The 57,671-nt window shown below is 42.4% G+C and carries 57 protein-coding genes, 1 other RNA gene and 1 pseudogene (2 of these 59 only partly in view); 19 read left to right on the top strand and 40 right to left on the bottom strand.

Annotated features, from left to right (window positions below; genetic code table 11):
• Window positions 1–531, bottom strand: partial view of a LysR family transcriptional regulator gene (locus AC1EKL_RS01120; protein ID WP_480189125.1) — the 5' portion only. Its footprint begins 351 nt before the window's first position; the window shows 531 of its 882 coding nt (coding positions 1–531); it begins with the start codon at window positions 529–531; its stop codon lies off the left edge, out of view.
• 113 nt (window positions 532–644) lie between these two features.
• Between AC1EKL_RS01120 and AC1EKL_RS01125 the strand changes: the two genes are divergently transcribed.
• The 4 genes and pseudogenes from AC1EKL_RS01125 to AC1EKL_RS01140 all read left to right on the top strand — a co-directional run bounded on the left by AC1EKL_RS01125 (window position 645) and on the right by AC1EKL_RS01140 (window position 3,850).
• Window positions 645–1,079: a cupin domain-containing protein gene (locus tag AC1EKL_RS01125; RefSeq protein ID WP_480189126.1), complete on the top strand. Its 435-nt coding sequence runs from the start codon at window positions 645–647 to the stop codon at window positions 1,077–1,079.
• Window positions 1,080–1,097: 18 nt separating this feature from the next.
• On the top strand, window positions 1,098–1,418 hold the full coding sequence (locus tag AC1EKL_RS01130) for a carboxymuconolactone decarboxylase family protein (protein ID WP_480189127.1): 321 nt from the start codon (window positions 1,098–1,100) through the stop codon (window positions 1,416–1,418).
• 245 nt (window positions 1,419–1,663) lie between these two features.
• A pseudogene (locus AC1EKL_RS01135) lies at window positions 1,664–1,738 on the top strand (YSIRK-type signal peptide-containing protein); the annotation flags it as partial.
• 132 nt (window positions 1,739–1,870) lie between these two features.
• A complete protein-coding gene (locus AC1EKL_RS01140; RefSeq protein WP_480189230.1) occupies window positions 1,871–3,850 on the top strand; it encodes an MBG domain-containing protein in 1,980 nt (659 codons plus the stop codon).
• A 58-nt stretch (window positions 3,851–3,908) separates the two neighbouring features.
• On the opposite strand, the gene AC1EKL_RS01145 is transcribed toward AC1EKL_RS01140, so the two are convergent.
• Window positions 3,909–4,340: a winged helix-turn-helix transcriptional regulator gene (locus AC1EKL_RS01145; RefSeq protein WP_480189128.1), complete on the bottom strand. Its 432-nt coding sequence runs from the start codon at window positions 4,338–4,340 to the stop codon at window positions 3,909–3,911.
• Window positions 4,341–4,477: 137 nt separating this feature from the next.
• Between AC1EKL_RS01145 and AC1EKL_RS01150 the strand changes: the two genes are divergently transcribed.
• From AC1EKL_RS01150 to AC1EKL_RS01160, 3 genes are all read left to right on the top strand, one after another.
• Window positions 4,478–5,134: an NAD(P)H-binding protein gene (locus tag AC1EKL_RS01150; RefSeq protein ID WP_480189129.1), complete on the top strand. Its 657-nt coding sequence runs from the start codon at window positions 4,478–4,480 to the stop codon at window positions 5,132–5,134.
• Window positions 5,135–5,304: 170 nt separating this feature from the next.
• On the top strand, window positions 5,305–5,571 hold the full coding sequence (locus AC1EKL_RS01155) for an ACT domain-containing protein (RefSeq protein WP_480189130.1): 267 nt from the start codon (window positions 5,305–5,307) through the stop codon (window positions 5,569–5,571).
• 12 nt (window positions 5,572–5,583) lie between these two features.
• Complete coding sequence (locus AC1EKL_RS01160; RefSeq protein WP_480190170.1) at window positions 5,584–6,927, top strand: DUF711 family protein; 1,344 nt, start codon at window positions 5,584–5,586, stop codon at window positions 6,925–6,927.
• A 163-nt stretch (window positions 6,928–7,090) separates the two neighbouring features.
• Here AC1EKL_RS01160 and AC1EKL_RS01165 read toward each other — a convergent pair whose 3' ends face one another.
• Window positions 7,091–7,612, bottom strand: coding sequence for an N-acetyltransferase family protein (locus tag AC1EKL_RS01165; protein WP_480189132.1), 522 nt, complete (start codon window positions 7,610–7,612; stop codon window positions 7,091–7,093).
• Between the two features lie 135 nt (window positions 7,613–7,747).
• Between AC1EKL_RS01165 and AC1EKL_RS01170 the strand changes: the two genes are divergently transcribed.
• Window positions 7,748–8,605, top strand: coding sequence for an alpha/beta hydrolase (locus AC1EKL_RS01170; RefSeq protein ID WP_480189133.1), 858 nt, complete (start codon window positions 7,748–7,750; stop codon window positions 8,603–8,605).
• A 1-nt stretch (window position 8,606) separates the two neighbouring features.
• On the top strand, window positions 8,607–9,251 hold the full coding sequence (locus AC1EKL_RS01175; protein WP_480189134.1) for a deoxyribonuclease I: 645 nt from the start codon (window positions 8,607–8,609) through the stop codon (window positions 9,249–9,251).
• On the opposite strand, the gene AC1EKL_RS01180 is transcribed toward AC1EKL_RS01175, so the two are convergent.
• Window positions 9,237–10,055 (bottom strand): glycosyltransferase family 8 protein, encoded by an 819-nt coding sequence (locus tag AC1EKL_RS01180; RefSeq protein WP_480189135.1) that lies wholly within the window; start codon window positions 10,053–10,055, stop codon window positions 9,237–9,239. The two genes, AC1EKL_RS01175 and AC1EKL_RS01180, sit on opposite strands and share 15 nt — an antisense overlap.
• 101 nt (window positions 10,056–10,156) lie before the next feature.
• On the opposite strand from AC1EKL_RS01180, the gene AC1EKL_RS01185 reads away from it, so the two are divergent.
• Entirely contained in the window at window positions 10,157–10,813 is a 657-nt protein-coding gene (locus tag AC1EKL_RS01185) for an HD domain-containing protein (RefSeq protein ID WP_480189136.1), read from the top strand.
• A gap of 21 nt (window positions 10,814–10,834) precedes the next feature.
• Here AC1EKL_RS01185 and AC1EKL_RS01190 read toward each other — a convergent pair whose 3' ends face one another.
• Window positions 10,835–11,371 (bottom strand): hypothetical protein, encoded by a 537-nt coding sequence (locus AC1EKL_RS01190; RefSeq protein ID WP_480189137.1) that lies wholly within the window; start codon window positions 11,369–11,371, stop codon window positions 10,835–10,837.
• Window positions 11,371–12,246 (bottom strand): DegV family protein, encoded by an 876-nt coding sequence (locus AC1EKL_RS01195; RefSeq protein WP_480189138.1) that lies wholly within the window; start codon window positions 12,244–12,246, stop codon window positions 11,371–11,373. The genes AC1EKL_RS01190 and AC1EKL_RS01195 overlap by 1 nt, the downstream gene beginning before the upstream one ends.
• A 192-nt stretch (window positions 12,247–12,438) precedes the next feature.
• Here AC1EKL_RS01195 and AC1EKL_RS01200 point away from each other — a divergent pair, with 192 nt between their 5' ends.
• Entirely contained in the window at window positions 12,439–14,124 is a 1,686-nt protein-coding gene (locus tag AC1EKL_RS01200) for an NFACT RNA binding domain-containing protein (protein WP_480189139.1), read from the top strand.
• 28 nt (window positions 14,125–14,152) lie between these two features.
• Here AC1EKL_RS01200 and AC1EKL_RS01205 read toward each other — a convergent pair whose 3' ends face one another.
• Genes AC1EKL_RS01205 through AC1EKL_RS01225 form a run of 5 tightly spaced genes read right to left on the bottom strand, consistent with a single transcriptional unit; the run spans window position 14,153 to window position 19,577 of the window.
• Window positions 14,153–16,657: a carbamoyl phosphate synthase preATP-grasp domain-containing protein gene (locus AC1EKL_RS01205; RefSeq protein WP_480189140.1), complete on the bottom strand. Its 2,505-nt coding sequence runs from the start codon at window positions 16,655–16,657 to the stop codon at window positions 14,153–14,155.
• On the bottom strand, window positions 16,650–17,732 hold the full coding sequence (locus AC1EKL_RS01210) for a carbamoyl phosphate synthase small subunit (RefSeq protein ID WP_480189141.1): 1,083 nt from the start codon (window positions 17,730–17,732) through the stop codon (window positions 16,650–16,652). Before AC1EKL_RS01210 ends, AC1EKL_RS01205 begins: the two co-directional genes overlap by 8 nt.
• Window positions 17,733–17,781: 49 nt before the next feature.
• Window positions 17,782–18,708 (bottom strand): RluA family pseudouridine synthase, encoded by a 927-nt coding sequence (locus AC1EKL_RS01215; protein WP_480189142.1) that lies wholly within the window; start codon window positions 18,706–18,708, stop codon window positions 17,782–17,784.
• The gene (gene lspA, locus AC1EKL_RS01220) at window positions 18,677–19,180 is read right to left on the bottom strand and encodes a signal peptidase II (RefSeq protein ID WP_480189143.1); all 504 of its coding nucleotides are present in this window, start codon (window positions 19,178–19,180) and stop codon (window positions 18,677–18,679) included. The genes AC1EKL_RS01215 and lspA overlap by 32 nt, the downstream gene beginning before the upstream one ends.
• The gene (locus tag AC1EKL_RS01225) at window positions 19,170–19,577 is read right to left on the bottom strand and encodes an EbsA family protein (protein ID WP_480172208.1); all 408 of its coding nucleotides are present in this window, start codon (window positions 19,575–19,577) and stop codon (window positions 19,170–19,172) included. Before AC1EKL_RS01225 ends, lspA begins: the two co-directional genes overlap by 11 nt.
• 32 nt (window positions 19,578–19,609) lie before the next feature.
• On the opposite strand from AC1EKL_RS01225, the gene AC1EKL_RS01230 reads away from it, so the two are divergent.
• On the top strand, window positions 19,610–19,999 hold the full coding sequence (locus AC1EKL_RS01230) for a ribonuclease HI family protein (RefSeq protein ID WP_480189144.1): 390 nt from the start codon (window positions 19,610–19,612) through the stop codon (window positions 19,997–19,999).
• Window positions 20,000–20,108: 109 nt separating this feature from the next.
• On the opposite strand, the gene AC1EKL_RS01235 is transcribed toward AC1EKL_RS01230, so the two are convergent.
• The 4 genes from AC1EKL_RS01235 to AC1EKL_RS01250 form a co-directional block, all read right to left on the bottom strand.
• On the bottom strand, window positions 20,109–21,848 hold the full coding sequence (locus AC1EKL_RS01235; protein ID WP_480189145.1) for an ABC transporter ATP-binding protein: 1,740 nt from the start codon (window positions 21,846–21,848) through the stop codon (window positions 20,109–20,111).
• Window positions 21,841–23,592, bottom strand: a complete 1,752-nt coding sequence (locus AC1EKL_RS01240) for an ABC transporter ATP-binding protein (protein WP_480189146.1) — start codon at window positions 23,590–23,592, stop codon at window positions 21,841–21,843. Before AC1EKL_RS01240 ends, AC1EKL_RS01235 begins: the two co-directional genes overlap by 8 nt.
• Before the next feature lie 109 nt (window positions 23,593–23,701).
• Complete coding sequence (locus AC1EKL_RS01245; RefSeq protein ID WP_480189797.1) at window positions 23,702–24,877, bottom strand: MalY/PatB family protein; 1,176 nt, start codon at window positions 24,875–24,877, stop codon at window positions 23,702–23,704.
• Window positions 24,878–24,879: 2 nt separating this feature from the next.
• Window positions 24,880–25,728: a DUF3737 family protein gene (locus AC1EKL_RS01250; protein ID WP_480189147.1), complete on the bottom strand. Its 849-nt coding sequence runs from the start codon at window positions 25,726–25,728 to the stop codon at window positions 24,880–24,882.
• Window positions 25,729–25,899: 171 nt separating this feature from the next.
• On the opposite strand from AC1EKL_RS01250, the gene AC1EKL_RS01255 reads away from it, so the two are divergent.
• Window positions 25,900–26,727: an aldo/keto reductase gene (locus AC1EKL_RS01255; RefSeq protein ID WP_480189148.1), complete on the top strand. Its 828-nt coding sequence runs from the start codon at window positions 25,900–25,902 to the stop codon at window positions 26,725–26,727.
• A 132-nt stretch (window positions 26,728–26,859) separates the two neighbouring features.
• Here AC1EKL_RS01255 and AC1EKL_RS01260 read toward each other — a convergent pair whose 3' ends face one another.
• The 11 genes from AC1EKL_RS01260 to AC1EKL_RS01310 form a co-directional block, all read right to left on the bottom strand.
• Entirely contained in the window at window positions 26,860–27,195 is a 336-nt protein-coding gene (locus AC1EKL_RS01260; protein WP_480189149.1) for a type II toxin-antitoxin system HicB family antitoxin, read from the bottom strand.
• Complete coding sequence (locus AC1EKL_RS01265; protein ID WP_480189150.1) at window positions 27,195–27,443, bottom strand: type II toxin-antitoxin system HicA family toxin; 249 nt, start codon at window positions 27,441–27,443, stop codon at window positions 27,195–27,197. Before AC1EKL_RS01265 ends, AC1EKL_RS01260 begins: the two co-directional genes overlap by 1 nt.
• Before the next feature lie 187 nt (window positions 27,444–27,630).
• Window positions 27,631–28,764, bottom strand: coding sequence for a THUMP domain-containing class I SAM-dependent RNA methyltransferase (locus AC1EKL_RS01270; protein ID WP_480189151.1), 1,134 nt, complete (start codon window positions 28,762–28,764; stop codon window positions 27,631–27,633).
• A gap of 21 nt (window positions 28,765–28,785) precedes the next feature.
• Window positions 28,786–29,244, bottom strand: coding sequence for an NUDIX hydrolase (locus AC1EKL_RS01275; protein ID WP_480189152.1), 459 nt, complete (start codon window positions 29,242–29,244; stop codon window positions 28,786–28,788).
• Complete coding sequence (locus AC1EKL_RS01280; RefSeq protein WP_480190171.1) at window positions 29,231–30,397, bottom strand: ATP-binding protein; 1,167 nt, start codon at window positions 30,395–30,397, stop codon at window positions 29,231–29,233. Before AC1EKL_RS01280 ends, AC1EKL_RS01275 begins: the two co-directional genes overlap by 14 nt.
• Window positions 30,398–30,478: 81 nt before the next feature.
• Window positions 30,479–30,790: a hypothetical protein gene (locus AC1EKL_RS01285; RefSeq protein WP_480189154.1), complete on the bottom strand. Its 312-nt coding sequence runs from the start codon at window positions 30,788–30,790 to the stop codon at window positions 30,479–30,481.
• Window positions 30,754–30,954, bottom strand: coding sequence for a hypothetical protein (locus AC1EKL_RS01290; protein WP_480189799.1), 201 nt, complete (start codon window positions 30,952–30,954; stop codon window positions 30,754–30,756). The genes AC1EKL_RS01285 and AC1EKL_RS01290 overlap by 37 nt, the downstream gene beginning before the upstream one ends.
• Window positions 30,954–31,964, bottom strand: coding sequence for a LysM peptidoglycan-binding domain-containing protein (locus AC1EKL_RS01295; RefSeq protein WP_480189155.1), 1,011 nt, complete (start codon window positions 31,962–31,964; stop codon window positions 30,954–30,956). Before AC1EKL_RS01295 ends, AC1EKL_RS01290 begins: the two co-directional genes overlap by 1 nt.
• A gap of 135 nt (window positions 31,965–32,099) precedes the next feature.
• Window positions 32,100–32,473, bottom strand: an RNA gene (gene rnpB / locus AC1EKL_RS01300) — RNase P RNA component class B.
• A gap of 32 nt (window positions 32,474–32,505) precedes the next feature.
• The gene (gene gpsB, locus AC1EKL_RS01305) at window positions 32,506–32,868 is read right to left on the bottom strand and encodes a cell division regulator GpsB (RefSeq protein WP_191975852.1); all 363 of its coding nucleotides are present in this window, start codon (window positions 32,866–32,868) and stop codon (window positions 32,506–32,508) included.
• Window positions 32,869–32,972: 104 nt separating this feature from the next.
• A complete protein-coding gene (locus tag AC1EKL_RS01310) occupies window positions 32,973–33,557 on the bottom strand; it encodes an SLOG family protein (RefSeq protein ID WP_480189156.1) in 585 nt (194 codons plus the stop codon).
• 85 nt (window positions 33,558–33,642) lie between these two features.
• Between AC1EKL_RS01310 and recU the strand changes: the two genes are divergently transcribed.
• Together recU and AC1EKL_RS01320 are read left to right on the top strand one after the other, a co-directional pair.
• Window positions 33,643–34,278 (top strand): Holliday junction resolvase RecU, encoded by a 636-nt coding sequence (recU, locus tag AC1EKL_RS01315; protein ID WP_480189157.1) that lies wholly within the window; start codon window positions 33,643–33,645, stop codon window positions 34,276–34,278.
• Window positions 34,271–36,496 carry a transglycosylase domain-containing protein gene (locus AC1EKL_RS01320; RefSeq protein WP_480189158.1) on the top strand — a complete coding sequence of 742 codons (2,226 nt, stop codon included), beginning with the start codon at window positions 34,271–34,273 and terminating at the stop codon, window positions 36,494–36,496. The genes recU and AC1EKL_RS01320 overlap by 8 nt, the downstream gene beginning before the upstream one ends.
• 47 nt (window positions 36,497–36,543) lie before the next feature.
• On the opposite strand, the gene AC1EKL_RS01325 is transcribed toward AC1EKL_RS01320, so the two are convergent.
• The 12 genes from AC1EKL_RS01325 to AC1EKL_RS01380 all read right to left on the bottom strand — a co-directional run bounded on the left by AC1EKL_RS01325 (window position 36,544) and on the right by AC1EKL_RS01380 (window position 51,953).
• Window positions 36,544–37,665 (bottom strand): SGNH/GDSL hydrolase family protein, encoded by a 1,122-nt coding sequence (locus AC1EKL_RS01325; RefSeq protein WP_480189159.1) that lies wholly within the window; start codon window positions 37,663–37,665, stop codon window positions 36,544–36,546.
• Window positions 37,666–37,745: 80 nt separating this feature from the next.
• Window positions 37,746–38,765, bottom strand: a complete 1,020-nt coding sequence (gene lplA, locus AC1EKL_RS01330; protein ID WP_480189160.1) for a lipoate--protein ligase — start codon at window positions 38,763–38,765, stop codon at window positions 37,746–37,748.
• Between the two features lie 24 nt (window positions 38,766–38,789).
• Window positions 38,790–40,196, bottom strand: coding sequence for a dihydrolipoyl dehydrogenase (gene lpdA, locus AC1EKL_RS01335; protein WP_480189161.1), 1,407 nt, complete (start codon window positions 40,194–40,196; stop codon window positions 38,790–38,792).
• 7 nt (window positions 40,197–40,203) lie between these two features.
• Window positions 40,204–41,799 (bottom strand): 2-oxo acid dehydrogenase subunit E2, encoded by a 1,596-nt coding sequence (locus tag AC1EKL_RS01340; RefSeq protein ID WP_480189162.1) that lies wholly within the window; start codon window positions 41,797–41,799, stop codon window positions 40,204–40,206.
• A gap of 15 nt (window positions 41,800–41,814) precedes the next feature.
• Window positions 41,815–42,792 (bottom strand): alpha-ketoacid dehydrogenase subunit beta, encoded by a 978-nt coding sequence (locus AC1EKL_RS01345; protein WP_006916138.1) that lies wholly within the window; start codon window positions 42,790–42,792, stop codon window positions 41,815–41,817.
• A 2-nt stretch (window positions 42,793–42,794) separates the two neighbouring features.
• Entirely contained in the window at window positions 42,795–43,886 is a 1,092-nt protein-coding gene (pdhA, locus tag AC1EKL_RS01350) for a pyruvate dehydrogenase (acetyl-transferring) E1 component subunit alpha (RefSeq protein WP_480189163.1), read from the bottom strand.
• Window positions 43,887–44,161: 275 nt separating this feature from the next.
• The gene (locus AC1EKL_RS01355) at window positions 44,162–45,112 is read right to left on the bottom strand and encodes a DMT family transporter (RefSeq protein WP_480189164.1); all 951 of its coding nucleotides are present in this window, start codon (window positions 45,110–45,112) and stop codon (window positions 44,162–44,164) included.
• Between the two features lie 137 nt (window positions 45,113–45,249).
• Entirely contained in the window at window positions 45,250–46,254 is a 1,005-nt protein-coding gene (locus AC1EKL_RS01360) for a DUF1002 domain-containing protein (protein WP_480189165.1), read from the bottom strand.
• A 94-nt stretch (window positions 46,255–46,348) separates the two neighbouring features.
• Complete coding sequence (locus tag AC1EKL_RS01365; RefSeq protein WP_480189166.1) at window positions 46,349–47,077, bottom strand: DnaD domain-containing protein; 729 nt, start codon at window positions 47,075–47,077, stop codon at window positions 46,349–46,351.
• A gap of 149 nt (window positions 47,078–47,226) precedes the next feature.
• Entirely contained in the window at window positions 47,227–48,525 is a 1,299-nt protein-coding gene (asnS, locus tag AC1EKL_RS01370; RefSeq protein WP_006916143.1) for an asparagine--tRNA ligase, read from the bottom strand.
• A gap of 21 nt (window positions 48,526–48,546) precedes the next feature.
• Entirely contained in the window at window positions 48,547–49,065 is a 519-nt protein-coding gene (locus AC1EKL_RS01375; protein ID WP_480189167.1) for a cell wall elongation regulator TseB-like domain-containing protein, read from the bottom strand.
• Window positions 49,066–49,112: 47 nt separating this feature from the next.
• On the bottom strand, window positions 49,113–51,953 hold the full coding sequence (locus AC1EKL_RS01380) for a helicase C-terminal domain-containing protein (protein WP_480189168.1): 2,841 nt from the start codon (window positions 51,951–51,953) through the stop codon (window positions 49,113–49,115).
• A gap of 201 nt (window positions 51,954–52,154) precedes the next feature.
• Here AC1EKL_RS01380 and mvk point away from each other — a divergent pair, with 201 nt between their 5' ends.
• Genes mvk through fni form a run of 4 tightly spaced genes read left to right on the top strand, consistent with a single transcriptional unit; the run spans window position 52,155 to window position 56,236 of the window.
• Entirely contained in the window at window positions 52,155–53,102 is a 948-nt protein-coding gene (gene mvk / locus AC1EKL_RS01385; RefSeq protein WP_480189169.1) for a mevalonate kinase, read from the top strand.
• On the top strand, window positions 53,099–54,067 hold the full coding sequence (mvaD, locus tag AC1EKL_RS01390; RefSeq protein ID WP_480189170.1) for a diphosphomevalonate decarboxylase: 969 nt from the start codon (window positions 53,099–53,101) through the stop codon (window positions 54,065–54,067). Before mvk ends, mvaD begins: the two co-directional genes overlap by 4 nt.
• Before the next feature lie 21 nt (window positions 54,068–54,088).
• The gene (locus AC1EKL_RS01395; RefSeq protein ID WP_480189171.1) at window positions 54,089–55,192 is read left to right on the top strand and encodes a phosphomevalonate kinase; all 1,104 of its coding nucleotides are present in this window, start codon (window positions 54,089–54,091) and stop codon (window positions 55,190–55,192) included.
• 15 nt (window positions 55,193–55,207) lie between these two features.
• Window positions 55,208–56,236: a type 2 isopentenyl-diphosphate Delta-isomerase gene (gene fni / locus AC1EKL_RS01400; RefSeq protein ID WP_480189172.1), complete on the top strand. Its 1,029-nt coding sequence runs from the start codon at window positions 55,208–55,210 to the stop codon at window positions 56,234–56,236.
• A gap of 54 nt (window positions 56,237–56,290) precedes the next feature.
• On the opposite strand, the gene AC1EKL_RS01405 is transcribed toward fni, so the two are convergent.
• Window positions 56,291–56,701, bottom strand: a complete 411-nt coding sequence (locus AC1EKL_RS01405) for an OsmC family protein (RefSeq protein WP_480189173.1) — start codon at window positions 56,699–56,701, stop codon at window positions 56,291–56,293.
• A 12-nt stretch (window positions 56,702–56,713) separates the two neighbouring features.
• A protein-coding gene (locus tag AC1EKL_RS01410) for an RsmB/NOP family class I SAM-dependent RNA methyltransferase (RefSeq protein WP_480189174.1) crosses the window boundary here: on the bottom strand, window positions 56,714–57,671 show its 3' portion. The gene runs 422 nt beyond the window's last position; the window shows 958 of its 1,380 coding nt (coding positions 423–1,380); its start codon lies off the right edge, out of view — the gene reads right to left on this strand; it ends in the stop codon at window positions 56,714–56,716.

Genomic DNA, 57,671 nt, shown 5'->3' on the forward strand with positions numbered 1-57,671 from the left:
GGCTAACGGATCATCCTTACGCATGATCAATCCCCATTTTTCACGAATCGGCAAACTAAAGTAGTTGTACTTAGCGGCTTCAACTGGCTCAATTAACGCGATTAAATCACAGAGGCTTTGATCCAGTCGCTCACGTAAAGTATCACCATCCCCATCAAAAATATTAAAGCGGACAGCCGGATACTGGTCTTGAAAGTCAGCAACGGCCTGCATCATAAAATTAGCGACCGCACTTTCAACCACTCCCAGATTGATGGTTCCGGATAGTTCATTTTGGGTATTCACCAATTCACTTTCGGTTTGATCCAACAGGGTCAAAATCGTGGCCGCCCGTTGCTGAAAGAGCGCACCAGCTTTATTTAGTCGCATTTGCCGTTTTTCACGATCAAACAACTGCACCCCAAGTTCCTTCTCTAGTTCAATAATTTGGCGTGATAATGTCGGTTGGGTAATGTGTAAATGCTCTGCTGCCTGCGTAATATTATTCCGCTTAGCAACTTCTAAAAAGTACTTTAAGACGCGTGTCTCCATTGGTATCACTCCTCCTAGAATCATTATACCGGATCATACAAAAAATGCATTAGTAAGCAATATAAACAAGCATTTCACATTAATAAAGCAGCTCCATATAATAAAGACAACTAATGAAATGGAGGAAAATTCAATGGCAAAAAAACGAAAATGAAGTTAAAAACAATCTGTTTGGTTTTGGTGACAAGAATGTCGCCTTTGCGAAGTACTTTATTGGGACCAGCTACCTCAATGGTCTGGTCGGGGCTGATGATAACATTGACGTCAATGTTTCCAACGTGAACTTCGAGCCAGGCTGCCGGAATGATTGGCATATCCACCACAATGGTTTTCAAATTCTCTTAGTAACGGCCGGCGAAGGTTGGTATCAAGAAGAAGGCAAGCCTGCTCAACTCCTCCACCCCGGCGATGTCGTTGCTATTCATGAAGGAGTTAAGCATTGGCATGGGGCCACTAAGGATTCATGGTTCTCCCACATTGCAATTACGAAGGGCACCAGCGAATGGCTTGAAAAAGTTGACGACGATTACTACAACACTTTAGGTTAACCGAAAGGAGTTTTTAAAATGGCACAAAAGCAAACTGCTGGTCGTGATCAACTTGGGGACTTTGCACCCAAGTTTGCAGAATTAAACGACGATGTCCTCTTTGGTCAAGTGTGGTCGCGAGAAAAGGAACTTAGTCCACGTGACCGGAGTTTTCTAACGGTAACTGCCTTAATCACTAAGGGGGCCTTTGAACAACTCCCTTATCACATGACAACTGCCAAGAAAAACGGTATTACAAAGGGTGAAATTGCTGAAATGATTACCCAATTAGCCTTCTACGTTGGCTGGCCAAATGCCTGGTCAGCATTTAATATTGCTAAAAAAGTTTGGGATGACTAACTACTAGTGTTCTAAGCAACCTAGTCCCCCGAGAAAAGTGAATTTAAACTTTAAATTATTTAATATTCTTCTTACACTTTCGTGTAAGAAGATTTTTTTGTGATTACGGACCTTTCATCGTCAACTGGAAAGGCTTACAATGAGGATGGATTCTTTATAAAGTTATTCATAACGGGAGGACAATTCTAATGGTTTCAAAAAACAATCATACGTTAATTCATCATTCAACTGCTAAGTAAAAATCACACTATGGGTTAAGGAAGTTATCAATTGGTGTCGCTTCGGTTTTATTGGGAACCACGCTTTACTGGGGTGGAACGACGGCCTTAGCAGATACTAATGCACAGAACCCTACTCCTGAAGCCGCAAAATCAAATGCCACTGGTGACGTAATTCAACAGCGGGAAGTTGAGTTAAATCAAGAGCAACCGAAAAAGGCTCAACAACTTTCCATTCAAGTAACTGGAAACAGTGAAGTTAATTATGGTGATAATGACTGGCAACAATTAGTTAATGATAAAGCATTACCAAGTGGCTACGGTGTGAAGCTTTCGAACGATGAAAGGGTTGAACTGACTGACGGTGATGTCGCGGTCGATGGAACTCCAGGTAATGTTGGTTCATATAAGGTTATCCTTACTGATCAGGGTTTGCAGGACATTAAAGATCAATTAGGGACAGATTTTACCTACCCTGATTTGAAAGATGTGACTAGCTCTGCAACCCTAACCATTAACAAGGGATATAAAGACATTAGCCTCAATGGTAGTGCTGAAAAGCCATATGACGGTACTAATGGTTTAAGTGCTTTTCATACCCAATTTGGCCTCGGTGATAATAATGCAGATAAAATTACCATTTATCAATCATATGGCACCACGAAAACATTCCAATTACAACCGGATGACATTGTCACAAAGAGCAAGAGTGCCCCAATTAATGTTGGCACGTATGATGTTGTTTTGTCAGATGAATTCATGAATAAGGTAAAAGCAGCTGATGGAAATAACGGTAATAACTATGAATGGTTCTCTGATCCCGCTGCTACTTACCAAGTTTATGCTGATGATGGAGTGGCAAAATTAAGTGGACAGAATGAAAAAATTTACGATGGTCACGAAACTACCGTCGCTGAAGTTAACAAAGGTGGCAAGATTGCCGTTCATGTAACTGCCCCCGTAATGATTATGGGTGACGAACCAGGAGAAGAAACCACCGAAAAGACGCTGGATTATGAAAACTACACCCTGCAGGATGGCGATTACACCTGGAATACTGTGGATGGTAAAGCACCAACAAACGGTGGTACCTACACCATTACCCTCAATAAGGACGCAATTATTGATCACTTACAGGCTTACTTCAATCAAAAGGCTGGTGTTGGACAGGACGATCAGCCAAACGTTACGATTGACGCTACGGGACTTTCTGGTCAGGCTACGTTTACAATCAAAACTAGCAATACTTACCAGTTTATTGATACAGAAAATGACAATAAAGTCGTTGGTGAACCCATTGTCGAAACCGGACTTACTGGCCAATCAAAGGAGCTTTCACTAGCCGTTCCAGAGAATTATGAATTGATCGATGCTAGTCTTCCAACAAAAGCAATCTTTGGTGACACTAACCAAACATTCAACTTGAAATTGAAACACAAGACCACAGTTGAGAACACACCGGTGACCGTTTCACGGACAATCAAGATTAATGAACCTGGAAAAACACCGCAAGTTATTGTTCAAACGGTAACTTTCCACCAAACGGCCAACACAGATCTAGTTACTAACCATTCTACTAATACTTATGATCATAACTCACTGGAACTACCGGCCGTCAATGTTCCAACGGTGGCTGGTTATACCGCTAGTCAATCCAAAGTTAGTGCGTTATCGGTTGGTCCAACTGATCACCCCGCCGATGTGAATATCACCTACTTACCAAATGACCAAACTGGTGCGATTATCTATGTTGATCAAGCTAATGGCCAACAAGTTGGTACTACACCGTTAACTGGTAAAACCGATGAAATCGTTACCATTAATCCAGTCATCCCAGCTGGTTATCAACTAGTTCCTGGGCAAAACATTCCAAAGACTGAAGTGGCTATGCCAAATGGGATTGCCAACGTTACGGTACTCGTTGAACACGAAAAGCCAACTATTCAACCAAATGAGCCAATGACTCAACCAACTGGCCCGACAACGATTACTAAATCACTAAAGGAAAATCCTAATAAAGCGGGCACTATCCCTGGTTCACAACCAATGCATGTTGAGTCCTCCACAAATGTTTCTAACGTCGTTACTCCGCACCATAAACTACCCCAAACTGGGAATAGCGATTCTAATCAGTTAATCACCCTAGGCCTTTTAAGTGCCGGCTTAGCTAGTCTCTTTGGCCTCGGTGGTTTACGAAAAAAGCAAAATCATTAATTACATGGTTAACGAAAGGGTTGCCTGTCGAAATGACGGACAACCCTTTTAGTTCACCTTATTTCTTCACAATCTCTTGTTTCCAGTGGTTTAAATGCCGCTTAGTAATGACGCAAAGACCATCTAAACCCAACTCATGCATCTTTTCCGTACACTGAATCGTAACCTGCGGGTCATGTTGTGCCTTTTGTTCGCCCCAATAATTTAAGTACCGCAATGCTGCATATAGATCTTCACCTTCGCCAGTTAGACAGTATTCTACGTGTGGTGGAATCACCGGCAAACTCTTCCGCTCTACAATGCCCGCACTGACCAATTCACGTAATTGATCTGCTAAAACCTTTTGTGAAATTCCTAATTGTTTCTGCAAAGCACCGGTACGCCAGGAGTGGCCTGCTAGCAAAAAGACAATCACTGCTTTCCACTTACCACCCAAAATGCTTAATGCATATTCTGCTCCTGTATTGAACATTTGCTGTTTGGCCATCATTTTCTCCTAATTCTTTATTCATGTGGCACCCTAGCATAAGTTACCATTGAGTAACTATGTTACTAGAAAGTGCTTACTTTTAATTAGTTATTAGCTTGCTATACTTTAATTGTAAACAAGTTAAGGAGGAATTGCTAATGAATCAGAATGTTTTAATTCTGGGTGCTAGCGGTCGGATCGCCCATTTTGCCATTCAATTTTTGTTAAATGATACCAGTGATCATTTAACACTTTTTACGCGGCATAGTGACCAATTTACTGGTTTGGCACCACAAAGGATTTCAGTTATCAATGGAGATACTCTCAACCCAGCTGACCTGGACCACGCCATGCAAAATATTGATATCGTGTACGCGAACCTTAGTAACCCTGATATTAAAAAGCAGGCCCAAAACATTGTCACCGCAATGGACCGTCATCAAATCACAACCTTAATCTGGATCTCATCCATTGAAATCTATGATGAAGTTCCCGGAAAGTTTGGTGAATGGAACAACCACATGCTCCGTCAGAGCGGTGCTACGAGTTATCTTGGAACTTATCGATCAGCTGCTGATGTGATTGAAAATTCAGACCTCAACTACACTATTATTCGTCCGGCTTGGCTAACCAACAAGGACGAAGTGGACTATGAAACCACAGAGCGCAATGAAAAATTTAAAGGAACCGAGGTCTCACGTAAAACAATTGGCTATGTCGTTGCCCAAATCGTTAAAAATCCGGAACCCTATGCTCACCGATCAATAGGAATCGATAAGCCCGGAACAAACGGCGATAAACCTAGTTGGTATTAAATGGAAAGATGTCAAATGACATCTTTCCATTTTTGTTCGGATATAGCCTCGCTTTGAACCATCCTTTTTATTTTTTGAGATAATTAACTAATAAACACGAATAATACCTAGAAAAACTGATTCTGATATATTAAAATTATTCCAACTTAAATGAAAGTGAGGAAACATTAATGAAAGCTATTCTTACCGTTTTGGGTGAAGACCAAGTGGGGATTATCGCACAGATTAGCACAGTCCTAGCAGATAAAAATATCAACATTCTTGACGTTTCACAAACTATCATGGATGGTAACTTTGTGATGATGATGTCCGTCCAGGTACCAGAGGACATCGATAGCCACCAGTTAAACACTGAATTTACCAAACTAGGAAAACAAATTGGCGTGGAAATTAACCTGCGGAACGCCAAACTCTATGATGCCATGCACAATCTCTAAAAGGAGGTCCCCATGAATTCACAACAAATTTATGAAACTAGTCGAATGATCAATAATGAAAATTTAGATGTCCGAACCATTACGATGGGGATTTCATTACTCGACTGTATTGATAGTGACAGTGATCGCGCCTGCGAAAAGATCTACGAAAAGATTACCACTAAGGCTAAGGATGTCGTCAAAGTTGGTCAACAAATTGAAGCTGAATATGGTATTCCCATCGCTAATAAGCGGGGCACGGTAACACCGATTTCACTCATCGCCGCAGCCTCTCATGACCACGACTATGTAAAATATGCCAAGACATTCGACCGTGCTGCCAAAGCCTTGGGGATCGACTTTATCGGCGGTTACAGTGCGTTAGTACAAAAAGGTTATCAAACTGGTGATGAGACACTGATTACCTCCCTCCCGGAAGCATTATCCGAAACTGACTTTGTCTGTGCATCCGTCAACGTTGGCTCCACCCGCAGCGGAATTAACATGGATGCCGTTGCTCAAATGGGAAAAGTGGTAGTTGAGGGTGCTAAGCGCGATATGATGACCAACGCTAAATTGGTCATCTTCTGTAACGCCGTGGAAGATAACCCATTTATGGCCGGCGGTTTTCACGGGGTCAGTGAACCAGATGTTGTGATCAACGTTGGGGTTTCTGAACCCGGAGTAATCAAAAATGCTCTTGAAAAAGTTAAAGGGGCTTCAATGGATGTGGTTGCAGAAACCATCAAGAAGACCGCATTTAAGGTCACCCGGATGGGACAGCTAGTCGGTACCCTTGCCGCTGATCGACTAGGGGTGCAATTTGGAATTGTTGACCTTTCATTAGCGCCCACCGCAGCTGCTGGTGATTCAGTTGCCGAAGTGCTGGAAGAAATTGGGGTTGCGCAAGTGGGAACCCACGGTACTACGGCAGCATTAGCAATGCTCAACGATGCCGTTAAAAAAGGTGGCATTATGGCATGTAGCCATGTTGGTGGCTTGTCAGGTGCATTTATCCCCGTTTCAGAAGATGCGGGAATGATTAAAGCGGTAAATGCAGGAACCCTGAATATTTCTAAATTAGAGGCAATGACGGCAGTTTGTTCCGTCGGCCTTGACATGATTGCAGTTCCTGGTGATACACCGCAAGAAACGATAAGCGCCATGATTGCGGATGAAGCAGCCATTGGGATGATTAATAATCAAACCACTGCCGTGCGGGTCATTCCAGCACCAGGTAAAAAGGTTGGTGATGAGGTCGAGTTTGGCGGTCTCCTTGGCCACGCCCCTGTAATGGCAGTTAACCCTGCAGTAAGTACTAATCTAATTCGACGTGGTGGATTAATTCCAGCACCAGTGCATAGTTTTAAGAATTAAAAATAGGCGCTTTGATATAAGTAATTCTAGCAAGCTGAATACGAACTGCGCGGTACGCAAATGGGCTCCAGTGCTCGGTAAAAAACCGAACTCTGGAGCCCTATTTGCGCTCGCGGGGGCGTAAAACGAAGTCATAAATGGCTTCTGTCACGCTCCCTATTGATTATTTAGTAAGCATTTCGTAAACATAACTCGTTTCATCAGGACGGTAAACTCCATGGAGCGTGCCTACTCGCGTGAAGCCATGCTTAGTAATCAGATGTTGCATTGCCTTATTATCTTCATGAGTATCAATCCGAATGGATTCAATATCCGGCCGATGATTCTTAATATGATCAATCACTGCAACAAATAACTTAGAAGCATATCCTTGACCAGCATGGTCAGAATGAATGGCCACCCGGTGAATCGTTAGATAGGCATCAGTTTCTTTTAACCATTCACCATCTAATTCATCATATGCATGATCAGGAGCTGGTAGAATCGTAAACGTCCCCACAGTTTCGTCATCATCAGAATGAACCAAGTAGGCAAAACCATTTTCAACGTCTTCTTTAACGTGTTGTGGATTTGGGTAGTCACCCTGCCATTGATCAATCCCCTTTTCGGCCAACTGATTGCGCCCGTCCTTTAGGATTTCAACAACGCGTTCGTAATCTGTCATTTGTGCTTTTTCAATGTGCATAATGCAACCCTCTTTCCTAATAATTTAATTCACAAGAAAACATTGTACACAAGTTTTTGGCAAATCTCAAATTTCTAACAAAAAGTAACCAAGCGGTTATATAATATTTATGAAATTGTTAAAGGAGGGTTTAAATTGTCTAAATCAGCACGCTATAGTATTGCGACGATTATCATCATTATCATTTTAGGAATTGTTGGTGGCGCGTGGTACCAACACAAAAAATCCAGTAAATTTGTTCAGTCCACCACCCCGACCCTATTTTTCCATGGCGGTGGCAGCAGTTATCATGCTGAAGAACATATGGTTAACGCCGCCAAGAAGGCCGGCGTCACTAAGACAGTACTCCGTGCTAATGTTGCCAAGGATGGGCATGTAACATTGCACGGGACTATGCACAAAAATTCTATTAATCCGATTGTCGAAGTTAACTATGAAGATAATCGGCAGTTAGACTTTAATAAGCACGGTGTTTGGGCCACCAATGTAGTCAAAGCATTGCAAAAGCAATACGGAATTAAAAACATCAACATGGTCGGCCACTCCCTCGGAAATATTTCTATCATTTATTATCTTCTCCAAAATGCGCAGAATAAATCAATGCCTAAACTCCGCAAGCAGGTAGATATGGCTGGCCATTTCGATGGATTAGATTTCGCACAATTTCCTGCGGAGATTCGTCAACCACAAAATTTAAAGTTGGGTCGCAACGGTAAGCCTAACCACATGAATGCCACCTATCGGCAAATGACTAAACTTCGTTCAATCTATCCGAAAAATCAAATCCGGGTACTAAACATTATCGGTAATATTGGTGGCAAAACCGACGGTACGGTCACGAACGTGTCGTCTCTGAGTTTAAAGTATTTAGTTGCTCAACGGGCAAAGTCTTATCAGGTCAAAACTTTCCACGGTAAATTAGCCCGCCATAGTAAACTTCATAGCAACCCAGCAGTAGATAAAGTGTTAATTCAATTCCTGTGGGGTAAATAAAATGAAAATTACCTTGTACGAACTTTATCAGCTGATGCTGCACCAAATGGGACCGACTGGTTGGTGGCCAGCTGATTCCAAAAATGAAATTATTTGCGAAGCGATCCTCATTCAAAACACCAATGCTGAGAATGCCGAGCGCGCCACCGCTAATTTACGTAACCAAACTGCTTTTGATGGCAATGCTTTACTTAGTTTACCGTCAGCAAAATTAGAAAATCTGATTCGCCCAGCGGGATTCTTTAAAAATAAGGGTAAGGCGATTCATAATTTCTTTGCTTGGTATCATCAGTTTAATTTTCAACCTGAATTAGTGGCCCAACGGTTTGGTAAGAAGTTGCGAAAAAAGCTCCTAACCCTCCATGGCATTGGCAATGAAACTGCCGATGTTTTACTTACCTATGTCTTTGACCAGCCCGCCTTCATTAGTGATAAATATGCACGAACCCTCTTTACCCACTTAGGCATCAAAGAATTAAAGGATTATCAGTCCCTAGCACGCCGCTGTCAACTAACGGCCGAATTTTCACTAGTGGATGCCCAAGAATTTCACGGGTTAATTGATGAATTTGGTAAAAAATACCTGCGGCGAACTGATCACTTTACGGAAAGTTTCCTTAATGGTCACCAACTAATTCTGCATTAATCTACTCGTCATTTGGAAATAATTTTTATAAAGTGATGTAAAACGGCCATGGTTAGTAGTTTCTAACCATGGTTTTTGTCGTCCACAATAGTGCAGAATCACCGTGTTCTTGATTACCCAGTCTAGGGTACATCTACCAAGTGTGATTGTTTCATATACCCGGAGATTACGGGCATCAAAATTATACAATTCATCTGGAACAGAAAGAATGTAACGGCCATAAAGTGCGTTTAAAACATCCTGATCTGGTAACAGGAGAATATGGTCACGAATATAGTCAAAAATGGTAGTGGGATCGACTCGTCGGCGAATTTCATCTAAATTCATTAAGAGAACTCCCGAATTATAGTAGCCATCCGCATCAAAATTTTGCAAACGAATTTTATTAATCACATCCGTCGCATTCGTCAGATTAGTATGAATTGCAGAAGCATACATGTAGTTTTTGAGATCAATATCATAAAGTGGCCGCAAATCATTAATGCATAATAAATCTGCATCCAAGTACAAAATCCGATGTAATTGCTTTGGTAAATAGAGATGTGCTAACAGCCGATAGTAAATTGTCGTAGGATAGCGATCCGTAACCGGGGCATTTTGAAAAGCACTTTCGGGAATCTCCACCTGATGATAATGCATTCCTAATTTTTGACACCCGGCTGCCAATTCAGCTGAATGGGAAAAATCCTTGGTCACAATGACATAGACATTAATATCATTCGCTGATGAATTAAGGTCAATGGAGTATAAAACGGTTAGCAGTTGCTGATAAAAACGATCATCAATCGAAAATAGTAGGTTCATAGTATCCTCCTTATCAAGATTATTATACCGAAGGACTTGCCAATCGGAAACAGATGATTTACCCTTAATGCTAACTGGAATTAGAGAGGAAAGTTAAAATAATGGAACCAGCAGAGCAGCTCGATGCTGTGAAACACTACACGATTCAAAAACTTGGCATGGATCATACCGGCCACGGCCTTGATCACATCCGTCGAGTAGTTAAAATGACCAAGCGGCTAGCTAAAGATGAACAAGTCGATGAATTTATCGCCACTGCAGCCGCCTATTTACATGACACGATTGATGAAAAACTAGTCATGAGTGTCAAAGAAGCCCAGGATGAACTGCGGGAATTTTTGCGCAAAATTGATTTTACCCAAAATCAGATCCACGCAGTCATGGCAATTATTACTCAAATGTCGTTTGCTGATACTTTAGATGGCAAACGACCAGTGCTATCACCCGAGGGTCAGGTAGTTCAAGACGCCGATTGGCTCGATGCCATTGGCGGAATTGGAATTGTCCGTGCTATCTATTTTGGTGGCAAGCACGGTGAGCGGATTTATGATCCAGAAATGGCTCCACGGGAAAATATGACGCGTGATGATTACCGCGACCTGCGTCACGAAACCATTATTAATCATTTTTACGAAAAGTTATTAAAAATTAAACCGATGTTAAATACCAAGGCCGCACAACAAATCGCTGCTCATCGTCAGCAAGTTATGCTGGACTTCCTTGATGAATTTAAAGATGAATGGGCATCAATCCGCTAAAAAAATAATCAGGAGTAAAATTTACTCCTGATTATTTTTTTCAACTACTTCTGTATAGTGACGTAACCACAACGTTAATGGTGGAATTAATAAACAGTCTAGCAGGCCATTGAGTAAGGAAGCCGGTAGCCCCATCCCCAATATCATCGTAAAGTCGGCCCACTTATTAGTAATTAATAAGGCCTGCACAAATACGACCGCCAACATCCCAACGAACTGGCACAATCCTGCAATAAGGCCAAAATTAATGGCCTCCGTATGACTCATATGCACCGTCAGCGGCGTTTGCCAACGTAGAATCATTGAAACGACCAATAAACTAAGCAAGATTGGCACCATCGTTGTCCAATTATGGATATTTAATAGCAGCATAGTAACCATCACTACCGCCAAGGTACCATAACTTTGCAATAGATTCATCCCTAAGGCAATAATCATCACTATGATACCAGCAATTTGAACCGTCACGGCACCAGTTGGCAATGGATAATGCCATTGCACAAAACATAGGAGTAGCGCAAACACAGTTAAGCCAGACCATAAACCCCATTTTTTCATTATAGTGGCTTCTTTCTGGTATCCTGCATCCACCCTAGCGCAAGAGCTCCTTGACCAAGGTGGACACCAATAACTGGGCCAAAGTATGATAATTCGAAATCAATCTCAGGATGCTTCTCTTGCAAATCAGCAAGCCACTTTTGTCCTGCCTCTTCAGCTGCGGCATGGAAAACGTATGCCCGAACTGGATAATCAGTCTTCGCAAGGGATTCATCAAAAATTTGTTCGACCCGGAGCTTCGCCTTTTTCATTGAACGCACCTTTTCAAACGCCTCAATCGCATGGTTGGGATTATCAAATGACAATAATGGCTTAATACGCAAAATCGAGCCAACAAAAGCTGAAGCATTAGATAAGCGACCACCCCGCACCAGATTTTGTAAGTCATCAACTACAAAATCGTCATGAATGGTTGCCCGCAACTTAGTTAATTTATCGACGATGGTATCAACATCATCACCCTGGTCAACAAGTTTTGCAGCTTCAATCGCGAGTTGTCCCATCAACTTAACCGTGATTTGCGAATCAAATGGTACAATCTTGATGGTATCCTTCATCTGCTCCGCAAGCAGTTGAATATTATTTAAAAAACCAGAAATACTCTTCGCCAAGTGAATACTAATAACCGCATCATAGCCTTCATCCGCCAACTTTTGGTATAACGCCATCATTTCACCAATTGGTGGCTGCGAGGTACTTGGGAAGGTTTTTGAGGTTTTTAATTCACGATAAAAATCTTCTGTCGTGATGTCAACGCCTTCTTGGTAATCTTTACCGTCAATCGTAAACGGAATTGGGACGACATGGATATGATAATCCGCAACTTCCTTTGCGGTTAAGTATGCTGTACTGTCGGTAACAACCGCAATTTTCATTGTTATTTCCTCCAAATATGATTTTCGAAATGATTTTAATGTAAATAATTGCTTTAATTTTGAACTCAATAATACTAAAAAAATACCATATCTTGCTTGATATGACAATCATTAATTAGCTTACAGTGTTTTACTGGATTCGTCAAAAAAGGTATAATAGTATTTAAATGTCTAAAAAGGAGGACCTGCCCAATGGCTTTTGATGGTTTTTTTACCCATGCAATGGTTAAAGAACTTAATGATACATTACAAACTGGTCGGGTAATGCGCGTTAATCAGCCGTATCCAGCCGAAATGGTGATGGTTGTACGGGCACACCGCCACAATTACTCATTACTGGTTTCTGCGAACCCATCCTACCCCCGGATTCAACTAACCACCATTTCTTACCAAAATCCGGCAGTACCAAGTAATTTTGCGATGACGATGCGCAAATACCTGGAAGGTGCCATTATCGAATCAATTGAACAGGTTGAAAACGACCGAATTGTGAAAATTAACTTTACCAACCGCGATGAACTCGGTGATAACCAAAAATTAGTTATTTATATTGAAATTATGGCCCGTCATAGTAACGTTTCGTTAGTCAGTGAACCCAATGGTAAAATCATCGAGACAATTAAACATGTTGGTTCGGATCAAAACCGGGTCCGGATCCTATTGCCGGGGGCACCATTCGTGATGCCGCCAAAACAAGAACGAACCAATCCCTACCTACCGAACCAAAAGTATTCGGACCTCGTTCGTCAATATCAATCGGATCTTGATGGTCTGTCACATGCACTTCAGCAAACTTATCAAGGATTAGCGCCAGCAACGGCTCACGAATTAGCAAGTGAACTGTTGACTGCTGATAACCTGCCAACTGCTTATGAACAGTTTATCAATCACTTCAACCACCCGACACCGACCATTCTTACCAATGACCATGGTAAGAAGTCATTCATGGCTTTTCCACCGGTTGATCATCAAGGTTCACTGCAAACATTTCCAACTTTAAGTGCTATGCTTGATGCCTTCTACGCCCAAAAAGCGGAAAGTGACCGGACAAAGGAACTAGCTGGGCAAGTTTTAAAAGTTGTTAAGAACGAACTCAAAAAAGATCGTCGTAAGGTAAAAAAGCTGCATCACCAACTTTCTGAAGCTGCGGATGCAGATTATTACCGGGTCCGGGGTGAAATTTTAACCACCTTTATGGGCCAAGTTAAGGCCGGGATGACTGGCATTGATCTGCCTAACTTCTATGATAATAACCAGCCGTTACATATTAAGCTAGCACCTGAGCTTTCTCCATCTAAGAACGCCCAAAAATACTTTACCAAGTACGATAAACTGAAGGCTTCCGTTGCATACGTGAATGAGCAATTAGCATTGACGCAAAAGGAAATTGACTACTTTGAAAATATATTGAGTCAAATTGAAATTGCCTCCCCCGCTGATGTTCAAGATATTAAGGTCGAACTACAGGAACAAGGCTACATTAAACAACGGAATAAAGGTAAGAAGAAACGTAAAGTTCGTACCAGCAAGCCAGAAGAATTCCATGCTAGTGACGGAACCACCATTTTGGTCGGTAAAAATAATTTACAAAATGATCGCTTAAGTTTTAAGACCGCCAATAAGAATGAGTTTTGGTTCCACGTTAAAGATATGCCGGGATCCCACGTGATCGTTCGGAGCACTGCCCCGACTGACGAGACGATTCAAGAGGCTGCAGAGCTGGCCGCCTATTTCTCCAAGGGACGTAATTCTGATCACGTTCCGGTAGACTACTTACGGGTCAAACAACTGCATAAGCCAAATGGTGCCAAGCCAGGTTTCGTTATTTTTCGGGGTCAGAAGACGCTGAGCGTGACTCCGAAGCTATTACAAAATTAAAAAGGATTGGGAAAATTCCCAATCCTTTTTATTCTATAAACTGCATTTCTGCACCCATCACCTTGAGCGCCGTTGGCAGTTCCTTGATTTGCAACGCCTTAAACGGGAATAGTGCTCGATAGACGGCTGTCCGTTGTTGCGACGGTTGCTTTTCCATTGAGCGTTGCAGTAATTTACCGCTAAACTTATTAATCGCCAAACGAGCCAGCACTGCGGATAAATCTAATTGCAAAACCTTTGATAGAAATGCAATGTCCGGCGCCGGCAAGGAGCGTAACATTTGAACCTGGTAATTGCCAAGCGAATCAGTTTTCAACAAAACCTGATAAAGTCCCGGACTGGTTAGCTCACGCACCGATTGCTCACCGAGTGCCATGACCTTTTTGACATCTGCTGGCGCTAAGGTGGTTGGATACCGCTTAGCAACAGTCCGATAGTTAAGCTGGTCATCTGCTTGCAACGCAGCCGTCATTCCCAATGGGTAAACGTATTGACCATCAAACAAGGCATTATACTCCAAAAGTGGCTCATTGCTGACCACATCCTCCAACTGATCTGCCGTTGGAATGGTAAGGAGCGGCATAGATTCAGGCAAATGCCTCCGTAAACGTTCCATTAACTCACCCTGATTGGAAGCCACCATCACCTTGGCCGGATTTTCAACCCGCACAATATCCATAACAGTTTCGTTCGTTAATGGTTCAACATACCGTTTATCTGAAAAGAGTCCTGCCATGGTTGGTGAACTAGGATTATCATTCACCAGCACGATTCGATAACCATGATTACGTAATTCGTTCATCACCCGGCTAATTACGTAATCATTTGCATTCCCGTTACCAAGTCGACGGGCACCACTACCAACGACTAAAATTGGTTGACTATCCTCCGGACGGCTTTCATTTTCAATTTCAAACGTAGAATAGAAAGTTCGGGAATGCTGATCAAATTCCCCCGCCGATGGATCAACTTCTTTAAATGTTCGGTTGATCTGGTGCTGTTCGCGTAGATGGAAAATTTGCTCATCACTAGTCTCCCATAATTCTGCAATTTTTCCATCATCAAATCCCCAATATTTAGCCTCTTTCAGAACTGCCGGGCTTTCTTGTAGCTGCTGAATTTCCGTCTGAATTTTTAACAGACGGTTAAATTGCGCTAAATAATAGCGGTCAATCTTAGTTAACTCTGCTAATTCTTTTTCTGAATATCCTCGACGAATCGCCTCAATTAGTGAATAGAGCCGGTCACCATGGGGATGGATCAGCAACTGATCTAATTGATCGTCACTAATCCCTTGCATTAATTTGGCCTGACCATTATGCCAGCCAAATTGATAATCCGCGTTCGCTTTAAGTAATGCTTCAATCAAACTACGGCCAATACCGATGGTACTGCCGACTGATTTCTTTTGAGTACCTAATTTTTGATTATTAACAGTTAATTGGCTAAAAGGAAAAACTGGCATCCGTACCGCTGCCCGATCCATCACTGGTTCTGTGACCGCCGTATGCTTCGTTAATCCGTGATCGAGGTGAATATTTCTCAGTAATTCACCAGCATATAAATGACCAACGACCCGACTCACAGGATAACCCGTCGCAATTTCAGTAAACGTGCTAATGCGATCAAAGTACGGGCTATTTTTGATCACATAATAGCGGTTTTGGTGAGGGTCAAAAGCAAACTGAACGTGATTAATCCCGACGATCCGTAGCTTGCGAGTAATCGCAAAAGCCGTATTCCGCATATCCTGAATGTTACGATCCAATAACGTTTGCGCTGGGAGGACAGTAATTGAATCACCAGCATGAATCCCAATCGGATCAATGTCTTCAGCAATTCCGAGGCACATCATATTACCTGAGGAATCGCGCATGACCATCACTTCAATTTCTTTCAATCCCGCTAGACTTTGTTGAACCATTACCTGACCACTGCGCGACATTTGAATTCCCCGACTAACGGCGGTTCGTAATTCTTCGCTATCCTGCACAATTCGTCGCATCCGAAGTGACTTGGGAAAGACAGCACGAACCACCACTGGGAAACCAACCTCTTGCGCCATTTCTAATGCCGCCTGATAGTTATCCACCGTAGCGATCTTTTTTGTTGGTGCCTGCAATCGCCGCAACGTCTGGTTTAATAACATCGGGTTATTAACCTGGCGAACTGTCGCTTCAGGTACTCCTGCAATCTGAATATCGTTCTCAGTTAAAATTCCTGATTCACTAACCGTTTGAAGAATTTCAAAGGCGCGTCGTCCGCCAAGCGTTGGCACAATCAGCTGCGGATGACGTTGATTAATCACTTCAATAATACTCTGGGCAGTTAGTGGTAAAATATAGCGTTGCGTAATTGCACTCGTTGTATCAAGTGACGTCGAAAATGGATTATCATCCACTAAAACGGTTTCAAAACCAGCTTTTTGCAAGGTCCTGCCAACTTCTAGAGTTGCATAGTCGAGTTCACCGCCTTGCTGCAAATTGTCACTCCCAGCACCAATAATCAAAGCTGTTGGTTTACTATCAGCCAAAATCTTCATCTCCTCGCTGATTCATGAGATCCATGAACTCATCAAATAATGGATCGGTTTCGTCAGGACCTGGCGCACCATCAGGAAAGAATTGAACGGAAAACGCCGGATATTGTCGATGCCGAAGTCCTTGAACACTGTTATCAAGCAAATCAACGTAAGTAATAAAAAGCTTTTGCCGATCAACACTTTCCCGATCCACTTCAAAACCGGCACTTTGACTAGCATAATCAATCTGATCAGTAATAATTTCCTTAATTGGGTGATTCATTCCATGATGTTCAACGGGGCGTCGTTTGACAGTTGCACCGTTAGCCATGGCAAATAATTCATGTCCTAAGCCAATCCCGAAAACGGGCACGTGCTGCTGAACTTCTTGAATCATTTTTAAGACCGATTTTTTTAAACTATGCGGATCTCCTGGACCACTAGAAAAAACGACTCCATCTGGATCTAACCGTAAAATTTCGTCGGCAGTCGAAGTGTACGGTAAAACGGTAACGTTACATTTCCGACGGGAAAGTTCCCGTAAAACCCCATTTTTGAGTCCGAAGTCAACTACCACAACTGTCTTGCCAACATCAGGGTTAGGATATGGTTTTGGCGTCGCTACTTGGGCCACCTGTTGATTAGTTAAGACTGTCGCATGGAGTTGATCAAATGCATGGTCGTCAGGAACAGGAACAATACTCCCCCGAATGGGTTCAGTGGCGGAACGCAATTTATGAACAAGTGCGCGTGTATCAACGTTCGTAATTCCAGGAATATTCATTTGCTGAAGGTAATGACTAAGGCTCTGACGGTGTTGGTCATCAAATGCCGCCAAATCGCGCACAATCACTCCTTTAGCTGCTGGAACGATTGATTCGTAAATATTCCGATTAATTGGCACATTACCGACATTCGGTTGGGTGAAAACAATAATTTGGTTATCATAGATGGGGTTCGTAATAATTTCTTGGTAACCAGCCATACTGGTATTAAAAACTACTTCACCAAAAGTGACCGCTGGCGAACCAAAGCTATCACCGGCGTAAACCGAACCATCTTCCAAAATTAAATAATGGGCTGTCATTGAAATTTCCCCTTCTGTCAATTAGTACTTTTTCATTCTACACCACATTTTAATTTGTCCGTGGCAAATCTGTTTGATCCAAATGCTTTAACATTTGCGCAAACCAAGTCGGCAAGGGTGCCTCAAACACCATTTCCTTACCCGTAACCGGATGCTCAAAGCCTAATAAACGAGCATGTAAATACTGACCATTTCCCTTCAAGGTTTTCCGTGGTCCATACAACGGATCACCAGCCAGCGGATGACCAATGTATTTCATGTGAACCCGAATCTGGTGGGTTCGACCGGTTTCTAATTTGCAGGCAACTAATGTGTAATGCAAGTATCGTTTGAGTACCCGAAAGTGGGTCACTGCCGGTCGTCCGTCAGCCACCACGGCTTGCTTTTTACGATCCTTTGCTGATCGGCCAAGTGGAGCATCGATGGTGCCTTGGTCTTCTTTGATAACGCCATGAACTAACGCTACGTATTCACGTTGATTGGTTTTTGCCTTTAATTGCGCCGCCAGTGAGCGATGGGCCCGATCATTTTTAGCGACCATTAATAATCCTGAGGTGTCCTTATCAATCCGGTGAACGATTCCTGGCCGATATTCGCCATTAATATGTGATAGTGGACAATGATACAATAACGCATTAACCAAGGTATGGTTAGGATGACCCGCAGATGGATGAACCACCATTCCCTGTGGTTTATTGACGACCAAGACATCATCATCTTCATAAACAATTTCTAAGGGAATCTTCTCTGGTTCCAAATCAATCTTTTGTGGTTGTTTAGGAATCACTTGAACAATATCGCCTGCTTGAAGATGATATTTCGGTTTTACAGACTGCTTATTCACCGTCACATTACCATCCTCAATCCATTTTTTGATTTGTGAACGAGACACATCTGGTAAGAGCGTGGCGAGTTGTTTATCAATTCTTCCAGTCTCTTGAGTGCTAATCTTTAGTTGGGTTGGTTGATTCGGCATTACGATCCCCTTCATCCTTCTCTAACAACACCATGATAATTAAAATCACGACACCAACGGTCAAACAAGCGTCTGCAATATTAAATACGGGAAAATTAATTGGCATTAGTTCAAACATATCAACGACATACCCAAAGCGAAGTCGATCAATGAAATTACCAATTGTTCCCGCAAAAATCAGACTAAAGCTCACTTCAACGAGCCATTGGCCCTTAAACCGGTGCATTAGATAAATTAAAACAGCAATAGCAATAATGCTAACAATCGCAAAAAACCACTGCTTGCCTTCTAATAATGACCACGCCGCACCATCATTTCGCAAGTTGGTTAGTTCCACCAATTCCGGAATTAATGGGCGGGTTTGGTTATGTAAAATATTATTTGCTACCCACCATTTTAATAATTGATCAGCACCAATTAAAATGACAACCAACCCGCAGTATGGCAGCCAGTTAAGTTTATTATTTTTCATCGTCTTTAATCACCCCATTTGCGCGCAACAAGTGTTGAATCGATCGCAACGAGCGTTCAGTAAATGAGAAAGTCATGACTTCGCCTTGAACCGTAATTGTCATCGTGTGCTTCGTAAATAGTGGTTGCCGAATCTCCTTAGTTGGAATCACTAAATATTCCTTCACTAATAGGCGGTTGAAAACCATCTTACTTGGTGAGATCACCACGGTCCGACGAAAAATCTGCAAAGCAGCTACGACTAAGAACACTGCGATAAAAGTTGCCGTAATCCATTGAAAATGGGTAATCTCAAATGCAATAATGATTCCAATGATTAGAATAATGAGCGTCCAACTCCAATCAATAATCGCTGTTGTTAAATCAGGTTGGTAAAAATACCGTTTTTGTTCTTCCATTTTGTTCTCCTTCAAAGGATGTGGTTTTAAAAATGATTAAATTATTTACAGATGCCGCTACCAAAGATAATCCAGGCCCAACCGGTCTTGGAGCCGTGATTCTGGTTGATGGACAACAAATTCAATTAACTGATCACGTCACTAACGCCAGTAATCACACCGGTGAATTTCTGGCCGCTCAATTTGGTTTTCGCTACCTCATCGAACACTATTCTCCAGATGAAGTCGCGCTCTTTTATACTGATAGTCGCCTAATGAGTGACGCAATTGGCAAACACTACAGCAAACATTATGCTGACCAACTTAACTCTTTAGAATCCTTAATGGAACACTTTTCAACTGTGATTACCCAGTGGATTCCAGAAAAAGAAAATCATGGTGCCCATCATCTTGCTAACCAAGCACTCCGGCAAATTGAATAACCACCTTCCAGTATAACAAAAAGCATTCTGAATAAGGACGCGTTTACTTAATTTTAAGTTCAAAAAGCTAAAAATAGGCAGATCCAGAATCTAAAATCTCTGGGTCTGCCTATTTCTCTTGCAGGGTCACTAATTTAGCATAGTAGCCATGCCGTTTCATCAGTTGTTGGTGAGTCCCCCGTTCGATGATTTGTCCGGCCTTCAATACCAGAATCTGATCAGCGTCCTGGATCGTTGATAACCGGTGGGCAATTGCAATAGTGGTTTGTTCAGCCCCCATTTTCGTCAAACTGGTGGTAATTAAGTCCTCAGTTTGTGAATCGATATTGGCGGTTGCTTCATCCATAATTAAAATTTCTGGATGACGATACATCGTCCGGGCAAATGAAATTAATTGGCGCTGGCCAACGGAAAGCTGGCTACCTCCCTCTCCTAAATGGGTTTGATACCCATCGGGTAATGCTGCAATAAAGGGCGCAGCATTAACTTGTTCGGCAGCGCGACGAACTGCTGACGATTTTTCAGGCGCAAACATCGCAATATTATGGGCAATCGTCCCATAAAAAATGATTGGCTCTTGAACTACTAAACCAATCTTTCGGCGGAGTTCAATCAGTGGGTAATCGCGAATATCATGCCCATCAATCAAGATTTGTCCCTGTTGGAACTCATAAAACCGCATCAAAAGATTTACGATCGTACTTTTTCCACTACCCGTATGACCAACTAAGGCGACTTTTTTACCCGGGTGAACAACAAACGAAACGTCCCTTAACACCGGTTGTCCTGGCTGGTAACCAAAGGTAACATGACGAAATTCAATCTTACCAACACCAATCTGGAGGTCACGATTTTTTTGCTGGGGTTGATTTGTCGGCTGATCCATTAACTCATATATTCGTTGCGCTGCAACTATCCCTTCCTGAAAGGTTGCCAAATTCTCCATTACACTAGTCAGTGGATTAAAAAAGTTTTGCTGATATGCGATGAATGCATACACAACCCCGGCCGCAACCGATAAATTAGTACTTTGCCAACCAAAATAACCTAAAGTGGCGGTTTTAGCCAAAATAAACATTAAACTCACCACGGGATAGAGTAAGAATGAATCAAAAATAATTAACCTACTTCGCGACTTAAAATATTGCCGATTAACTTTGGCAAATTCACTGCTAAGTCTTTTCTGCTGTCCAAATTGTTGAATGATTTCAATCCCACTTAAAGTCTCATTTAAGCGGGTATTTATGTCACTCAAAGTAGCACGAACATGGTGGTACACGGGAACACTAACCCGTTGATACAAAAAGACCAGGCCAATGATGACCATCAATAAGCCGACCGTGAGCCACGCCAATAGTTGGTTAACCATCATCATAGCAACAAATGCTGATACCAGGCCTGCAATTGCAACAATCAGATTCAAAATCAGGTTCCAAAAGTTATACAGTGTCTTGGTATCATTCGTCACCCGCGAAACAATCTCCCCAACTGGAGTTTGGTCATAGTAGGCCATCCCCATCCGATGTAACTTTTCAAAAAGTTGTAAACGAATGCGCTCCAGGGTCGCCTCGGACCCGATCGCAAAACTGTACGCTTGACCAAATTGTATGATGGCTTTCATCGCGGTAACCGCAAAATACGCAATCACAAAGCCAATCATGACTTGCGCCGTTGCTTGAGCGTGACGTAGATAATGATCAATAAAGAATTGAATCATCCGCGGCAGAAGTAAATTAACAATACTAACTAGGATCGCCATAACCACGGCTAATATAAACTGCCGCCAGAAGGGACGGGCAGCTCGAAAAAGGCGATTTAAAATCTGTCGCTGAGATCGGTTATTATTCATTTAAATCTGCCTCCAATCGTTGTCGCCGTTCCTGAACTGCTAATGTTTCCTTAAACCAACCTGGTTCCGTAGCTAATTGCTGAGGTGTCCCTTGCTGAATAATTGTTCCATGATCCATAACCAGTACCCAATCGGCGTGCTGCACCGTACTCAACCGACTTGTTACCATCACCACCGATTGATCGTGATGATCCTGAAGATTTCGTTCAATCAGCGTCGCAGTTTGGGCATCCACTGCAGATAAGGGATCATCCAATATCAGTAGCGGCGCCGCTTTTAGTAAAGCACGGCCAATTGCAACCCGTTGTTTCTGTCCACCTGATAATGACATTCCCTGTTGACCAACTTGGGTTTGATATTGGTGGGGCATTTGTTGAATATCATCCGCAATGACAGCCTGCGTGGCTGATTGTTCAACCTGGACGAATGGTGCCTGAACATCGGCAAACCGTAAATTATCCTGAATACTAGTGGAAAACAGGAAATTCGTCTGTGGCACATAGCTTAATTGTGTTAAATATTGGTCATGCGGAATTTGACGGATTTCTTGATTGCCAAACATAATTTCTCCACGATAATTATCAAAATCACGCACTAATAATCTTAATAACGTTGATTTACCACTTCCAGTTGGTCCAACAATACCGACCATTTCACCAGGCTTTACCTGAAAGTGAACGTTTTCCAATACTGGTTTCCCGTGATCTTGATAAGCAAATTTATCCAAGTTGACTTTCAACCGACTAGGGAATGCCAGCTGAGATTGCGCAGTCCCAGGTTGCCACTGATTTTCTTCAGCTAGTAATTTCTCAATCCGGTCGTAGCTTGCTCGACCACGCTCGAGGGTATTAAAAAGTGTCCCAATTGCAAATAATGGCCACACAAGTTCACCTAAATAGGTCATCATTGTCACTAACTGACCAACGCTGATTTGGTGCTGATTCACCATCAAACCACCAACCCCAATGGCGATAACATAGGCTAATCCCATAATCAGTGTTGTTGCCGGGTTAAAAAGTGCATCCCAGAAATAGGCCCGCTTATTTGTCTGATAGGTACGATCAACATACCGCCTAAAATCCTGTTGATCTGCTTGCTCATCACCAAGGGCGTTTAAAACCCGCATCCCACTGATACTCTCTTGAGTTTTGTTGTTAAGATCACCGAAAGCCGCTTGAGCAGTCCCATATGCATCGTGGATTTTGTTTCCCAAACGATTAGCCAACAGTACTAATAATGGCAACGGCACTAAGGTTAAAATTGTTAACCGCCAGTTGACAAACATTCCCATTGCAATAATCATGGAACCACCGGTAATCAGCGAATCCGCCAACGTCAAGATTCCATAACTAGCAACTTCACGAACTGCCTCAACATCATTAGTTGCGTGAGCCATTAAATCCCCAATGCGCCATTTTTGATAAAACATCGGATCCATCTGTAAATAGTGATTAAATAACCGTCCCCGTAACTGGCGCTCTAGAACATACGAACTACCATAAACTAATTTTTGCCAAGCAAACCGCAGTAAGTATTGACAAGCGGCCGTCACCAGCATAATCAAAATCATGAGTGTTAGCCATTGTCCAGTAACGCGGTGCGCACTGATTGCATCAACGACCTGACCAACTACCCGGGCAGGAATCACGTTACAAATTGCCACTAAGACAAGCGCCAAGACACCACCAAAGTACTGTCGCCATTGTTGTCGAAAGAACCAATTAAGCTGGTGAAATATTTTCATGAAAGCCTCCCATTCCTAAAATTAAGTAAGTGCGTAAATAGGACTCCAGAGTGCTCGAAGCTACTACGCACTGGAGTCCATCTGAATATCACGTCATTTTCATTTTAAGTTATCGGTTTTGCCAGTCTGTAATTCCCCGTGCCAAACGGTCTAATCCGGTCAGAACAGTTTTGCCAGAACAGGCCACATTCATCCGTAAGAAAGAGTTGCCATTACCACCATAAATCGCTCCAACTGATAGAATCAATCTCGTCTGTTTGCGGATAAACGCCGCTAATTTTGTTGAATCATTAGTGAGTTTACTTACATCCAGCCAAAGAAGGTAAGTTGCTTCTCCTGGAACAACAGTAACCCAATCAGTAAGTTGTTCCTGCACAAAGTCGTTCACTAACTTGCGGTTATCCTGAATCGCTGCCAAAACACGATCTAACCACGAAGATCCATCTTCATAAGCAGCAATCGTTCCAGGAATGGCCATTAAATTAGGTTCAGCCAGTTCTTCACTATTTAACCCTCGACTAACCTGTGCACGTAAGTTAGCATTTGGCACAATCACCGTGGCTGCATGGAGCGCCGCCACGTTAAAGGTCTTACTTGGCGACACTGCAACTTCGACATTTTGAATTAAATCTAGGGGCAAACTAAACATTGGCACATAGCCAGTTTGATTGAAAGTAAAATCACCATGAATTTCATCGCTAAAGATAGTGACATGATACTGGTTACACAGTTTTGCCAAGCGAATTAACTGATCCCGCGTCCAAATGATGCCCATTGGGTTATGCGGGTTGCAAAGAATCATTAAGTTGGTTAAGGGATCTGCCAGTTTGGCTTCTAGATCTTGCCAATCAATGCTGTAGGAATGCGTTTGAGCATCATAAACTAAGTCACTCGAGAGAACATGGCGACCACTATTGACAATGGAGTTGTAAAAAATGTTGTAAACTGGTGCTTGAACTAAAACGTTATCACCAATTGATGTTAAACGTCGGACAGCTGATGAAATTGCCGGCACCACTCCCGTCGTGAAAATCATCCAATCGGTTTGTGGTCTGAACCCATGACGTTGTTCATACCAATCAGCAACCGCATTGAAGTATTCATCGGGAATCTCTTCGTAGCCAAACGCGCCCAGTTGGAGTTTATCCTGCATAGCTTGAATAATGGCCGGACTAGTTTTAAAGTCCATATCAGCAATCGTCATCGGTAATTCATCCCTGCCAACATCCCATTTAACAGAGTTAGTATCGCGACGGTTAGCGGATTCTGGATAGTTAGTCATCATCATCACTCCTGTTCATCTTGAATAATTGTAGTCTGTGAATGATCGATTTCTGGATCATCAAGAATAATTTGGCCAACTGATGGAACATGAATCCGGCCACTAATCGGACTCTTAATGCTCATCACGTGGGTCGTAATTTTAGCATCAATATTCTTGCAGTATTCAAATGCCAGGTCCGTACGAAGCACCTTACAATTAACTAACTTAATACCATCCAAGTAGCAAAGCCCTTGATTACTTTCAATCGTGCAGTTAACCAACGTCAAATTCTTCGTGTTCCAGGCTAAATACTCACCACTAATCTTAGAATCATAAATGGTCACGTTCTCGCAATTCCAAAAGGCATCCTTGGATACAAACCGTGAATTATGAACTTCAATATTCTTAGCACCATCAAAACAGTAATTACCAATTAAATCCAAACCATCAATCCGGATATTGGAACTATTCATCCCAAAGTAATCACCCCGTGCCTGAACATTCTTTAGTTCGACATCATTACAAGTCCACAGGGTTTCATCCGCATCAGAAAAATAGACATTCTGCAAATGAACACCATTACAACGGCGGAACAATTTAGGAGCCTGTAAATCAGAATCATGAATATTGATGTCATCAGTATACCAGATCCCGGATCGTGACATCGTTTCAAAAATAGTGTCTGTGACTTCCACGTGCTTGGAATACCATAACGGATACTTCCACGTGAAAACAACCCCAGATAACTTTAAATCATGGGTCTCTTTGAGTGGAGATTCACCCTTACCAAAGGTAGTGTCAATAATTTCCGCATCATGTTCCTTAAATAATGGCCGTTCGCCATCAAAATAACCTTCAGTGATTTGTTTCATTCTTATATTCTCCAATATTTATTCTTCTTTTTTGTAAGTAATACTTATTATTAGTATATTACGAATTTGTATTTTAGTTAAATTCATCTTTTGCATTGAATACCATGCACGTTAATTATGGATAAGTAATTAGAAACAAATTATAATGATGGTGACCGTGGAGGGAGAAAAATGAAGTATTTACAAATAAAAAATGAAAAACTATCCGCAATTGGCATTGGTAGTGCGGCTCTTAGTCGGAATATCGCTGATGAGCAACAAGCCATTCAATTTGGTTTGGCAAATGGAATAAATGTAATTGATACGGCAGAAAGTTATGGCAATAGTGAGGAAGTAATCGGCCAGGCCTTGCGTAGCATCCCCCGCAACCAGTACTTTTTAATTTCAAAGTTTTTGCCAGAACATGCAACACCAAAATTACAACGGCGTAGCTTAGAACAAAGTTTGCGACGGCTAAAAACGGATTACTTAGATCTCTACCTGCTCCATTGGCGGGCCAATGCTGATCTTGCTTCTACTGTGGCCAGTCTGGAAAAGTTGCAGCAGGAAGGCTTAATTCGTCATTGGGGCGTTTCTAACTTTGACATTCATGACATGCAGGACTTAATGCAAGTACCGGGTGGCAGCCATGTCTTTGCTAATGAAGATCTCTATAATTTAACCAGTCGTGGCGTAGAATATGATTTACTCCCCTGGCAAATCAAACACCAAGTCGGCTTTTTAAGTTATTCGCCTTTCCACGCAGTGGGCTGGAATTTTATTCGACCACAACGGGCGATTGAAGAAATTGCTCAAGAACATCAAGCAACTCCCTACCAAATCATGCTTGCTTGGATCCTCCGCAATCATAATATCATCCCCCTACCTAAAGCCGGTAAGGTCGAGCACGTCAAGGACAACATTGCTGCATTAAATATTCAATTGACGAGCGATGATTTGCAACGGTTAAATAAGATTTACCCGGCGCCTACCCATCCAGAACCACTCGATAAAATTTAAGCAGTGCTTGAATGTGCCCCTTTACAACCCTTTCACAACAAGACAAGAATTGTATTTTATCAAAAAAATACTCCAGCCACAGATGACTGGAGTTCTTTTTGTACTCTTTGCTTATTCTAATTTTGTAATAATCTAATCGTGCAAGTATTCAGAGAGTGCTTCTCCAACCATTTTGTTGAGTGTTTCACCTTTTCTTTCAGCTTCAATGGCTAAATCACGATGAAGTTCAGGAGTAATCCGCACATTAAACGTGCCTTTATAAGACCGTTGTGGAGTTATTCCTTGAGTTTTACAATCTTCTATATATTCATCAATTACACCATGGAAATCATCTTCAAGTTCTTTAATCGTACTGCCTTCATAAGAAAGTAATCCATTAATTCCAACAACCTTACCATAGAGAACTTCATCTTCTAATGAGTATTCAACTGTTCCGTAGTAGCCCCTATATTTCATTAATTTTTCCATTAGATTTCATCTCCAATTACATCTAAAATGGCCTTAACTTGGTATTGTAATAACGTTTTCCTAGGATGTGGTCGGTGTAAATAAATTATTTTTCCAGTTGCTATGTTAATGAATTTAATTCTCGATCCACTTGTTTTACCATTATTATTTTTCTTATAGCCAAGTGACTGTAAAAGTTTCGCCACCTCATCAAAAGTAACATTACTAGAACCAGATTTTATTTTCTTTATTGTGTTTTTATGTCCCATGATCCGTCCTTTATATTTGTAACTATTAATAGTTACAAATATATTATAACAATATACGATCATAAGGCAATTAATTCAAAATCAATCAAGACATCTTTTTATTTATATTGATGTATCTCTGCAGTATACGACCCTTTCGCAACTACAAAACCCCTTGGTAACGTTGAATTACCAAGGGGTTATAATTTTATCTAATCTTTTTTCCCCAATATTGGAATAAGTCGGTTCGCAATGCCCCATTGTATAGTTTACGACGTTTGGTTGCTTTGGCACCATAATAGTGTTCAAACTCTAAATCAGCCGTCAAAATATACTTACTCCACGAAGTCATTGGTCGGTATAATTCACCCATCTGGCGGTATAATTCATGGACCGTTTCCCGGTCACTCAACCGTTCACCATAAGGTGGGTTTGCAACAATCACACCGTTAATTTCATCTGTTCGCCAATCCTTAACTGCTAACTGCTTAAACGTAATATCATGCGTTAAGCCTGCCGCCTGACTATTTCGTTGGGCAATTTCCACCATCTTCTGATCAATATCATAGCCGTGAATTTCTAACTTAACATCATAATCAGCCTGCGCATCCGCGTCATCCCGAACATCATCAGGTAACCCAGATGGCATCAAATTCGACCATTGCTCACAGGCAAATGACCGATTGATCCCAGGGGCAATATTATGTCCCAGCAATGCTGCTTCAATCGGAATCGCTCCGGAACCACAAACCGGGTCAACAAACGGATTGTCTGGAAACCAGTGGGCTAATAACACTAAAGCAGCCGCCATATTTTCTTTTAATGGTGCACCACCCTTATCCCGGCGGTAACCACGTTTAAATAAACTTTCACCGGTAGTATCTAAGGTTAGTAAGACATGATCTTTATTAATTGCGACTTCTAATGGATATAACTTACCGGTTTCCGGAAGCTTCGTTCGTCGATGGTAAACCGCCATCATTTTTTCAGCAATTGCCTTTTTGACGATTGCTTGGACACTGGGAACATTATGCAGCTGGGAGCGGTGACTCTTTCCCTCCACCGGAAAAGCTGCATCTAATGGTAACAATTGATCCCACGCCAAAGCCTTCGTTTGTTCAAAAAGGTCATCAAAGGTCGTCGCATCAAATTCACCAACCACAATTTTAATCCGATCAGCCGTCCGTAGCCACAAATTGGTTACCATTACATCACGAATGGTTCCGGTAAAGCGAACCCGCCCGTTTTCTACTCTGGTGTCATAGCCCAAGCGACGTAATTCCTTGCCGACAATTGCTTCAATGCCAGCCGCAGCGGTGGCAATTAATTGATATTCTTGCACAATTCATCCCTCATTTATTGATTACTTCAAATTATTTAAATATTTAACAATGATTGCCCACATTTTTTCATGTTGCTGATTAAAAAAGTGGGGTGGCTGGTCAACATCAAAGTATTTTAAGCTAGTGGTTTCAGACGACTTAGTTGCATAATGATGCTGATCATCTAACTGAACCAAATAAAAAGCGTTCACTGGTTGAACCAGATCACCATTTGGGTATTGATACAAATCCTGATCCAGAATTCCTAAAAGCTTCACTGGCTGGACCTTTAATCCAGCGTCTTCCTTAAATTCACGGACTAGCGTTTGGTGAAAACTTTCCCCGTATTCCATATAACCACCCGGAAATCCCCAGTTACCAGTATCAGCCCGTTCTTGTAATAAGATTTGTCGTTGGTCATTCAATAACGCTCCGGAAGCAGAGGTCATAATCAACGGCATGTGACCAACTCGTTGTCGAAGTTCCTTAATATATGCCATGTCGGCTCCTTTCCCACCATGCTGGTAAATTAATCCTCGCCGTTACTGCATCATTTAATCCGCACTTCATCACTGCCATACCCGTCACCAAATGATCATTATTTTCATGAGCCCATGGAAAAGCTACCCATTCTTGCGGCGCCGCTAAATGATGAACAATCAAATTACCGAACTGTGACCGCAATTCACTCGGTAAATCCAATGGTGATTGAGTGGTGATAATTAACGCTAAATTTAGCTTACGCCCTTCCCGCGCGATTTGAAAAATACCATTATTTTTCAAATCACCATTTGTTGGCAGATAGCGATGGGCCTCATCAATGACGACTTTAACTGGTAACCGATTAGTAGTAGTCCATAAACGTTCGTTTAATAAATGCTTCAACAGGATAGAAATAACTGTACTCTGCACCTCTTCATATTGTTTCAATGGTGATAAGTCAATCACCAACGTTTGATGGTCAGCCGGCTGAGTTAAAAACATCCGTAGAATATAATTTAATTCAGTTAACGAACCACCCTGCTGCCCAGTCCCAAATAATGATTGAAACGCTGGTTGAGCAATTTGGGTTCGTAATTTTACGAGTGATGGCCATAGTTGACGAATCTGCCGATAATCATATTCTTGACCACAAACATCATAATTTGCCCGGTGATCCGCAAATGGTACCACCAATTCTTCAATTATTTGCTGGGCAAGCAGCTTGATCGGATACGACGAACTCCAGTCAGTTAACTGCGCCACTTGTTGCAGATACTGATTGATTGGATAATTAATCTTTTTAAAGATTTGTGAAGTCCCTTGAATATTTTGCTTTATCCGTAGTGAATTCATTGCTTGGTTCAGTAGCTGAGCGAGTGAATGTGGTAAACCAGTAATTCGTAATAACTCAGCTGCACTGAATTGTCCAGCATCAAGATAGGCATTGGCCCCGAGTCGATAGACCACCGCGTTTGGCAATTTAGTATACTCTCCCGTTGGATCTAACACAATCACCGTTCCAGTAGTTTGCTGCAACTGACTCAATAGTGATAGCGTGGTAGTCGTCTTGCCGCTTCCAGTTTGACCGGTAATCAACAGGTGGGACCCAGTAAGTTCCGCTGAAGTTGGTACCTGGTTTAAACTACTGATTGAACGCGCAAAATTTCTCATCATCGATCCTCCATCATAAATCCATTATGAACGAAAATAGCCAGAATAACAAACGTCATTCTGGCTATTAAAGTCGCTTGCCTAGCGGAGTTGCTCAAATGTGGTATTTTTACGATCGACTCCTTGACCGGCATTCGCAATTTGATAAGTAAAACTGCCAGCATACATCTTCTTGCCCAACACAAGTACCCGGTTGTATTGCCACCGTGAATTTTTACCAGATTGCGATTTAGAAAGTGTCAAATGGCTTCCCTTGGCCAAATATTGCCAGGTTCCATTTTTACTCTCCCCATTGTAAATTGTTTGGAAATCATGATCGTTGGCATTGGCTTTAAGCGCTTTGTCCTTATCTGCCGTTACGACCACTTGATCAGTATTTTTAGAAAACGCCATGTACAACTTATTATTTCCATTGACACTCGCGTGTATTGGTAGACATGTCCTGGAACTGTGCTAGCGACCCGATGAGTTCCAAATAAGTAGCCGCCCACTAAGATCACAACAATGGCAATAATTACGCTAATGGTAATTTTCTTTTTTCGTGTCCACATCTTCATTAGTCGTCATCCTCATCATTATCGTCTTGTGAGTCTACCTGTTGACTATCATTATTCTGGTCCTGATCGCTGGAATTATCATGGTCACTAGAAGATGAATCATCAGAGTCTTTCTTTGTGTAGACAGTAACTTCACCATCTTTGTAGTCGACAACTGCATCTTTTTGATCATCATCCAGGTGCTTCTTAATAAGGCGTTCTGCCTTCTTAAACTTTCCCTTTGCGACCGCCTTATTAATTGCTTCAGCATCATCATCTAAATCAACGGTTTTTAGATTGTCAGCATCATCTTCGTCATATTTAGTAAAACTTAAATCATCGTCATTATCATCCGCAGCATTACTTAAATTATCGGCTAAATCATCAGCATCTGCCGGCGCCTTTGCTGACTTAGTAGAAGACTTCTGATGGTGACTAGTCGAGCTATTGTTAGTACTCTCGTTATCATCTTGGTCATCACTACTGGTTTCATTATTAGTTGATGATTGATCATTACCAGAATCATTGTTAGTCGTCGTAGTATTAGTGCTGTTATCGTTATTAACTGTCACCTTTGGGCTAACCACAAATTTAACGTTCTTGGGGCCATGATTGATTGTCGTTTTTGAAATGACAACCTGGTTAGGATCACCGACGACATGATAGTTTTCTGGAACATTGCCGTTCCGATTTAAAATCAGCGTTTGCCCAGCGTAAATCAAATTAATATTTTGAATATGATTATCATAAGCTAATTTTGCAACCGAAATTCCCGTTGCAGCAGAAATTCCTGACAAAGTGTCGCCCCACTGCACAATGTACTTAGTCCCATTGAGATCATTAGTATTAATATGCTGCATTGCCATATTGTCAGAAATTTGTTGTGGGGTATTTGCGACCCAATTGGTGATATCAGCCTGTTCTTCAACACTCCCATTAACCGTATCAGCCATTACAACTGGTACCAAAAAAGTGGATCCAGCAAGCACCGCACTCATTAACAAGGCGGAAAGTTGTTTTTTTCTAGTCATTACTTGATGTTCCTCCCTAAAGTAATCAAAGTATCACAAACTTAGTGTACTGCTCCTCTTGTTGAGTTTCAATAATTTTATTAATAATCCCGAATACAAAAAAAGCCCGGAAAACCGGGCACCTGAATTGCAAACTTCTGTAGGCCATGTTTTGTCAAAGTATAATCGTCAGGCACAAATTATACAGTGGTAATCATCTATCTCAGCGTCAAAGACGCTCCCCTGGAATCACTTCAATTTGTTATCCAAAGCTCCCCGACCGTAGTTTGGGTTTACCGCTTGAGGGGTTTACCGCGTTCCATCAGAATTGTTTCCAATCCTGCTTCGTCACTGTGGCACTTTTCAGGAATACTAGGGCATAGCTAAAGCCGTAGCCGCTTTTTCCGCCGTCACCGAAAATCGGTGCCCCGCCTTATCGTTTCAGCGAGCACAAACACTACGAGCATCGCAGCTCGTGCGAGCATGGACCTTCCTAACACAACAATTGCTGTGCTCGATTACCCAAAGTCTGCAAATTTTTTCAAATTTTTACGGATCTCAATTAAAGAAGGTGTGAATCGTTATCGTCGTTATTTAGTTGTGAACCAAACACCCGACGTTCCAGGTTGGATAGCCGTTTTAAAATATCCATATTAGTGGCATTGGATACCGGTTGACTATTAGTTGGCGCACTGGCACCAATTGAAGAACCAACCTCGACTTGACGGTTAAGTTCGTCAACTTTTGCCTTGAGCCGTTCATTTTCGTCTTGAAGGGACTGAACAGTCTTATTGAAGGTATCATAGTCTTTAATGACGTCATCTAAGAATGAATCGACATCATCAACATCGTACCCCTTACCAATGCTTTTTTCTTTAAATTGCTTATGTAAAATATCTTGTGGCGTAAACTTAATGTTATCCAACCTAAACACCTCAATCTATAAATAATCCGACAACACAATATTTTAGCGAACTTCCCTTATAATTACAAGTATCATGTACCAGAAACTTAAAATCTCAACAAAAATTAATAATCCGGATTTTGTTCTTCATTTAACTCCATTGCTGCTTCCTGAAGTTCATCAAAATCAATCGTAGTTAACTGGTAGTCATGGTCCTCTTGATATTTGAGTGCGGCCCGATAATCCCACGAAGGCTTACTGACTTGTTCGCTCTCGGACTCACGATCAGCATCAAATACCGTCAGTAATTCATCAGTATGCTCAAGCATAAACCGTTGATAATTCTGTAATTGCTGTGGCGACTGGTACGGCTGATTGCTGACTAGTGCATGAAAATCAACCCGCTGCAAAGTCGCCATTAATTTTTCTTGATTCTCCGCTTTCCAACGCGCAGCCACCTGCGCATATGGGTCCATAATTGAGGTTTTCAACTGGGGATAAGCTTTCTTGAGCTCAAGAGCAACTTCAATTCCCCACCGTTCAACCCCCATTTGCGGTCCACTAATGACCCAAAATTCATCTGAATGGTTGTTTAGACGCTCAATGAGCGCTTTTTTTAAGACATTTTTAATAACCTTTACTTTCGGGTCATTGTCCTGAAAAACGCTTAACTCGTAGGCCCGATAGCCAGTTAACCAGACACGATACACTTCAATTCCTCCAGATTATGATTAACTATTGAATGTATTTTTTATTTCTCTGGTATAATAGCACGTAGTCAAGGGAGGAGCCATAATGAGTATTCACTATCCAAGTGGACAAGGGCCACACCTTCACCGGACACAACCGGTGAATCATTTACCTGCCCCACGCCAATCTTCATATAGTAAGCGGGGAATGTCCTTGGAAAAAGAAATTAACGAAAGCAATCAATACTACCGAGCCACCCACCAAGCGGTTATTCATAAAAAGCCAACCCCCATTCAATTGGTAAAAGTTGATTACCCAAAGCGAAGTGCTGCCGTAATCAGAGAAGCCTACTTCAGACGCCCTTCAACGACTGACTATAATGGGGTCTACAAAGGCTATTACATTGACTTTGATGCAAAGGAAACCCGCAATAAACGATCATTCCCGTTGAAGAACTTTCATCAACACCAAATTGATCATTTGATGGCGTGTGTTAAACAAGGTGGTATCTGTTTTGCATTCATTAAATTCACCACTTTGGATTTGCTATACTTATTACCAGCAACCAAACTTTTTGCCTACTGGCAAGACCAACAAAATGGCGGAAAAAGTTCAATTACTCTAACCACCATTAAAAAAGATGGCATTCCCGTCGAATATGGGTTAAATCCACGGCTCCAATACCTGCCAGCCGTTGATCGGTTAATTGCCATCTATAAAAAAGGAGAAAAGAATGAATAATGACGAATTTCCCAGCCGTCGTCAAAATGATGAGCTGGAGGAAAGCACTAGTCGCGGACCGCTGATCAAAAAAGTGCTCCTGTGGGCCGTGGGAATTATCGTTTTACTAATTATCGCCGGAGCCGCCCTCTTCTTTTACTGGGCATCCAGTGCACCAAAAATCAGTCGGAGTGAATTGGCTAGTCAATCCACCACAACGATTTACGATGCCAACAATAAAGTGGTTTCCCGCTTGGGAGCTCAAAAGCGACAATATGCTAAATCAAACGAAATTCCAACAACTTTAAAACACGCTGTGGTGGCGATTGAAGATCGGCGCTTTTATAAAAATCACGGGGTTGACCCGACACGGATTTTTGGGGCAGCCTTAAATAATGTGTTCCACCATTCCGATGGGACGCAGGGTGGTAGTACACTAACTCAGCAATTAGTTAAGCTTTCCGTCTTCTCAACAGCTGCTTCAGACCGGACTTTTAAACGGAAGGCCCAAGAAGCATGGCTAGCAATTAACGTTGATCGAAACTTTTCAAAGAATGAAATTTTGAAGTTTTACATCAATAAAGTCTACATGGGCAATGGGGTCTACGGCATGAAGACCGCTGCTCAATACTACTACGGGAAAAACCTCAATGAATTATCATTGGCCCAAATGGCCATGTTGGCAGGAATTCCGCAGTCACCAACATACTACAACCCTGCGGTAAGTGATACTAAAGCCGCCACAATCAGGCGTAACCAAGTGTTAAACGCCATGGTGCGAAGCAAGTATATTAGTCAAGCCCAAGCTAACAGCGCTAAATCAGAAGCCGTGACCGATGGTTTAGACAAAACGCACGGCAATACTAAGTCAAATGATGTTAATGTGAAGGAACCCGTTATTGACGCCTACGTCAAAGAAGTATTAGCTCAACTTGAGCAAAAGGGTTACAATCCCCAAACCGACGGGCTTCAAGTACACACCAACATGGATCTTGGCGCACAGAAGAAATTGTATGATGCCGCTAATAATTCCGTCTCTTTCCAAAGTAGCCAAATGCAGACTGGAGTGGCGGTTACTAACCCTCGTAATGGTCAAATTGTTGCCATGCTAGGTGGTCGGCATACCGGAAACATTGTGTATGGTTTGAACCGGGCGGTCCAGACTAACCGTTCTTCTGGTTCTACTGCTAAGCCGCTGATGGATTACGGTCCGGCAATTGAATATCTGAATTGGCCAACTTTCTATACATTGCGTGATACCAAGTTTATTTGGCCCGGAACCAATACTGAGCTTCACGACTTCGACAACAAGACCAAGGGAACCATGACCATGCAAGACGCACTGGTTCAATCCCGAAACATCCCTGCTATTCGGGCCTTGCAAAAGGTCGGCATCTCGCGGGCAACAACGTTCTTAAACGGATTAGGAATTTCCCAGAAAAAGGCCTTCACCTTGAATAACGGGATTGGATTATATGTTTCACCACTGCAAGTTTCAGCAGCCTACGCTGCCTTTGCAAATGGTGGGACTTATTACAAACCTTACTACATCTCATCAATTACTACTCAGGATGGCAAGACCATTAACTATGGGAAGCATGGTAAACGTGCGATGAGCAAGGCAACAGCATACATGATTACCTACATGCTCAAGGGTGTAATTGACAGTTCCGATGGTACGGGGACCGCTGCCCACATTAGTGGTGTCCACCAAGCCGGCAAGACCGGGACCACGAATTATCCTTCTGGGCACAGTCAATCTCGGGTCATGGATTCATGGATGGCTGGGTATACGAAGAATTACTCAGTGGCCATCTGGACTGGTTATGATCAGCCAATGAAGAATTCGATTTCAAGTGCTTATGAAAAGTCCGCGATCTTACTTTACCGCGCAATTATGGAATACTTAGACGGTAAGAACCACGCCAGTGATTGGCGAATGCCTGATACCGTTGAAGCAGTTCGTTATCGTGGACGGCGTGGCCTCGTGGTTAAAGACTCTAAGTGGGCGCTTGAATACACTGCCATTGACGATGACGATAGTTCATCCAGTTCTTCAAGCAGTGAAAGTTCTAGTTCGAGCTTATCCTCTTCCGTCAGCTCATACTTTGAGAGCAGCAGTAGTAATTCCTCAAGTGCTGCTAGTTCATCTGCTACCGAAGGTAATAACAATGGTAACGGTGGAAGCGCAACTGAATCTTCAAATGCTACTCAAACTTCACCTACAGGTGGTCAATAACTGATAAAAGCATCCGTTAATATTGTAATGATATTAACGGATGCTTTTTAATTAACCAATTTTTTAATCTGCGGAATCAGCAGTTTAGCAATTTCTTGACCACCTGCTGGCGACCAATGCAGATGATCACCAAAATCGTACTTAGCTGTTAAATTATCGTGAGCATCACGGAGTTGACGTGCCCCATCGACAATCCATGACTGCTGACGCAGCCACGTATTAATCGTTCGCCGCTGGCTGGTAATAATTTGCTCAGCCGGTAAAGGATCAGGTAAATCAAACAAACGTAATGGCGCAATGGTAGTTGTCAATAATGCGCTTTGCCGAGCACGACAAATTGTAGCTAATTGTTGATATCCACTGATAATTTCTCGGGGAGCGACGTTTTGTTCTGCCATCGTTTTGCTATAGAATGGCAAAATTAGGTCGTTTGTCCCAATGATGGCAATGGTCATATTAGGCCGCAGTGTTGACTTCTGAAGACGTTTTAAAAGGCTACGCCCAAAAGTTTCATACAATGGTTCTTCCATTGGTGCATCATGACAGAGTTGATTGCCAGAAATTCCAGTTTGTAACCAGCAAAGTTGATTCGGATTAGATTGATTGAAATAGTGAATAAGTTCGGCAACCACCATTCCACTTTCAACCAATGAGTCCCCGGTGATCTCAACGTATACAGGGCTAGTTGACGAGAATACCTCCAAGCTTTCTAAACTGAACCACCCTTTTCGGTTCCGCCATCGCTCCGTGAGCGGCGGAATGAAATCACTCTGCCGTGAAAGGGCCGCGTTAGTGAGTGTGGTTTGATAGGTTGAAGCAAAATCAACATACTTCTGCGGATGGTTAGCAATCATCTTAATATAGACTGGCTGACCAACCTTGATCGGAAAATCTACTGGATCTGTCCAAATAACGCTATGTTCTGGAATTATAATTTGCGGTTGATGATGAAAGGTTACTTGCTGCGTAGCTGTAAAATGCGGTGTCTTTGCAACCTGGACGTGGTCAAATAACAACGCGTGCCGACCAAAGCGATTGGTTAATTTCAGGCGCATTTGGTTCCCACTAATTGTCGGCGTTACCTTAACCACTTGGCATAGTGCATCATAATGAAACGGTAGCGCACTCATATCATGTGTTGCTTGATAGTGACTTGGCACCCACTGCATTTCTCGCCCCTCCATTCATTATTACATCAATGGGCTCTAGTGTCTGGCAAAACCAAACTCTAGAGCCCGTGAGTTTATTATTAATGCTGTTCAGCAATTAAATCAATCACATCCGCTTGGGGAATCCCCATAAAATACTTGTTTAAATCAAACTGGTCTAACGCTGCTCGGATAGCTGCAGGATCATACCGCAATCCTTTAATTGCCTCTTCCAAATCCTGGACATTGGCAGTACCAAAGAAGTCTCCATAAATTTTTAAGTTTTTAACTAAACCATCTTCAATTAAGAAGCGGGCATCAATCGTACCACTCGTAAAGTGGTGACGTTTCTTAACCGTAAATTCAGGTGATTTACCATAGACCCAATCCCAATTTTTATACAATTGCTGTTCAATTTTATCAATTGCAGCGTTATCTTCGGTGGTCAAATGATATTCATTTTCCTGAGCTGCTTTCAAAGTATCGGTATGGTAAATGTGCTTAATTAATTCATCCCGAAATTCCATTGTCGTTAAATTTTGATATTCCGGTTTCAGATACTGCATGATATTGGTAACTCGTGAACGAACAGACTTAATGCCCTTTGAAGCAATTTTATCCTTTGGAACCCGGAGTGCATGCGCAACTGAATCAGTATTTACGTTATACATCAAAGTTCCGTGAGAGAAAGTCTTCCCACCACGGGTATACATCGCATTACCAGAGAATTTTTTACCGTCCACCACGATGTCATTACGACCCGTAACTTCAGCTCCGGTACATCCCATTTCATGCAAGGCGTCGACAACTGGTTTAACAAGGTCTTTAAAATCTCCAAACCGGATTTCATCCGCTGGGACCACAAAACTAAAACACAAGTTACCAAGGTCTTGGTACATTGCACCCCCACCGGAAAGCCGTCGGGTAACTGTTACCCCATGTTCCTCACAATATTGTTGATTAATTTCTTCGAGGGTATTTTGATTCCGTCCAACAATAATACAACCTTGCTCGATGTAGAACAACATAAATGGTGGCTTAATTCGGTCACTATTCATTAAATATTGTTCAGTAGCTAGATTACGACGAATGTCATGACTTTTCATTGCTAAATATTGCATTACTTTAATTCTCTTTCCATTGTATTAAATATTCGTTGGCATCCCAAGACCAACATCTGCACTATCCATAATTGCTTCAGAAAGTGACGGGTGGGGGTGGACAGTCAAAGCCACATCTTCAACCGTTGCACCAGATTCAATCGCTAGTGTAAGTTCACTAATCAAATCAGAGGCATCCGCACCGACAATTTGAGCACCCACGATTTGTGATTGGTCTTTGGTAAAGACGAGTCGAACAAAGCCATCTGGTGCGTGCATAGAAACTGCCAGGCCATTAGTAGAGAATGGGAACTTAGCTGATTTGACATCCAAGCCCCGATCCTTAGCTTCGGCAACGGTCAATCCAGTCGTCGCAATTTCTGGATCAACATAGCAAACCGCTGGCATTGCACGGTAATCAACCACTGATTTTTGACCGGCAATTGCTTCAGCAGCGACTTTTCCTTCATAACTTGCCTTATGAGCAAGTGCGGCCCCGGCAACAATATCACCAATTGCATAAATATTATCAATGTTGGTCCGTCCTTGGGCATCAACATTAATTAATCCCCGTTGATCAGTTTGAATGCCAACCTGCTCTAAACCGATGTCCTTGGTATTTGGTCGCCGACCAACTGCAACACAGACATTATCAGCATTAACGGTTTCTTCCTGATCATTTAAGGTATAGGTTACAGTAACTCCATTGCTATCATCAACCGCTGATTTTGCCATGGCATTAGTAACAATGGTGACCCCACGCTTTTCAAGGTTCTTCTGCGCAATCTTAACAACATCCTTTTCATAGTTTCGCAGGATAGCGTCAGTTCCTTCTAAGATGGTAACGTGGGTCCCAAAGTTGGCATATGCTGATGCTAGTTCACAACCAATGTAGCCACCACCAATGATTACTAACTCTTTTGGCTGTTGTTGAAGCTCTAACAAACCTGTCGAATCAATCACCAGGCCGTTAAACTTAAACCCTGGAATTTCGATTGGATGACTGCCTGTCGCGATGATTAAGTTCTTGAAGGTATAAGTTTGTGCACTATCACCCTTAATTACCCGTAAACTATGTTGATCTTTCAAAAAGGCCCGTCCATGAATCACATCAATTTTATTTTTCTTAAAGAGGTAGGCCACCCCATTAGTCATTCGCTGGACAACTGAACCGCGATATCCTTGGACCTTTGACCAATCTAAATCAACACCACTCGCATTAACTCCTTCATCTGCAGAATGCAACGTCGTCTGATAATCATGGGAAACTTGAATTAGCGCTTTTGAAGGAATACAACCAACCCGGAGACAAACCCCACCAAGTTGATCATTTTCTTCAATCACTGTTACCTTTTGGCCTAATTCGGCAGCATGAACCGCAGCAACGTAACCACCAGGACCAGAACCAATTACAACCGTATCTAAATCAATTGGAAAATCGCCTACAACCATTATTCAATCACCCTTCCATTAACAGTAGTTCTGGATCTGCTAATAATTCCTTTAATCGGTTCATTGCCCGTTGTGCAGTTCCACCATCAATGATGCGGTGATCCACTGCCAGTGAAAGTTTAAGCACTTTGGCAATCTTAACCTGATTATTTTCGACAATTGGTTCTGGAGAAATCTTCCCCATACCTAAAATCGCTACTTCAGGCCAGTTAATCAATGGGGTAAAGAAGCCACCACCAATAGAGCCAATATTCGTAATTGACATTCCGGTGTGTCCCATGTCATCGGCACTTAGCTTACCATCCTTGGCCTTTGCGGTGTTCGTCGAAATTTGCTTGGCAATCGCAAACAAGCTACGTGAATCAGCATGCTTAACATTTGGTACAAACAACCCACGATCAGTATCCGTAGCAATTCCAACATTGATGTAGTCACGGTAGTTAATAGCGTGATTATCCATGTCTACAGTAGCGTTAAAGACTGGGAATTCCTTCATAATTACCGCTAATGCCTTGGTCATATAAGCCATAAAGGTTAAATGAACACCATGTTCCTTCGCCAATTCCTTGTACTTCTTACGGTGATCCCAGAGTTTATCCACATTAACTTCATCAAAGAGATGAATCATTGGAATTTCTGATGCTGACTTAATCATTGCCTTCGCCGTAGCTTTCCGCACTGGTGTCATCTTCTCAGCGTGCGTTGGCCATGCGCTATCTACACTTGCGGGTGCAGGTTCAGCTGACGCTGTTGCATTGGAAGTGGTTGATGAAGCAACAGCTGATGATGGTGCCTTCATAAATGCTTCAACATCACTCTTCAAAATTTGACCATGGCGACCGGTTCCCTTGACAGCCGTTAATTGAACGTCATTATCGCGGGCAAACTTACGAACTGCCGGCATTGCCAAAACTGGCACAGAGTGGTCTGCCTGAGCTGGTGCAACAGCTTCAGTAGGATCATTTGTTGAAGCAGCAGGAACCTGCGGAGCTGGAGTACTCGTAGCAGCTGAACCACTAACGTTACCCAACCCTTTAGCTACCGAAAGCTTAACGAGTGGTTGGCCAACTTCGGCTGTTTCATCTGGTTGAACCAAAATTTCTAGCACTGTTCCGTCAACGGGTGATGGTAATTCTTCAACAGATTTATCGTTTTCAATTTGAACCAGGTCATCATCTTTTTTAATGGTATCGCCAACTTTGACATGCCATTCATCAACAGTTCCTTCGGCCATTCCTTCACCAATATCTGGGAGTTTAAATTCATAAATGTCCTGGCCATTGGCACTATTGTCACTTTGCTTCGGAGCTGCTGCTTTTTTAGCTGGCGCAGCAGTCGCGTCAACATTGCCGAGTCCATCAGCAACCGTCATTTCTACTAATGGTTGACCAACCTCGGCAGTCTCATCTGCTGGGACAAGAATCTTATCAATTGTTCCATCCACGGGTGATGGCAGTTCTTCGACGGACTTATCGTTTTCAATTTGAACGAGATCATCGTCCTTCTTAATGGTATCGCCTTCTTGGACATGCCATTCACCGACAGTCCCTTCGGCCATTCCTTCACCAATGTCTGACAATTTAAATTGGTATTTCTCACTCATTCTTTGTTCACCTCATTAAAAATTAACGGTTTCTTTAACGGCATCAACAATATCTTGCGTATTTGGCAACCATGCCGTTTCACCTTGACTAAATGGATATGGCGTATCTGGAGCTGCCACCCGCTTAATTGGGGCATCCAATGATAATATTCCCTTTTCCGCAATTAAGGCGGCTACTTGAGCACTAACACCGGCTTGACGTTGTGCTTCTTGAACCAGAACCGCCTTACCAGTCTTTTTCACGGAGGCGAGAATTGTGTCTTCATCTAATGGGGCAATCGTTCGCAAATCAACAACTTCCGCATTAATACCTTCCTTGGCCAGTTGATCGGCAGCCTTAAGACTCGCTTGAACCATGTAACCATAAGTAATAATTGAAACATCGGTTCCTTCCCGCTTTACGGCCGCTTGATCCAACGGTACTGTATAGGCATCCTCTGGAACTTCTTCCTTCACAGAACGATATAACTTCATGTGTTCCAAGAAAATAACCGGATCGTCAGAACGAATGGAAGAAATCAAAAGTCCTTTGGCGTCATAGGGACCACTTGGGACAACCACGCGTAATCCAGGAACTTGTGCAACCAAGCCTTCAAAACTATCTGAGTGCAGTTCTGGAGTGTGCACACCACCACCAAATGGCGTTCGAATGGTGACTGGATACTTCCGTGATCCTCCCATCCGGAACCGTTCACGTGCTAATTGACCAGCGATTTGGTCGAATGCTTCAAAAACAAAGCCCATAAATTGAATTTCAGGAACGGGGCGGAAGCCTTGCATTGCCAATCCATTGGCTAACCCAATAATACCGGATTCAGCTAACGGCGTATCATAAACCCGATCTTTTCCATACTTTGCTTGCAGACCATCGGTAGCTCTGAAAACACCACCATTTTTACCAACATCTTCACCAAAAATTTGCACCTGATCGTCATGGGCCAATTCTTCATCTAGGGCGTTGGTAATTGCTTTAATCATTGTTAATTTAGCCATGATTACTTGCCCTCCTTTGCTGTATATTCGTCAATTTGTTTTTGAATTGCTGGTGGCGTTTCTACAAATTCATTCTTAAGATACTCAGTTACTGATTCCGCTGGTTGAGATTCAACTTCATGGATTGCGTCATCAATTTCTGCTTCAACTTCTTTTTCGTATGCTGTTTCTTGTTCTTCATTCCAGATTCCTTTAGCGGTTAGGAATTTACGCATTCTAGTTAATGGATCCTTAGCATGCCAAGCATCTTCCTCTTCTTTTGTCCGGTAGCGCTTTGGATCATCGCCTGATAAGGTGTGAGGACCGTACCGGTAAGTCAGTGTCTCTAGCATGACTGGACCATTTCCAGCAACAATGTAATCACGCGCTTGCTTAGCTGCAGTATAAACCGCCAGGGCATCCATTCCGTCAACAACCACACCAGGAATCCCAACAGCCACCGCTTTTTGTGCCAAAACTGGCGCAGCAGTTTGTAATTCCCGTGGTACAGAAATTGCATAGAGGTTGTTTTGAACCACGAAGAGGGCTGGGGCTTTAAATGCTCCCGCAAAGTTCATTCCTTCGTAAAAGTCACCTTGCGAAGTTCCACCGTCACCGGTATAGGTATAGGCAAGCGCCTTGCTGCCCTTCTTCTTTAAACCGAGCGCGACTCCAGCAGTTTGTACATACTGGGCACCAATAATAATTTGTGGCGGCATCGCATTCAAGTCTGCCTCATACTTATTACCATTAACCATTCCTTTGGACCACATAAAGGCCTTGGCGAGTGGCAAACCATGTTTAACTAATTCCGGAACATCACGATAACCACCCAGCAGGTAATCGTCCTTCGTCATAGCGTAGTTAGAAGCCATCTGACTGGCCTCTTCACCAGCAGTTGGCGCGAAGAAGCCAAGCCGTCCTTGGCGGTTGAGCTTGGTCGTCCGGTCATCAACAATCCGCGACCAGATCATTTGTTTAAATAGGTCAACAAGTTGATCATCCGTTAAATCAGGCATCATATCCTGGTTCACAACTTCCCCATTTTCGTTCAACACTTGCAGTGTTTGGTATTGTGGGGTGTGCTTTAATTTTTCAAAATCTAATTGAGCCATTTGTTTGCACTTCCTTAATATTTGTCCAAGCTGATAACGCTTAAATATAGTATTCTACATCTTTTTTTATATTATTCAATTTTGTGTAAATTTACACGGTAATTATTATGCACACTACCCGGCTACGTTGTTGTTAAACCAACGAATTCTAGATGAATTAATTTTGTAATTAGCAACTTTGCTGAATTGTGAACTTCTGGACCAATTGCCGATTTGATTTAGCAAAGGATAAAAAAACGCGGTCTGGAAAACCAGACCGCAAAGATAAGTTGATTTTAATAGTGCAGATCAGCCTCATCATCATTTAGTTCAGGGGCGACAGCAGTGTTTTCCCGCCGACCACGCTGAAGAATGTAGATTGCAACAATCACAATTAAGATTCCGCCTGCTTCGACCCAATTCATATTCAAGTGGAAGAAAATAACACTCAAAATACTGGTGGTAATCGGTTGTGCAGCATCCATAATACTAATTACGTCAGATGGGGCAATTCGCGAGGCATACAGTAACATTCCAAAGGGAATAATGGTCCCAAAAAGCATTACCGTAGCAACTGATGAGACTAAGGTTACTGTCAGGTGCGGTGGATTAACCCAAAATGGCCGGAAACAATTGAAAAAGATTCCAGCAATCATGGTTCCCCAACCGAGGACTACTAATGGTGGATTCTTGGCAGCCGCTTTCTTAGGTAAAACAACATAGAAAGCAGCAGTAATGCCTGAACCGAACCCCCACATCAAAGAAATAAATGGGACTGCTAAGTGAGAAAAATCTCCCCGGGTGATGCAAAGAAAGACCCCTAATAATGCCAGAATGAACGCAATCAAATCACTGCGCATTGGCATTTTGCGTTGAAAAATGACCGAACCAAGCACGATGAACAGCGGTGAGAGATACTGCAAAATTGTTGCAGTAGATGCGTTCCCGGTTTGAATTGCATAGTAGAAGGTCAACAAATTAAACGCCAACCCAAAAATCGCGTAAGTAAATACAGAGATCAAACTGGTCCGATCCTTAAAGACGTTGAAAATTTGTCCTCGGTATAAAAAGGCACTAATCAGTAATAAAATCAATCCGGTAAAGAACGTCCGCGTCGACAGCATCCATGAGGCCGGAATGGCCAAATTTTGTGAAATTAACTGTAGAACCGTTCCCGAAATCCCCCAACTAAATGACGCCATGGCCGCCCAGAGGATTCCTTTTCTGACTTGGTTATGATTTGTCAATTGTCTTTCTCCTTATTCAAAATAAGTAATATCTTATCATGATTTAAGAAGTTGCTTGACTTTTTAGAAAAAATACTCATAAAAAAAGCTTTGTCACTAGTTTGACAAAGCTTTTTTAAATAATAATGTTCAATTACTTAATTAAAGAAAGAACGAACCCAGTTTACCAACCGTTGGAACCAGTTTGAAGCTTGCTGCTCGGCTTGCTTGGCAGAATCACTATTCGCCCACTGCTTAGCCTTATTCATCAGATCACCACTTGAATTTTTAACATTGTTAATCGTGTTAGTAACATTATTAACGTACGTCTTACTTGAGGAAATCGGTGAATTTTGGAAAGTAACTAAGGAATTAGCAATCTTATTTTGTTGGTGCGTTGAGGTTTGATCTTCAATTCCCCGCTTTTCCAAAGCGTCATTCAACATCTTTTGAATATCCTGTTTAGTGGCTAACTCCCCGCTATTCTGTTTCTTTTGGGCAATCTGCTTAGAAACATCACCAACGGCGGCCATTAATTTACCAGCATAGTTTTTATCATCAGAATTGGCATCAATGGCTCCCTGTGTAGCATCCATCACTGAATTAGCCGCACTGGTATTTTGGGGATTTAGTTGGTGGCCATCCGCAGCAAATGCTTTGTAAACACCTGTCAATGCCGACTCGCCAGAAACAGGACGATTAGCGGTAACATTAATTGTAATATCTGTTACCCCGGCCATTTGCGCAACCATTGCATACTGTTGCGCAGTAACTTTGGTAATGTTTGATTTGCCATTATACTTACGAATGTTAACATTAACCCCCGAACCAGGATCAGTTGGCGCAATGGATACTGATGAAATCATCGCGGCATTAGTCGTTGATGAGTCATTGCCAATATACTGTTGATAATCAGCCGCTGTCGCTGTTAACTTTTTAAAAGACGAATCGACATCCATCGTATCGTTTAAGTCACTATAAACACTTTGGGGTGCCCCAGCACCATAAACAACATAAGATGATGAGAGAGTGGATGTATTTGATTGACTACTTGCACTCGTCGTTTGCTGGTCAGCCATTACCGCTTGGGTTGGCAGGCTGGCAATCCCTACCACCGTAGTGGCTAATAACGCTAACGAAATAATTTTTGTTGTGGTTTTCATGATTTATCCTCCACATGTTTTATTAAGCTAATTATACAACGTTGCCTAGTAAAAATACCGGAAGCTACTAATTCTTAAAAACTTTTGGTGGAATTTATGAATTATCAGAATCCGTATTATTTAATTTGAAAATTGGAATTTTTTGTCCCGAAGGCTGGACCCCGTGCTGAGAATTACCACTTGAATAGTGGTGTTGTTCATCAAATTGTTTCATTGCCACTTTCACCGCTTGCGGAGTTTTAAGATTTTGCCGCGCCCAGTTACTCAAAATCCGATCCATATATTTAAAATTATACTTTCCATTTAAGACGGTTTCCCGTAAAGCTAACTTAATAATTTCAATATCATAATGATCCTGATCCAACCAATCGTTCACTAAGCTCATTTCAATCGGGTTTAACAAACGTCCAAATTCCGTCTCTAAAGTTGCAAATAACTCTTGGCGCTGATTCTTCGTTTGTTGCTGGTGAGCGGTTGTCGTTTGCTGCTCAATCAAACGCTGTAATTTATGTAGCAATGGAGCAAAATTATATTCCATACTCTCTTTGCCATCAGCACTTTTTACCATTTTTTGGACCATCAAATGGTCCTTGATCATTTGATTAATTAGATCATAAACTTGATCTTCCGTCGTCCCTAAATGACGGGCAATTTGGCTGACCGTTGGATCACCTTGGCCACGATCAATGTAAGAACGCAATTCAATGTAAACCATTAATTCCGCCGTTGTCATCCCAATTTCATGGTAATGGTGAAGAAGCAAGTTACTAACTGCCGTTGTACCTGCGGTAACATACTTTTCCATGAAGGATTGTTGATCCATTGTAAAACTCCTCTCGGTTAATAAGATGATTCCAAGCCTAGTTCAGTAATACGTAAACGAGTCCCAAAGGACAACCATCGTTGAACTCTGGGACTCGATGTGTAATTAATAATCTACCCTAAATGATATCGGTCATGATTTGCTGAAATTTATGGGCGCAAGCGGTTCAACATCCGTGGGAATGGAATGTTTTCCCGAATGTGGTCTTGAAGAGTGACCCATGAGAGGAACCGTTCTAGTCCCATTCCAAATCCAGAGTGTGGAACTGAACCGTACTTCCGTAAGTCATCATACCAGCCATAATCTTCCTTACTCAAACCATTTTCTTCTAATTTAGAAGTAATGTATTCGTAGTCGTATGAACGTTCAGAACCACCGATAATTTCACCATAACCTTCCGGCGCTAGTAAGTCCGCACAAATAACTTGTTGTGCGTCCTCAGGATCTGTTGGCATGTAGAAGGCCTTAATTGACCGTGGATAGTTCTTAATGAAGACTGGTTTATTAAATTGGTCGGCAAGGAAAGTTTCTTCTGGCGCACCAAAGTCATCACCATATTTCACATCCATGCCACCCTTTTGCAGCATTTCAATTGCTTCTTTATAAGTGATCCGCGGATAAGGTAATTCAGTAAATGGCTTCAAGCTTTCAACAGAACGGCCAACCATTTCAAGTTCTGTTGGGCACTTATCAATCAAGTCCTGAATTAAGTAAGCAACGTACTGCTCTTGGATTTCTTCACTTTCTTCTTCATGACACCATGCCATTTCAGGTTCAATCATCCAAAATTCCGTCATGTGCCGCCGGGTCTTGGACTTTTCTGCTCGGAAAGTTGGCCCCATTGTATAAATTCGCCCTAAGGCCATTGCCCCGGCTTCACCATACAGTTGTCCAGACTGGGACAAGTAGGCATCTTCATCAAAGTAATCGACATTAAAGAGTTCCGTCGTTCCTTCTGGTGCACTAGAAGTCAAAATTGGCGCATCAAATTGCGTAAAGCCATGCTTGTCAAAGAACTCCATTGTGGAAAGCTTCACCTGGCTCCGAATCCGCATCAAAGCCCATGGTTTCCTCGAACGTAACCACAAGTGACGATGATCTAACAAGAAATCAATCCCGTGTTCTTTGTTACCAATTGGGTATTCATCACTTTGTCCAACGATTTCAAGGTCATTGATATGAATTTCATACCCAAACTTGGACCGCTTGTCTTCAGCAATTTCTCCGGTAACCACAAAGCTAGTCTCAGGGTGTAAATCATGCTTAGCAGCTTCAAAAGTTGCTTCATCAACATCATTTTTCCGAATAATTCCTTGGAAAAATCCAGACCCATCCCGTAACTGCAAAAACGCAATCTTACCACTGGACCGCTTATCAGTTAACCATACACCAATCTTAACCGTTTCCCCAACATGTTGGGGAGCTTGACTAATTGTAATTGTCTCCATTAAATATCCCTCATTTCAAAATTATAAGTTATTAATTTTTTGCACAAATTTACCGTTATGGAAATTAATTAAATCATAACATAGCGCACCGTTTGAATTAACATAAATAACTTCCCAAACCACCTTATTATTAAAGTAACCGGGAGCCGTTCTGAGAATTCGTCGGGGCCGTTCATTTGCCTTGACCTTGGCAATTGCCTGCTGACTATTAAGTCCCTTAGCCTGATTAACAACCGTAATGTGCCCACCCTTGGCAGGAATGATCACAAGCACTTGCCGCCGATGCTGATTTTTACCAGTAACCGTATAGTAAGTCTTTTCACGATTATACACGTAGAAACCTGTCGGTTGATCCACCTTCGCGTACTTTCTAGCCAGTGCATAAGCCTCATGACGAGCTTGACTGCGGGGGTGGTTTGCAATTGCAAATGAAATCCAGCACACTAGAATAAGTCCCAAGATCGTTAATACAATCCGCCGGAATAGGCGCATCCCATTAATGCGGTTTTGCTTTTTTTGAACATCTCGCCGACTTTGCATTGCATTTCCCTTTCTCAACAATTTAACAACTTTAATATTATAGCAAATTAATTACCGTTTGTATGTTGTTGACAGTGTTTTAAGAATTTTTTTGTCTTTGTGGCAATTTGACGAGTGGCAACCTGTTCCACCGTCAAATCTTTTGGCAAAGCATTCAGAATACTTCGACCGTAACGCCGTTGTGCTAAGCGCGAATCTAACACCACCGCAACTCCATAATCCTGGGGAGTTCTTAAAAGGCGGCCAATTCCCTGACGTAAGCGAATCGTTGCCTTGGGCAAAGCCGAATTATAAAAGGGATTTTTCCCTTGTGTTTGCAGCAGCTGATGTTCTGCTTTCGTAAACGGTTCATCGGGGGCATCAAATGGCAATCGAGTCACGATCAGTAACTGGAGTTGTTGATTTGGCAAGTCAATTCCTTCCCAAAAACTATTCGCGCCCATCAAAAGCGAATTAGTCCCAGTTGCAAATTGTTTCAACAATTTTTCACGATTACCATTAATTCCTTGTGCCAAAATGTCACGTTGGTTAAATAAATCGGTTTGCCGCAGTAATCCATATACTTGTTCAATCGTTACTAATGAATTAAACAAAACCATCGTTTGACATTGATTTTCCTGGGCAATTCGATAAATACTTTGTGCCAAATAATTAATGTACTCATTCTCATTTTGATAATCCGGCATTACGGAATCAGTTGCAACGTATAGCCGTGCATTTTGCTGATAATCAAAGGTTGAAGGAAAACGTTTGCTTTTAACCTTCTGTGGATCCAAATCTAATTGCTGGTAAAGATAGTTTGACCGGCCAGAAGTGAAAAGCGTGGCCCCAACAAACAGCTGCCGATAAAAATAAGCATACACATTTTCTCGCAAATAATGATTTGCGGATAGCAGACCACCAGAGAGGCGCAGAGTACTCCGCTCGCTGGACTGACGAACATTGAGCCAGTACACTGCCGCATCATTTTCATTCCGTAAGTTTTGGCCAACGAGCCGGAAATGTTCATCAATGTGCGTTAGGACACTCATCTGGCTGCCAACCTGATTCATTACATACCGATCACTACTCAACCAGCTTTCGTTACGCGCTTTAAAGAGGTGCTCTAGAGCCGTGAAATGTAATTTTAGGCTCGCTAGAGATTGCTCTAATCGCATCATCAACGACTGGTCTGGCGAAAGTAGTTCATACAGATCATGATTGTCAACGACCTGTTCGATAAATTCATCACCAGCCGTAATCTGAGCTTGATTGATCATACCGTACAATGCTTCTTGAATATCGTCTAACGCTGCCCGGAATTCGTGTAAATCAGCCCGCATGAGTTCAAGATTATATTGACCAAGCGGTAATTTAGCGAACAACTTAGTTAAGCCCTGATCGCTTTCGGCTTCAGTCAAGGTTTGCAATTGATTAATAGCGACCGCCGCCCGTGAAAAACTAATTTCATCACGTGAATTTTGGAGAACACTTTCACTCAAGTGCTGAGCCTCATCCACTACCAAGTAGGTTAATGGGCTGGTGGCACCTAACTCTTGAGCATGAGCAACTAGATAGGAATGATTAGTGACGATGATATTGGCCATCGCTAATTTTTTCTGCCGCCGTACCAAAAAATCGTTTCGATAAAGCGGATCATCCTTAGTTAGGGAAGCCATTCCATGGTGACGAATTTCTGTGAAGAATGGCGATCGCTGAGAATTAAGGTTTAATTCGTCTAAATCTCCCGTGGTAGTTTGTAGTAACCATACCACGATCTGTGCTTTGATCATCTGTACCAGCTGCGAATCATCGTGCACACTTAACGAGTGAACAAATTTACTCAAATTTAAATAATGAGAATTTCCCTTTACTAACACCGCAGTCGTTTGAAAAGGCAGAATTTGATTTAATTGATCCACTGGTTTAGAGATGAGTTGCTCTTGCAAAACATTCGTTGCAGTACTAATCACAATCTTATGGCGTGGGTAGGTTAAATAGCTCAATGGTAGTAGATAGCCAAGGGTTTTCCCCATTCCGGTACCTGCTTCAATCACCAATTGATTATTCCCATCACGACTAAAGTGATTATAAATGGCATTCATCATTTTCGATTGAGCAGGCCGATATTCTAGCTTTTGCTTAAACAGTCGTTCCTTCTGGCGTTTTGTTCGTGGGTAGTGAATTGGCGGTACTGTTTCCGCAACAAGTGGTCGTTCCTTTCGCAAAACAACTCCACCACTAATATATAAATGATCAGCTAACGGCAGCGGGTGCTGCTTACGATTATCCAATTCTCTTTGAAAAAGATTAGCCGTTTGAAACGGTAACTGCATCTTCATCTTCACTAACGTTTGTAAAGTGACCGTCGGCAAAGCACGTAACTTAGCCAAAAGATCCTTTAATAACACACCAGTTGCCTCAGCATCAGAAACCGCACTATGCGGATGATCATGTTCAATATGTAAATAACTAGTTAAATCACGCAGTCGGTAACTTTTGGCCGTTGGCATTAAAATCTGACTAAGCGTAACGGTATCAATGGCGGAAATCCGTAAGGGATCCCTGCCGACCCGCGTCAATTCATGGTTAATAAAGGGAAAATCGAAGTTAACGTTGTGTGCAACAAAGATGGTCCCACTCAGCAAACTTTCTAGAGTTGGTGCGATATCTTCTAATAAAGGTGCTTTACTAACGTCCTTATCGGTAATCCCGGTTAATTGTTGTACGCTTCGCGGAATCTTCATTAATGGGTTGATTCGAGTTTCAAACTGGTTAATGATCTTTCCATCTTGCATCATCACTAGCCCGACTTGAATGATCCGGTCACCACTTTTAACACTGGTTCCCGTTGTTTCTAAATCAACCACGGAATAAATTGGTCCCCTTTTCCGCTGCTTCGTTTTCATGGTCCAAATCACCTACGATTAAATTAATGATTACGTGGGATTGACACTCTCCGTAAAAGTATCTTTTCTTATCATACTATGGAAAGTTTAACTTGACCATTCCCAAGAAATATTAAGGTTCCGCAAAGATTCACCGCGCAAATCAAAATAATGGTAAAATGGAATTTGGACTTTTTTAGAAAGCAGGTTGATGTTTTTACCATGCAAAAAAAGGGAATCGGTAACAGTCACGCCAAAATAATCCTGATGGGCGAGCATAGCGTTGTTTATGGGCAACCAGCAATTGCTCTCCCCCTCCCAAATGTGACCACCGAGGTCGTCATGATCAGTAATGATAATCATGAACAAATAATTGAAAGTCGCTACTTCTCTGGTCCGGTGGCACAATTGCCCCAAGCCATGAGCGGAATTGCTAAATTGATTAAGGAATTAGTGATCCACTTTGCAGGCCAAGCTGATGGTTGGACAATGAAAATTAGTAGTGACATTCCAGCCGAACGGGGCATGGGATCTTCGGCCGCCTGTGCCGTAGCCATTATTCGCGCCATGTTTGACTTTTATGATCAGCCACTCGATCGCCAAAGTCTTCTTCGCTGGGCGGACGTTGAAGAAAAGGTCACTCACCGTAGTCCCAGCGGACTAGATGCTGCCACTGTTAGTTCAGCCGACCCGGTCTGGTTTAAAAAGGGAGCCAAAGGTACGCCAATCAACTTGAACCTTGAGGCAACTATGGTCATTGCAGACACTGGAATCAAGGGTGCAACTAGGGAAGCGATTCAGACTGTCAAAGACAAGCTCCAGCATCAAACAAAGACTGCTCAACAACTAATCGACAAATTAGGACAGCTGACTGAAGAAAGTCGTGATGCAGTCGCCAATAATCAGGCTACCCGGTTAGGTGAAAAACTCACCGCTGCTCACGACGCCCTTGACCAGCTTGGCGTCAGCGATCCAAAACTAAATCAACTTGTTGCGACGGCATTAGCTAACCATGCTTTAGGGGCTAAATTAACTGGTGGCGGACGTGGTGGCTGCATGTTTGCCATTACCAAGTCAGCGTTAGGTGCACGAAAAATTGCCAGCATTCTCAAAGAGAATGGCGCAGTGGCCACTTGGATTCAACCATTTAATAAAGGGGTAACATCATGAAAGCAAGTGCACGGGCACATACGAATATTGCCTTAGTTAAGTACTGGGGAAAAAAGGATCCCCAACTAATCATTCCGCAAACTGATTCATTGTCACTAACCCTTGATAAATTCTTCACCGACACCACGGTGGAATTTTCTGAATCATTACAGCAAGATGAACTAATTATCGATGGCCAGCCAATTACACCACAAAAAATGGCTAAAGTGACAGCGGTCCTGGATCAAGTTCGGTCTTTAAGTCATCAACATTATTTTGCAAAAGTAATTTCGCAAAATAATGTACCAATGGCAGCCGGATTAGCGTCATCCGCTTCCGCCTTCGCCGCATTAGCACTGTCAGCCAGTACGGCTGCCGGATTACATTTATCGCCGCATGATTTGTCTCAGTTAGCCCGCCGCGGATCCGGTTCGGCAACCCGTTCCATTTTCGGAGGCCTGGTGGAATGGCACGCTGGCGTTGATGATGCTAGTTCTTATGCAGAACCAATTATGGAACAAGTCGATTTTGGAATCGAAATGATTGCTATCTTAATTGACACTAAGCAAAAAAAGGTGTCCAGTCGTGGTGGTATGCAGTTATCAGTCACAACTTCACCATTTTACCCAGCATGGCGTAAAGTGGTCGCTGCTGATATGCAAGCTATGAAAGTGGCAATCTCAAAACGAGATATTAATCAGATGGGACACATTGCTGAAGAGAATGCGATGCGGATGCATACGTTAACCATGTCTGCAGATCCGGCATATACCTATTTTGAAGGAGCCACTATTAAAGCTATCAATTTGATTAAAGGCTTGCGAGAGCAAGGAATAAACTGCTATTATACGATAGATGCGGGTCCTAACGTCAAAGTAATCTATGACCATCAGGACCGTCAACGAATTATTGATAAATTAGCTCCGGCGTTTGGTAAGGACCACTTAATCATTGCTCAACCGGGACCAGGAGCACACTTAATCTAACATGGGGAAGGAATTTCAATCGTGATTACTGAAAAGGCACCAGGAAAACTTTATATCGCCGGTGAATATGCCGTTGTCGAAAATGGGTTCCCGGCAATTTTAGTTGCTTTAAATCAATTTGTGTATTGTTCAATCGAACCATCGACAAATGGTACAGGAAAGATTGTTAGTCACCAATACCAGAATAATGCAGTGCAATGGCACCGCCAAGGTGATCAAATGATCGTTGACCAACGCGATAACCCGTTTTCATACATTTTATCTGCAATTCAGGTCACTGAAGAATACGCCCGAACACTCAACAAACCACTGGATGTTTACGATTTACACATTGATAGTGAATTAGATTCCGTTTCTGGAAAGAAGTATGGACTAGGCTCTTCAGCAGCCGTAACCGTGGCGACAGTTAAAGCCCTTTGTCAGTTCTATCACCTACCAGTGAATAACGACCGGATCTTTAAACTTGCTGCCATCGCTCATTTTGCCGTTCAAGGCAATGGCTCCTTAGGTGATGTTGCGGCTTCAGTATATGGTGGCTGGATTGCTTACCACTCCTTTGACCGGCAGTGGCTAGCAGAGCAACGTAAGTTTTTAGACTTGACCACTCTCCTTAACCTTCCCTGGCCGAATCTCAAAATTGAAACGCTCACTGCTCCTGCCAATTTAGCATTAGTAATTGGATGGACAGGCAAACCTGCTTCAACATCACAATTAGTGGATAAAATTTCACTATTTAAAGCCCGGCAACAAGCTCAATATCAAGAATTTCTCAATGCCAGTCGGCAATGTATTCAACGAATGATTAATGGTTTTCACACTGGTAGTCTGGAAATGATCCAAGCCGAAATCCGTTATAATCGTTCCCTCTTGCAAGAATTAGCTCGCCGTTCGGGAGTGCAAATTGAAACCCCCGTTCTGAAACAGTTATGTCAAATTGCGGAGCAGTTTGGCGGGGCTGCTAAAACTTCCGGCGCAGGTGGTGGTGATTGTGGCATAGTTGCTATTGACGCCCAATCTGATCTCCAATCCATGATTAACCAATGGAATGCAGAAAATATTGAACATTTGCCGCTTACCGTGCACTTCATGAACAACGTTCATCGTTACACGATTAAACTAAAATAATGGAGTATCCGATCTATGAGTCCAGAACATGCAAAACGGAAAAATGAACACCTCTCCCTCGCGGAAAAATTTTATAATCAAACGCACCACCAGCACCCGTTTGATCAGATTCGTTTACTCCCTAACGCTCTCCCAGAAATGGCGGTTGCCGATGTGAATCCAACCATTAACATTGGCCGCCTTCACATGCAATGGCCCTTTTATTTTGAAGCGATGACTGGCGGTAGTGAACAAGCAAAAAAAGTTAACAGTGCATTGGCAAGAGTCGCACAAAAAACTGGTCTTGCCATGGCAACAGGATCCCTATCCATTACCTTTAAGCTTCCGGCCTTTAATGATTCATTTAAGGCCGTGCGGAAAATCAATCCAGACGGAATCGTCATCGCGAATCTTGGTGCCAATGTAACAATTGAGCAAGCACAACAAGCAATTGATTTGCTTCACGCGAATGCTCTAGAAATTCACCTCAATAGTGCACAAGAAATTGTGATGCCTGAAGGTGAACGGAGTTTCCGGTGGGCAGATAATATTAAGAAGCTCATCCACCACCTTGACGTACCGGTTATTGTGAAAGAAGTTGGCTTTGGCATGACCAAAGAAAATTTAACCAGCTTAAAAGAGCTTGGGGTGTCAATTGTCAACGTTTCAGGTCGTGGTGGTACAAATTTTGTCAAGATTGAAGATCGGCGTAATCACGATGCTAGTTTTGCAGATCTTTACCAATGGGGATTAACCACTCCTGAATCACTGATCGAGGCACAAACGGTCAAAGATCTGACCGTTATTGCTTCCGGTGGCATTATCTGTCCGCTTGATGTCATCAAAGCAGGTGTGATGGGCGCGCAAGCAGTCGGTGTTGCTGGTTATTTTCTTCATGAATATTACCAAAATGGTGAAGATGGATTACTGCGAACAGTACTCCACTGGCAAGAAGAGCTCAAAGGAATTATGACGATTCTGGGCTGTCAGCACTTTAATGATTTACCAAAGGTTTCCCATGTCTACGGAGCAGATTTACAAAATTATATCCAACAACGTTTATAAATATTAAAATAGCGCACGTGATTAAACCACTTGGATCACGTGCGCTATTTTCTACTAATTAATATTAATGGTCATTTTAACACTCTGCGAAACTGTTTGATAAACTGTCGAAACATGCAAAACAAAATCGACAAATTTTTGTTGTTCTTCTGGCGTCAACGATGTATCAAAACTAAGGTTAATCGTCATTTGGTCCACCACTGACTTAGCATGGCCCAGATCCTTAGTTTCTGCATAGGTCGTTACCCGGAAATTAGTGACTGGATATTGCTTACTCTTAATCACCATTCCGGCGGACATTGCAATACAGGAATTAATCGCACCCGTTAAATACTCCACCGGGTTTGGTCCCGCGTCAGTGCCATCGCTCTTCACATCATCCGCAAAAAAGATATGGCCACGCGCTTGATTCTTTAATTGCCACTCTTCTGCTTGCAGATCAGTGGTAACTCGATATTCACCCATCTTTATTCCTCCTTAAAATCGTAATCCCTTCGGAAAGAAATTCTTAATGGTTCCATTAACCATTTTACCAAACCCCACTGAATGGTGATCACAAACTAGCAAATACCAACCATTGGGTAATGATCGTTCACCCCGCAGAACATCCCCATGAACATACTGACGCCATTGATCCTTGGTAATAGCAACCTGGTTAGTTACTTCTTCTGGCTGGCAGCTAAATGCCAATGCTAACGAGGGTTCAAAACGATTCTTTTTTAGAGTTCCTAAATGGAGTCCCGAAGTTTGGACTTGCAAATTAGTGAGCGCCACCATTCCATCTGGTAATGAATATAATTGATCGCCAAACTTAACAAGGTCTGTAAACGATTGACCAGACAGATATTTGTTTTGAAAAGCCATGAACAATTGTTGTTCATCCTTAGTGAGCCGCCCATTATTTGTTGAGTCTCGATGTTTCTTCCTACGTTGATTACGCTGCTTGGATCGTACCGCTACTGACTGGTCACGTAAACGCAACTTAGCGATAAAGTGTCCCTCCCCTTTGTAATGATGTGGGAAAAGACGCACAGCCTTAGCTAACTCAGGGTTGCCATCAGCCCAATCGGGACGACCATCATCCATTCCAGGGAATTTTTGGATCTTCACCATTTCAAGAGCAGGATATTCTTTTAAGAGCCAAGCAATATTTTGTTCGTCCTCTTCGGGGGCAAACGTACAGGTAGAATATACCAAGATTCCACCAGCCTTCAGCATTTTTAGTGCAGATTGTAAAATCTTCCGCTGCCGATTCGCACATTCAGCTGGATAATCCGGATTCCAATATTCGATCCCGGCTGGCTCTTTCCGAAACATTCCTTCTCCAGAACAAGGGGCATCAACTAAGATCCGATCAAAGAAGGCTGGAAAATGTTTTTCCAGATTATCTGGTCGTTCGTTCAAGACAACAGTATTTCTGGTTCCCCACCGTTCA

The organism is Limosilactobacillus sp. C0001E2, from assembly GCF_056590915.1.

Coding starts and splice junctions, on each gene's coding strand:
- AC1EKL_RS01125 (WP_480189126.1), top strand. CDS start 645: ATGAAATGGAGGAAAATTCAATGGCAAAAAAACGAAAATGAAGTTAAA.
- AC1EKL_RS01130 (WP_480189127.1), top strand. CDS start 1,098: ATGGCACAAAAGCAAACTGCTGGTCGTGATCAACTTGGGGACTTTGCA.
- AC1EKL_RS01145 (WP_480189128.1), bottom strand. CDS start 4,340: ATGATGGCCAAACAGCAAATGTTCAATACAGGAGCAGAATATGCATTA.
- AC1EKL_RS01150 (WP_480189129.1), top strand. CDS start 4,478: ATGAATCAGAATGTTTTAATTCTGGGTGCTAGCGGTCGGATCGCCCAT.
- AC1EKL_RS01155 (WP_480189130.1), top strand. CDS start 5,305: ATGAAAGCTATTCTTACCGTTTTGGGTGAAGACCAAGTGGGGATTATC.
- AC1EKL_RS01160 (WP_480190170.1), top strand. CDS start 5,584: ATGAATTCACAACAAATTTATGAAACTAGTCGAATGATCAATAATGAA.
- AC1EKL_RS01165 (WP_480189132.1), bottom strand. CDS start 7,612: ATGCACATTGAAAAAGCACAAATGACAGATTACGAACGCGTTGTTGAA.
- AC1EKL_RS01175 (WP_480189134.1), top strand. CDS start 8,607: ATGAAAATTACCTTGTACGAACTTTATCAGCTGATGCTGCACCAAATG.
- AC1EKL_RS01180 (WP_480189135.1), bottom strand. CDS start 10,055: ATGAACCTACTATTTTCGATTGATGATCGTTTTTATCAGCAACTGCTA.
- AC1EKL_RS01185 (WP_480189136.1), top strand. CDS start 10,157: ATGGAACCAGCAGAGCAGCTCGATGCTGTGAAACACTACACGATTCAA.
- AC1EKL_RS01190 (WP_480189137.1), bottom strand. CDS start 11,371: ATGAAAAAATGGGGTTTATGGTCTGGCTTAACTGTGTTTGCGCTACTC.
- AC1EKL_RS01195 (WP_480189138.1), bottom strand. CDS start 12,246: ATGAAAATTGCGGTTGTTACCGACAGTACAGCATACTTAACCGCAAAG.
- AC1EKL_RS01200 (WP_480189139.1), top strand. CDS start 12,439: ATGGCTTTTGATGGTTTTTTTACCCATGCAATGGTTAAAGAACTTAAT.
- AC1EKL_RS01210 (WP_480189141.1), bottom strand. CDS start 17,732: ATGACAGCCCATTATTTAATTTTGGAAGATGGTTCGGTTTACGCCGGT.
- AC1EKL_RS01215 (WP_480189142.1), bottom strand. CDS start 18,708: ATGCCGAATCAACCAACCCAACTAAAGATTAGCACTCAAGAGACTGGA.
- lspA (WP_480189143.1), bottom strand. CDS start 19,180: ATGAAAAATAATAAACTTAACTGGCTGCCATACTGCGGGTTGGTTGTC.
- AC1EKL_RS01225 (WP_480172208.1), bottom strand. CDS start 19,577: ATGGAAGAACAAAAACGGTATTTTTACCAACCTGATTTAACAACAGCG.
- AC1EKL_RS01230 (WP_480189144.1), top strand. CDS start 19,610: ATGATTAAATTATTTACAGATGCCGCTACCAAAGATAATCCAGGCCCA.
- AC1EKL_RS01235 (WP_480189145.1), bottom strand. CDS start 21,848: ATGAATAATAACCGATCTCAGCGACAGATTTTAAATCGCCTTTTTCGA.
- AC1EKL_RS01240 (WP_480189146.1), bottom strand. CDS start 23,592: ATGAAAATATTTCACCAGCTTAATTGGTTCTTTCGACAACAATGGCGA.
- AC1EKL_RS01245 (WP_480189797.1), bottom strand. CDS start 24,877: ATGATGACTAACTATCCAGAATCCGCTAACCGTCGCGATACTAACTCT.
- AC1EKL_RS01250 (WP_480189147.1), bottom strand. CDS start 25,728: ATGAAACAAATCACTGAAGGTTATTTTGATGGCGAACGGCCATTATTT.
- AC1EKL_RS01255 (WP_480189148.1), top strand. CDS start 25,900: ATGAAGTATTTACAAATAAAAAATGAAAAACTATCCGCAATTGGCATT.
- AC1EKL_RS01260 (WP_480189149.1), bottom strand. CDS start 27,195: ATGGAAAAATTAATGAAATATAGGGGCTACTACGGAACAGTTGAATAC.
- AC1EKL_RS01265 (WP_480189150.1), bottom strand. CDS start 27,443: ATGGGACATAAAAACACAATAAAGAAAATAAAATCTGGTTCTAGTAAT.
- AC1EKL_RS01275 (WP_480189152.1), bottom strand. CDS start 29,244: ATGGCATATATTAAGGAACTTCGACAACGAGTTGGTCACATGCCGTTG.
- AC1EKL_RS01280 (WP_480190171.1), bottom strand. CDS start 30,397: ATGAGAAATTTTGCGCGTTCAATCAGTAGTTTAAACCAGGTACCAACT.
- AC1EKL_RS01285 (WP_480189154.1), bottom strand. CDS start 30,790: ATGGCGTTTTCTAAAAATACTGATCAAGTGGTCGTAACGGCAGATAAG.
- AC1EKL_RS01290 (WP_480189799.1), bottom strand. CDS start 30,954: ATGAAGATGTGGACACGAAAAAAGAAAATTACCATTAGCGTAATTATT.
- AC1EKL_RS01295 (WP_480189155.1), bottom strand. CDS start 31,964: ATGACTAGAAAAAAACAACTTTCCGCCTTGTTAATGAGTGCGGTGCTT.
- recU (WP_480189157.1), top strand. CDS start 33,643: ATGAGTATTCACTATCCAAGTGGACAAGGGCCACACCTTCACCGGACA.
- AC1EKL_RS01320 (WP_480189158.1), top strand. CDS start 34,271: ATGAATAATGACGAATTTCCCAGCCGTCGTCAAAATGATGAGCTGGAG.
- AC1EKL_RS01325 (WP_480189159.1), bottom strand. CDS start 37,665: ATGCAGTGGGTGCCAAGTCACTATCAAGCAACACATGATATGAGTGCG.
- lplA (WP_480189160.1), bottom strand. CDS start 38,765: ATGCAATATTTAGCAATGAAAAGTCATGACATTCGTCGTAATCTAGCT.
- lpdA (WP_480189161.1), bottom strand. CDS start 40,196: ATGGTTGTAGGCGATTTTCCAATTGATTTAGATACGGTTGTAATTGGT.
- AC1EKL_RS01340 (WP_480189162.1), bottom strand. CDS start 41,799: ATGAGTGAGAAATACCAATTTAAATTGTCAGACATTGGTGAAGGAATG.
- AC1EKL_RS01345 (WP_006916138.1), bottom strand. CDS start 42,792: ATGGCTAAATTAACAATGATTAAAGCAATTACCAACGCCCTAGATGAA.
- pdhA (WP_480189163.1), bottom strand. CDS start 43,886: ATGGCTCAATTAGATTTTGAAAAATTAAAGCACACCCCACAATACCAA.
- AC1EKL_RS01360 (WP_480189165.1), bottom strand. CDS start 46,254: ATGAAAACCACAACAAAAATTATTTCGTTAGCGTTATTAGCCACTACG.
- AC1EKL_RS01365 (WP_480189166.1), bottom strand. CDS start 47,077: ATGGATCAACAATCCTTCATGGAAAAGTATGTTACCGCAGGTACAACG.
- asnS (WP_006916143.1), bottom strand. CDS start 48,525: ATGGAGACAATTACAATTAGTCAAGCTCCCCAACATGTTGGGGAAACG.
- AC1EKL_RS01375 (WP_480189167.1), bottom strand. CDS start 49,065: ATGCAAAGTCGGCGAGATGTTCAAAAAAAGCAAAACCGCATTAATGGG.
- AC1EKL_RS01380 (WP_480189168.1), bottom strand. CDS start 51,953: ATGAAAACGAAGCAGCGGAAAAGGGGACCAATTTATTCCGTGGTTGAT.
- mvk (WP_480189169.1), top strand. CDS start 52,155: ATGCAAAAAAAGGGAATCGGTAACAGTCACGCCAAAATAATCCTGATG.
- mvaD (WP_480189170.1), top strand. CDS start 53,099: ATGAAAGCAAGTGCACGGGCACATACGAATATTGCCTTAGTTAAGTAC.
- fni (WP_480189172.1), top strand. CDS start 55,208: ATGAGTCCAGAACATGCAAAACGGAAAAATGAACACCTCTCCCTCGCG.
- AC1EKL_RS01405 (WP_480189173.1), bottom strand. CDS start 56,701: ATGGGTGAATATCGAGTTACCACTGATCTGCAAGCAGAAGAGTGGCAA.